Below are 56,818 nucleotides of genomic sequence, written 5' to 3'. Positions count from 1 at the left end.
ACGATCTGGTTCGACGGCGGTGGCGGAACATGGATGCAGGCGCCGAAATACGGCACCAGCAGAAACTCCGTGGTACGTCCTTCCTCGCTCACCTCCAGCGGCACGATGTAACCCGGCAGGCGAATATTCTGGCCGTCGAGGGTCTTGACCACCGGTGCGTTGGGCATGTCCTGCTTGGCTGCTGGCGCCGACTCTGCAGAGAGCGTGCTGCTCATCTGCGACAGATCATGCAACGGCGTCATGTTCGGCACTTCTTTCGGCGCGTCGGGCGGGATCATCTCCGACCAGGCCAGGTCTTTTGGCTGGGCCGCCCACAGGGGCAGGGCGACCAGCATCAACAGCGCAAGTACAGCGCGGGGCATTTTCAACGTCCTCATAAACGGATCGACAAGCCATCGGCCAGGGATTGGCGATAGGCGCGCCAGGCCGGCACGCTGCCCATCAACAACGCGGCGACCAGGATGCCACCGAGCAGCGTCCATTCATACTCGCTCGGCCAGGACAGCGGCAGGAACAGGCCGTAGTTGGCTTGCACATAACCTTGGGCCGCCGCGATGCACACATACAGCAACGCCACGCCGGCGATCACGCCCGACAGCGCCAGGGCAAAGGCTTCGAGTACCAACAGCGTCGCGATGTGCCAGGGGCGTGCGCCCACCGAGCGCAGGATCGCCATTTCCCGACGGCGCTCGTTGAGGCTGGTGAGAATCGCTGTGAGCATACCGATCAATCCGGTCAGCACCACAAACAGCGAGACCACGAACAAGGCTTTTTCCGCAGTGCCCATCAGACTCCACAGCTCTTGCAACGCCACGCTTGGCAGGATCGCCAGCATCGGCTCGCCACGGAATTCGTTGATTTCCCGTTGCAGGGCAAAGGTCGAAATCTTGTTGTTGAGGCCGAGCATGAACGCGGTGATCGCTTGCGGCGTGAGGTCCATGTTGCGCGCCTGATCAGCCGTGATGCGGCCCTCGCCCCGGGCCGGCACGCCGTTATGCCAGTCGATGTGAATCGCTTCCATGCCACCGAGGCTGATGTGCAGCGTGCGGTCCACCGGTGTGCCGGTGCGCTTTAGAATGCCGACCACAGTGAACGGTTTGTCGTCGTGCTTGACCAGGCTGATCGCCGCCACGCCGTGGGCCAGCACCAGTTTGTCACCGAGTTTGTAGTGCAGTGCATCGGCGACTTCGGCACCGAGCACCACTTCGAACGGGTCGGTTTCGAAGGCGCGGCCATCGCTCAGTTGCAGGTGTTGCTGGCGACCGTACTGGTAATGCTCGAAGTAGGCTTCGGTGGTGCCCATCACCCGGTAGCCGCGATGGGAGTCGCCGAGGGACATCGGGATCGCCCACTTCACTTTCGGGTTGTTGGCGAAGTGTTCGAAGCTGTCCCAGCGGATGTTGTTGGTGGCGTTGCCGATGCGGAACACCGAGTACAGCAGCAGGTTCACTGAGCCTGAGCGGGCGCCGACGATCAGGTCGGTGCCGCTTATTGTGCTGGCGAAACTGGCCTTGGCTTCGGTGCGCACGCGCTCCACTGCCAGCAACAGGCACACCGACAGGGCGATGGCGAACGCCGTGAGGATCGCGGTGAAACGACGGTTAGCCAGGCTGGCCATGGCTAGACGAAACAGATACATCTCAGACCTCGGACGGGGTAGCGGCGCGATTGAGTTCGGCCAGCGACAGGTTGTGGTCGAACAGCGGCGCCAGGCTCTGGTCGTGGCTGACGAACAACAGGCTCGAGCCGGCTTCGCGGCACTCGGCGAACAGCAGGCGAATGAAGTTCTCGCGGGCGTCGTAATCGAGGGCTGAGGTCGGTTCGTCGGCGATCACCAGTTCCGGTTGACCGATCAGTGCGCGGGCGGCGGCGACCCGTTGCTGCTGGCCGATGGACAACGAATCGGCGCGGCGACCGAGGATGTTTTCATCCTTCAAACCCAGATGGGCGAGCAGTGTGGCGGCGGCTTTGTCGACGCTGCCGTGACGTTGTTTCGCCCGTTCGGCGCGCAGTTTCGAGAAGTGGCAGGGCAGTTCGACGTTTTCACGCACCGACAGAAACGGCAGCAGGTTGAACTGCTGAAAGATGTAGCCGGTGTGATCGACGCGGAAGTGGTCGCGAGCGCCGGCCGAGAGTTGCGTCAGCTCCTGGCCGAGCAGGCGGATGCTGCCGCGATCAGGCTTTTGCACGCCGCCGAGCAGACCGAGCAGGGTGGTCTTGCCGCTGCCGCTGGGGCCTTTGAGGAACAGGGTTTCGCCGCGCTCCAGGCGAAACGCCGGGATGTCCAGCAGCGGCGGGTGACCGGGCCAGCTGAAGCCCAGGTCGGACAGTTCGATGAGTGCTTGAGTCATGTGAAACCGGTCAGGTTGGTGGTGAACCCTTGTAGGAGCGAGCCTGCTCGCGAAAAACCTGAGAGCACCGAGGTGAATCAGGTTGCCCGCGTTATCGTTGGCGTCCATCGCGAGCAAGCTCGCTCCTACAGTGGGTCAGAATTTCAGCGCGGCAGCCTTGGCCGTCACTTCAACGCCTTGCTGCCCGCTCGGGCCGATCAGTTGTACCTGAATTTTTTGGGTGGCCGGGAAGCGGGTGAAAATATTCGCCAGGTCCAGTGACTTCAGTGCCGCTGGCGTGGCGCAAGTGAACTGATAGTGAGCGTGGATTTCGCTGTGATCATGGTGATGTTCGTGGCCGTCTTCGTCCTTGGCGTCTTCATCGTGATCATCGTCGGCATCGGGCTTGTCACCGAACAATGGACTTTCCAGTTCCTGGTTTTCCACCACGCAACCAGCGGCTGTTGGAAGGTTGAATAGCGCCAGTGGTTTTTCGAGCTGAGCGCGGACAGCGGCGACTTTAGCCTTGTCGGCATCGCTGGTGGCGACGTGCTCGAACCCCACCAGGTTCATGGCCGGGCTTTCCAGCTCCAGCTCCAGGGTCTTGCCGTCCAGCGCCGCATTCAGGCGTCCCACGCCATGTTCGTGGGCACCCAGGCTGCCATGCTCATGATCGTGTTCGTCGGCGGCATGGGCGACAGCCAGCGGCAACATGGCAAACGGCAGGGCGAGAAGCAGACGACGCATGGCGAGTCTCCGAAAAGTAAAATGAAGAAATTGTTATGTAATCTTATAACGTAATTGCGCAGAGTTTGACTGTCTGCTTGGCGTTGCACAAGTCCCATGGGAGCATGCAGGGAAGAAATGTGCGGGAGCATACCCATGTTGCGAATTCGCGGAAGCATCGGCGACTGGCCGGTGGATTTGACCCTGGAGATGGACGACGCGGACTGGGCGCGACTAGGGGCGCAGTTGCAGGTGGAAAAACCCCCGGTCAGCGTGCCAGCGGCGAAACCGTTGAACCAGGATGATGCGCTGTGGCAGATCGCTCGGGATTTGCTGCGCAAGGCCGGGCAGCTCAGTGGCCCGGACCTGCTCGATCAACTGGAAGGATTGACTGGCAGCGCGGCGGCGGGCAAGCGTCTGTTGGTGCGCTTGCGCCATAGTTCGGACGTGAAGGTGGAAAGCGGCGGGGATACACCGCTGTATCGCTGGTTGGTGTAGGAGCGAGCTTGCTCGCGATGGGCGTCAACGATAACGCGGGAAACCTGATTCACCTCGGTGCTCTCAGGTTTTTCTCGAGCAAGCTCGCTCCTACAGGGTCGGCTTAGTACAGCGCAGCAAACAACTTGCGGCGGTACGTGCTGACCAGCGGATGATCGTTGCCCAACAACTCGAACACCTGCAACAAGGTCTTGTGCGGCAAGCCTTCGCTGTAGCTGCGGTTGCGGGTGAACAACTTCAGCAATGCATCCAGCGCGGCGTCGTACTGCTGACGGGCCAATTGCTGGATCGCCAGTTGATAGACCGCCTCATCGTCCAGCGGGTCTTTCGCCAGTCGGGCCTTCAGGTCGGCGGCATCCGGCAAGTCCCTGGCCAGACCGAGAAACTTGATCTGTGCCTTGGCGCCGGCCAGCGCGGCCTTGTGCTCATCGCTCTTGACCGCATCCAGTACGGTTTGCGCTTCGCCCAGTTCACCGCGCTCGGTCAGGCAGCGGGCGTACAGGATCAGTGCCTTGGCGTTGGTGTTATCTTCACCCAGGATCACTTTGAGCTGCGCTTCGGCATCGGCAAAACGGCTGTCGTCGAACAGCGCCTGGGCCTGTTCGAACGGATCGGCGGCGGCCGGCGGCGGCATCTGCACATGGGGTTCGAGCAGGGCGCGCACGGCGGATTCCGGCTGCGCACCGGCAAAGCCATCGACAGGCTGGCCGTCCTTGAACAGCACCACGGTCGGCAGGCTGCGGATGCCGAAGCGGGCGACGATGTCTTGTTCGATGTCACAGTTGACCTTGGCCAGCAGCAACTCACCCTGATAGCTCTCGGCAATGCTCTGCAGCATCGGCATCAGCACTTTGCAGGGCGCGCACCATTCGGCCCAGAAATCCACCAGCACTGGTTTGTGGAAAGAGTTCTCGATCACCGACTGGTCGAAATCGGCAGTCGTGGCGTCGAAGATGTACGGCGTTTCCTGACTCATGGGGGATCTCTTGGAAGCGTGAATGGGGCAACTATACGACTTGGTGGGGGGCGGCCGGAAGCGGGGTGGCTGTGAGAGGTGCATTGCCTGGCCGGGCGCCTTCGCGAGCAAGCCCGCTCCCACAGTGGATTAATGAACGACATAGATCCAGTGTGGGAGCGGGCTTGCTCGCGAAGCTTTTAGCTAGCGCTGCGCGTGGTACAGGCTCACATGCCGAAACTCGTGGGGCTCGGCCAGATCCGGCAGGGTCATGGCTTCGAGCATTTCGATGCGCCGGTACAACGGGTGACGGAAATCCCTGACGCGGGAGTCCGCGACCAGTGCCTCTCGGCCGCGGCTGAGGAACTGGTCGAGCAGCGGCAGGTTGGCCCGGTCGTACAGCACATCCGCCACCAGGATCAGATCGAAGCGATCGGCCTCGGCGAAAAAGTCCGTCGAGTAATTGAGCTGTACGTTATTGAGCTCGGCATTGGCCCGACACGCGGCAATCGCCAGCGGGTCGAGGTCGCAGGCCAGTACTTCGAGCGCCCCGGCCTTCGCCGCAGCAATCCCCGCCACCCCGGAGCCGGCACCGAAATCCAGCACTCGCTTGCCTTCGACCCAATGGGGGTTTTCGGCCAGATAGCGGGCCACGGCCAGGCCGCTGGCCCAGCAGAAACTCCAGTACGGCGGTTCATGCAGGATGCGCCGGGTCTCTTCCGGGCTGAAGGCGCGGTCCATGTTGTCGCCGTCGATCAGCCACAACTTCAGGTCGGTCCCTGGTAACTCACAGGCGACCAATTGCGCATCACCGAGCAGTTCACCCAACGCCTTTTGCAGGTATAGCGGTGCGCTCATGGGGCTTTGACGAATTGCAGTTGGCCCAGGGCCTGGGTGGTCGGCTGGGTAATCAGTTGCGACGGCAGGTGCAGGATCAACTGCCCGGACTGACTGGCGCGGCCTCGCAGTTCAACGCGGGCCCCGGCCGGAAAGGATTCCGGATTGAAGCGCAGGTGAAACGGCAGAACCTGGTTGTTGCCGATCAGGCTGGAGCTGGCGAGCAATTGTTGCGGGCGGTCCTTATCGTCGATCACCAGCAATGCCAGTTCGACTTCAGCGCCAGCTGGAACGCCTTGCAAGGTGCCGCTCAGTTCACGCTGATGGGCGGGCAGAGGGCCGAGTGCGGCGGCCTCCCGGGCTTTCTTCTGCGCTTGCTGCGGCACCGGGCCAGGCGTTGGCGGCTGGGGCTTGGGTGCATCGCTGCTGCAGGCCACCAGCAGGCTGAAAACACTGAGCAAAATGAGCGGACGTAACGACATTGGTGGCTCCATAACGCTGAATTCCATGGATCAAGTGATCATCCCGTCTGTATACCGCAAACCCTATGGCTTGTCTTGCCACGGGGATGCGCTACCATGGCCCTCCCTTTTTTTGTTGCCTGCCACCATGCACTGTCCCTTCTGCGGTGCCAACGACACCAAGGTCATCGACTCGCGTCTGGTCGCCGAGGGCGAACAGGTGCGCCGCCGGCGTGAATGCCTGGCCTGCGGCGAGCGTTTCACGACGTTCGAGACGGCTGAACTGGTGTTGCCGCGCCTGATCAAAACCGACGGCAGTCGCCAGCCGTTCGACGAAGAAAAACTCCGCGCCGGCATGCAGCGCGCGCTGGAAAAGCGCCCGGTGAGTGTCGAGCGCCTCGAGTCGTCGCTGGTGCACATCAAACACAAACTGCGCGCCACCGGCGAACGCGAGGTCAAATCCCTCGTGGTCGGCGAACTGGTGATGGCCGAGCTGCAGAAACTCGACGAAGTCGCCTACATCCGCTTCGCCTCGGTGTATCGCCGCTTCCAGGACCTCAACGAGTTCCGCGAAGAGATCGATCGCCTGGCCCGTGAACCGGTGAAAGAATGACCACTTGCGCCGAACAAGCCATCCTCGACGCCCATTTCATGGCCCGTGCCCTGGAACTGGCGCGCAAGGGGCATTACACGACGCACCCCAATCCGCGGGTCGGTTGCGTGATCGTGCAGGGCGGGCAGATTGTCGGCGAAGGCTGGCACGAGCGCGCCGGCGAGCCCCACGCTGAAGTCCACGCCCTGCGCGCGGCCGGTGAGCAGGCTCGTGGCGCCACCGCTTACGTGACACTTGAGCCTTGCAGCCATCACGGCCGTACACCGCCCTGTGCCGATGCACTGGTCAATGCCGGTGTGGCCCGCGTGGTCGCGGCAATGCAGGACCCGAACCCGGAAGTCGCCGGTCGCGGTCTTCAACGCCTGGCCCAAGCCGGTATCGCCACCGAAAGCGGCGTGCTGGAAGGCGAGGCGCGCAAGCTTAATCAAGGCTTTCTGAAACGCATGGAACACGGCTTGCCGTTCGTGCGGGTCAAGTTGGCCATGAGCCTCGACGGGCGAACCGCCATGGAAAGCGGCGAAAGCCAGTGGATCACCGGCCCGGCGGCGCGCTCGGCAGTGCAGCGTCTGCGCGCGCAAGCCAGTGTGGTACTGACCGGCGCCGATACGGTGCTGGCGGACAACGCACGGTTGACCGTGCGCGCCGATGAGTTGGGGCTGGATGCAGAGCAAACAGCCTTGGCCATGAGCCGTCCGCCGCTGCGGGTGTTGGTCGACGGCCGCCTGCGGGTGCCGCTGGATGCACCGTTCTTCAAGGCAGGCCCGGCGCTGGTCGCCACCTGCGTGGCGGTTGAAGAGCAATATGCCAACGGTCCGGAGTGCCTGATCGTGCCGGGCTACGACGGTCAGGTCGATCTGCGTCAGCTATTGGTTGAACTCGCAACCCGTGGCGTCAACGAAGTGCTGGTCGAGGCCGGCCCGCGCCTGGCAGGTGCCTTTGCCCAACTCGGTCTGGTGGACGAGTTCCAGATTTTCATTGCCGGCAAGTTCCTGGGTTCCTCGGCGCGGCCGCTGCTGGACTGGCCGCTCGTGCAAATGAAGGATGCGCCCGAGCTCAAAATCATCGAAATTCGTGCCGTTGGCGATGACTGGCGAGTCATTGCGATTCCTTCGCCAGCCGCGAGCGTATAATTTCTGGCCATCGCTATAGCGCTGGCTTTGTTCTCGAGGAGAACCTCATGTTTACCGGCATCATCGAATCCATCGGCAGTATTCGTGCATTGACCCCAAAGGGCGGTGATGTGCGGGTTCACGTCGAAACCGGCAAGCTCGACCTGAGCGACGTCAAATTGGGCGACAGCATCGCGGTCAACGGCGTGTGCCTGACTGCCGTTGAATTGCCGGGCAATGGCTTTGCGGCGGACGTCAGTCGCGAAACCCTCGACTGCACCGCCATGAACGACCTGAAAAGCGGCAGCCCGGTCAATCTGGAAAAAGCCCTGACTCCGACCACTCGCCTCGGCGGGCATCTGGTCAGCGGTCACGTCGACGGCGTGGGCGAAGTGGTTGCCCGTACCGAAAATGCGCGCGCCGTGGAGTTCCGCATCCGCGCGCCAAAGGACCTGGCCAAGTACATCGCCCATAAAGGCTCGATCACCGTCGACGGCACCAGCCTCACCGTGAACGCAGTCGATGGCGCCGAGTTCCTGTTGACCATCATTCCCCACACCCTGAGCGAAACCATCATGGCGTCGTACCAGCCAGGCCGCCGGGTGAACCTGGAAGTGGACTTGCTGGCCCGTTACCTGGAGCGTCTGCTGCTGGGCGACAAGGCCGCAGAGCCAACCTCCAGTAACATCACTGAAAGCTTTCTGGCCGCCAACGGCTACCTCAAATCCTGACCCAAGGGGGTGCCTTGTGGCGCTCAATAGCATCGAAGAACTGGTTGAAGACATCCGCCAAGGCAAGATGGTCATCCTCATGGATGACGAAGACCGCGAGAACGAAGGCGACCTGATCATGGCCGCCGAGTGCTGCAAGCCCGAGCACATCAACTTCATGGCCAAGCACGCCCGTGGCCTGATCTGCATGCCGATGAGCCGCGAGCGCTGCGAACTGCTCAAGCTGCCGTTGATGGCGCCGCGCAACGGGTCCGGTTTCGGCACCAAGTTCACCGTATCGATCGAAGCGGCCACCGGCGTGACCACCGGCATTTCCGCCGCCGACCGTGCGCGCACCGTGCAGGCCGCCGCCGCCCGTGATGCAAAGGCTGAAGACATCGTCAGCCCGGGCCACATCTTCCCGCTGATGGCCCAGGCCGGCGGCACCCTGGCCCGTGCCGGCCACACCGAAGCGGCGTGCGACCTGGCGCGCATGGCCGGTTTCGAGCCGAGCGGGGTGATCTGCGAAGTGATGAACGACGACGGCACCATGTCCCGTCGTGCCGAGCTGGAAGCCTTTGCCGCCGAACACGACATCAAGATCGGCACCATCGCCGACTTGATTCACTACCGGATGATCCACGAACGTACCGTTCAGCGGATTGCCGAGCAGCCACTGGACAGCGAACTGGGCCAATTCAACCTGGTGACCTATCGTGATTCCGTGGAAGGCGATGTGCACATGGCACTGACCTTGGGCAACGTGTGTGCCGAAGAGCCGACCCTGGTTCGCGTGCACAACATGGACCCGCTGCGTGACCTGCTGATGGTCAAGCAACCGGGCCGCTGGAGCCTGCGCGCCGCCATGTCCGCGGTTGCCGAGGCTGGTAGCGGCGTGGTGCTGTTGCTCGGTCACCCGCTCGATGGCGACGTGTTGCTGGCGCATATTCGCGAAACCGCCGATCACGCGGCCGTGAAAAAACCGACCACCTACAGCACTGTCGGTGCCGGTTCGCAGATCCTGCGCGACCTTGGCGTACGCAAAATGCGCCTGATGTCGGCACCGATGAAATTTAATGCGATATCCGGTTTCGATCTGGAAGTTGTAGAATACGTGCCCTCCGAATAATGACCGGTTGTTCCCGGCCTTGAATTCGCGGCAAATAAATCACTGAGGGGCGCGTAGAAGACGCGTCCCGGCTCTTTAAGAGATCTAACGAATGACCCTGAAGACCATCGAAGGTACCTTCATCGCCCCTAAAGGCCGCTACGCTCTGGTAGTGGGCCGTTTCAACAGCTTCGTCGTTGAAAGCCTGGTCAGCGGTGCAGTTGATGCCCTGGTTCGCCACGGCGTGAGCGAAAGCGACATCACCATCATCCGCGCACCTGGCGCCTTCGAAATTCCGCTGGTTGCGCAGAAAGTCGCCCAGAAAGGCGAGTTCGCGGCAATCATCGCCCTGGGCGCGGTCATTCGTGGCGGCACTCCGCACTTCGAATACGTGGCTGGCGAGTGCACCAAGGGCCTGGCCCAGGTGTCCATGGAGTTCGGCGTTCCGGTCGCTTTCGGCGTCCTGACCGTTGATTCCATCGAGCAAGCCATCGAACGTTCCGGCACCAAGGCCGGCAACAAAGGTGCTGAAGCTGCCCTGTCCGCTCTGGAAATGGTCAGCCTGCTGGCGCAGTTGGAGGCCAAGTGATTAGCGACGAAAGCGATCGTTTCAACCCGCGCGATCCAAAGCCTGCGGATGCCGGCAAGCCATCGAAAAGCGCCAAGCGCCGCGAAGCCCGTCAGCTCGCGACCCAGGCGCTGTACCAATGGCACATGGCCAAGCAGTCGCTGAACGAGATCGAAGCGCAGTTCCGGGTCGATAACGATTTCAGCGATGTCGACGGCGCGTACTTCCGCGAAATCCTGCACGGGGTTCCGCAGTTCAAGACCGAAATCGACACCGCGCTCACGCCATGCCTGGACTTGACCATCGAAGAGCTGGACCCGGTTGAACTGGCCGTTCTGCGCCTGTCGACCTGGGAACTGCTCAAGCGCGTCGACGTGCCGTACCGCGTTGTGATCAACGAGGGTATCGAACTGGCCAAGGTCTTCGGTTCCACCGACGGCCACAAGTTCGTCAACGGTGTGCTCGACAAGCTGGCCCCGCGCCTGCGTGAAGCTGAAGTGAAGGCGTTCAAGCGCTGATTGGCGTTTGAATCAGCAATGGGCGAGTTTGAGCTGATCCGCAATTTCTTCGCCGCCGCGCCTTGTGCGCAGGGCGGCGAAGGCGTTGCCCTCGGGATTGGCGATGACTGCGCCTTGCTGGCTGTTCCCTCCGGGGAGCAGATGGCGATTTCTACCGATACGTTGGTGGCCGGCGTGCATTTCGCCGATCCCTGCGATCCGTTTCTGCTCGGTCAGCGCTCGCTGGCCGTGGCCGTCAGCGACCTGGCCGCCATGGGCGCCACCCCGATTGCCTTTACCCTTGCCCTGACCTTGCCGACGGTGACCGCCGATTGGCTGCAAGCCTATGCCCGTGGTTTGAACCAGATGGCGCAAAGCTGCGGCGTGGCGCTGGTGGGTGGTGACACGACCCGCGGGCCGCTGAGCCTGACCATGACCGTGTTCGGCCGCGTGCCGGCCGGTCAGGCGCTGACCCGCAGCGGTGCGCAACCGGGCGACCTGCTGTGTGTCGGCGGCAACCTGGGCAATGCCGCCGGTGCCTTGCCCTTGGTGCTCGGCCAGCGCACAGCCGAAGCGAGCATTGCCGAGCCGTTGCTGGCGCATTACTGGTCGCCGCAACCGCAGCTCGGTTTGGGTCAGGCGCTACGGGGCAAAGCCACTTCGGCGATGGATATCTCCGACGGCCTGCTCGCTGATTGCGGGCATATCGCGCTGGCGTCGAAGGTTGGTATTGAAGTCGAGCGGGATCGTTTGCCACTGTCGCAGAACCTGGTCGACTTTCTCGGCCAATCGGACGCACAGGTTGCGGCCCTGAGCGGCGGCGACGACTACGTCCTGGCCTTCACCTTACCGTCCGTCGAGTTGCCGCTATTGCTGGCCGATGGCTGGCCGATCCATGTGATTGGTCAAGTGGTGACGGGGCAGGGCGTGAAGCTGCTGGACGCCGATGGCAAAGACATCACCCCGCAAGCCCGGGGTTATCAACATTTTCGGGAGTCACCGTGACAGATCATCCCAAACAGGTCCCGGCGGAATTCGTACCGCCGTCGGTCTGGCGTAATCCATGGCATTTCCTGGCGTTCGGCTTTGGCTCGGGCACCTTGCCAAAGGCGCCCGGCACTTGGGGGTCGTTGGTTGCGCTGCCCTTTATTCCGTTGTGGCAGATGCTGCCCGACTGGGGTTACTGGCTGATGCTGGGCATCACCATGCTGTTCGGCTTCTGGCTGTGCGGCAAAGTGGCCGACGATTTGCGGGTACACGACCATGAAGGCATCGTCTGGGATGAAATGGTCGGGATGTGGATCACCCTGTGGCTGGTGCCGGAAGGCTGGCAGTGGTTGCTGGCGGGTTTCCTGATGTTCCGCTTCTTCGACATTCTCAAGCCATGGCCGATTCGCTGGATTGACCGGCACGTACATGGCGGCGTCGGCATCATGCTCGATGATGTCCTGGCCGGGGTGTTCGCCTGGTTGGCGATGCAGGGACTGGTGTGGTTTTTCGCCTGACCGGGGATTTCCAGGCGTTGATCATGAGAGCTGTTTATCGGGGGAAGCGGGGGATGACTGTACGCGGATTGATGGTGATGGCGTTCGCGATGTTTTGCTCTTTTGTCCAGGCGGGAGGAGGGGGTGCTACGCCACCGTCGGTGATTCATCTGGCCAGCGAAGAGTGGGAAGGCTACACCGCCGCTGACGGTCATGGACTGGGTTGGGACGTGCTACGGCAAGTGTTTGAGCCGGCGGGCGTCAAGGTCGACATCCGCACCGAGCCCTACGTACGCTCGCTGGGCCTGGCCGAACGTGGCGAGGTCGATGCCTGCGTCGGTTCCTATCGTGACGATTCTGAGGGTGTGCTCTATCCCCATTGGAACTTCGACACCGATCACATCTATGCCCTGGGCCTGGTCAGCAGTCCGGTACCCACCCCGCAAACCCTGGGCAATTATCGACTGGCCTGGGTTCGCGGCTACGACTACCAGGATTACTTGCCCAATGTGCGCCACTTCGACGAAGTGCAGCGGCGTACCGGCATCGAGTCGATGCTGATCCACAATCGTGCCGACTTTTACATCGATGCCCTGACCGAAGTCGATGACGTCATCAAGCGCGCCAAGGATCCGTCCCAACTGCGGCGCACCCATATCGCCGAGTTGCCGCTGTACCTGTGCTTTGCCAAGACCCCGAAGGCACGCACGTTAATGGCCCTGTTCGACCAGCGCATGGAGCAACTGGTGAAAAGCGGCGAGTTGAAACCGATTTTTGAACGCTGGAAACAGCCGTATCCGTTTGATTCGAACTGACACGGTTCTTACGGCTGACGATGTACCCATTGTGGGAGCGGGCTTGCTCGCGAAAGCGGTGTGTCATGCAGCAATGATGTCGACTGACACGACGCCTTCGCGAGCAAGCCCGCTCCCACATTGATTGTGGTGCGGCGTATATCAAACATTTTGATAGTTATCGCCGATAATTCAGCCTAAGCGTCCTCCGGAACCTGCTGTTACAATGCCGGCTCTGCGAATCTTCAGACTTTTAGATCAGGAGCACACCGGTGCCTGTCGTTTTTGTCGCCGCTTCCAAGCTGCCAACGCCTTTTGCGCAATTCACCATGCATGGCTTTCTCGATGAAGCCACCGGCCGCGAGCACGTTGTGCTGAGCCTGGGTGAATTCGACGACGGTGCCCCGGTACTCGGCCGGTTGCACTCCGAATGCCTGACGGGCGATGCCCTGTTCAGCCAGCGTTGCGACTGCGGCTCGCAACTGGAGGCCGCCTTGCAGGCCATCGCCCGCGAAGGTCGTGGCGTATTGCTCTACCTGCGTCAGGAAGGCCGGGGCATTGGTCTGCTGAACAAGATCCGCGCCTATGAGCTGCAGGACGGTGGTGCCGACACCGTTGAAGCCAACGAACGCCTGGGCTTTGCCGCCGACCAGCGTGACTACGCCATGTGCCTGCCGATGCTGGAGCACTTGGGCGTGAAGTCACTGCGCCTGATGACCAACAACCCGCGCAAGGTCAAAGCCTTGACCGACATGGGTATCGTGGTCGCCGAGCGCGTGCCGCTGCACACCGGCCACAACCCGCATAACCGACTCTACCTGGCGACCAAGGCCAGCAAGCTCGATCACATGATGGGCAATGAGCATCAGGGCGAGGTAGACCGGGCGTGACCCGCGGTCAGGTGCGGCGGCGACTGTCCGTCAACTGGTGGCAATACCTGGCACTGGCCTTGTTGCCGCTGTTTGTGATCAACGCGGTGTTCGGCCAGAGCGAAGCCATTCTGCCGGTGCTGGCGATGCCGTTGTTCATCGCCGGAGTTGCTTCGATGTTTGTCAGCCTGAAGTTTTTCGGCGCCTACAAACACGCACTGATCGCCACCCAGAAAGCCCTCGATACCCCTGAAGAACCTGCTGCCTGGATCAGTCTGGCGGCCAAGCGGCGCACGGCATTCCTGGCTGCCGGGCTGCCGGCCTGGATCGCTGCCCTGGCGGTGTTCGTCGGTCTCGAAGCCGTGCCGCTGATGCTGCTGGCACTGTCGACCGCCGTGTTGTTCTACCTCTACCGTATTCCGCGTCAACTCGGTTGATGCGCGCGCTCTGGCTGGCAGTGTTGCTGCTGGCCGCCAGTGGGTCGGCCGTCGCGGTCGAACGGGTTGTCAGCCTCGCACCGTCGCTCTCTGAAATCGTCGTTGAACTGGGCTCCGCCGACCTCCTGGTCGGTGTGCTGGACGCCGGTGAGCGACCTGCCGAACTCAAGGGCCTGCCCTCCGTTGGCCGCTATGGCCAGCTGGACATGGAGCGCTTGCTCAGCCTCAAGCCCGATCTGGTGCTGCTATGGCCCGGTAGTGTCGGCCCGGCCCAGCGTGACCAGCTCAAGCGCCTGAACATTCCCACCTACGTCGCCGAGCCCCATAGCCTGGACCAGCTCGCCGCGCAGATCGAGGCCATTGCTGCTGAGCTCGATCGGCCTGAACGCGGAATTTCATTGGCCAGCGATCTACGCCAGCGGCTGGATGAATTGCGCCAGCGCTATCGCCGGGACAAGCCGTTACGAGTCTTCTATCAGGTCTGGGATCGGCCGCTGTACACGGTTGGCGGCGAGCAGATCATCAGCGATGCACTGGAGGCCTGCGGTGCGCAAAACGTGTTTGCCGACCTGAAGCTGCCGGCACCGCAAGTCAGTGTGGAGGCGGTGTTGCAGCGTAATCCCGAGGTGATTCTGGCCAGCGATCAGGCGCAGCTTGATGCGTGGAAAGCCTGGCCGCAGGTGGCGGCGGTATCACAAGGACAATTGCGCCTGGTGACGGACAAGGGCCTGGAGCGGCCGAGTGGGCAGATGATCGAGGCAACGGCAAAGCTTTGTCATTTGATTGCGCCCTGTGGCGAGGGGGCTTGCCCCCGTTCGGGTGCGCAGCACCCGCAATCAGATTAATGCGATGTACCTGAGAAATAGGGGTATAGGATTTTGGGGCTGCTTCGCAGCCCAACGGGGGCAAGCCCCCTCGCCACAAATGATCGAGTCTGGCTTTAGATCTCTGGTGTCCAGGTCACCCCAAACATCCACGCCGACCTTCCTCGCGATACCCATACTGGCTACCTTGGTAGCTGTACAGCGCCCGGCTGTAACCCTTGTCCAGCAGGTTGTCGACCTTCAGTTCCAGCTTGATTTCACGATTGAGCTCCCAGCTGCTGCGCAGTCCCAATAAGGCATAGCCGCCGAGGGGTTGTTGATTGTTCAAGTCGTCATAGCTGCTGCTGACCGCTTGCCAGCTGGCGCCGAGGCCCAGGCGATCGAACTGTCGGTCCAAGTCCAGGCTCAAGGTGCGCCGCGCACGGCGGGCCAGGGTGTGGCCCGTATCACGGTCGCGTGGGTCGATGATCGCCACGCCAAGGTTGCTCTGCCAGCCGAACAGTTCCTGCTTCAGCGCTGCTTCGAAGCCGTTGATCCGTGCCGAGGCAACGTTTTCAGGGCGTGAGTTGCTGCCGAAAATAATCGCGTCTTCAAGGTCGGTGCGATACAGCGACGTCTCCAGGCGACTGCTCTCGGTCAATTGGCTGCGCCATTGCAGCTCATAGCTCTTGGATGTTTCGGGTTTCAGGTCCGGGTTGCTGAAGTCCGGGTAGTACAGGTCGTTGAACGTCGGCGCGCGGAAGCCTTCGCTATAGGTCAGCAGCACTTCGTTGTCCGGGTTCAGCGGCAGGGTGAAGGTGCCGCTCCAGGTGTTCTGGCTGCCGAACTGCTGGTTATCGTCGTGACGCAGACCCAACTCCGTGGAGAAGCTGTCGGCCTGAAAGCGATGCTGGATAAACGCGGCGCGGTTCCAGCGGCTGTCTTCGTCGAACGCTGTGGTGCTGTTGATTCGGTCTTCGTACCAGTCGCCGCCCAGCATCAGGCTATTGCGCTCGTTGAGCGTCAGGTCGTTCTGCCAGTTAACCGAGTCGCGGTAGGTGTTGAAGATGCTGCGTTCGTCACTGAGCTTGTCGAGGGTTTTCTCGCGGTTTTCGCTGTGGCCGAATTCAACACGGGTTTTCCATACTTTATTGATCTGTGCATCAATGTAGCTGCTGACGCTGCTCACATTGAAGTCGTTGTAGGGCTGCTGTTGATAGGACTTGTCCGTCACGTAATCGTAACGGCCGAACGGACTATCAAACTCGCTCTTGCCACGGTTATCCAGCAGGTTGGCGCCGATTTCGATGTCTTCCGTCAGGGCGTGACTCAGGCTCAGGCTGAGGGATTTGTTGCGGTAGGCGTCGTGATCGCCATCACTGGGATACGACTCGTGGGTGCGATTGATCCCGGCGGTTTCGTCGAGGCTGGCGCCGAGGTTGAAGCGGGTTCGCTCATCACCACCGGACAGGCCAAGGCTGCGCTCCCAGGTCTGATTACTGCCAAAACCGGTGTGCATGCGCGGTTGCAGGCCTTGTTCACCGCCGCGGCGGGTGAAGATCTGGATCACCCCGCCAATCGCATCGCTGCCGTAAATCACCGAGCGGGAGCCGCGCAGCACCTCCACGCGCTCGACCTGTTCGATATTGATGTGTTGCAGGTTGCTGTCGCCGGAGGTCGAACTGCCGATGCGTTGGCCATCCACCAGCACCAGGCTCTGGGCCGACTGGGTGCCGCGGATGTAGACCCCCGGAATGCTGCCGCGCCCGCCGGACTGCGAGACTTGCACACCCGGTACCCGACGCAACAGGTCAGTGACGCTATCGGGTTGCAGGCGATCGATGTCGTCGCGGGTGAACACGGTGTTGGCGGCGCTGCTGTCATTGCGCGCTTCGACCTGGCGGTTGGCGCTGATCAACACGTCGGGCAGCTTCAGGGCCTGGTCGCGTTCGAAGGTGTCGGCCAGGGCGTAGGCGGTGGGCAGCAGAAAAAGAGGCAGGGCGAGGCGGGAAAACTTCATGGGTAGTCCGATGGTGTTTCGTGGAGCACACAAATCAAATGTGGGAGCGGGCTTGCTCGCGAAGGCGGTGTGTCAGTCAACGTCTCAGTTGAATGATCCGACGCTTTCGCGAGCAAGCCCGCTCCCACAGGGTGTTGCATGTATCCAGGGATTTAGCTGTTCAGCAGTTGCAGGCGCTCGCGGATCGAAGCCTCGATCCCGGCTTCATCCAGCCCGCACTCAGCCAGCATTTGCGCAGGCTTGGCGTGTTCGACGTAAATGTCCGGCAAGCCCAGGTGCAGCATCGACTTGAGGATGTTTTCGCGGGCGAGGAATTCGCTGACCGCGCCACCGGCGCCGCCCATGATCGCGTTTTCTTCGACAGTGACCAGTAGCTCGTGGCTGCCAGCGATTTCGCGAACCAGTTCTTCATCCAGCGGTTTGACGAAACGCATGTCGACCACGGTTGCGTCCAGCGTCTCGGCGACTTTCAGGGCTTCGGCCAGTTGCACGCCGAACACCAGTAGGGCGACTTTGCTGCCCTGGCGGCGGACTACGCCCTTGCCGATCTCGATCGGTTCGAGGTCTTTCTCGATGGTCGCGTTCGGGCCGTTGCCGCGTGGGTAACGCACCGCTGCCGGGCCTTCGTACAGGTGGCCGGTGGTGAGCATCTTGCGCAGCTCGTTTTCATCGCTCGGGGTCATCACCAGCATGCCGGGGATGCAGCGCAGGAACGACAAATCGAAGCTGCCGGCGTGGGTTGGGCCGTCTTCGCCGACCAGGCCTGCGCGGTCGATGGCGAACAGCACGTCGAGGTTCTGCACAGCGACGTCATGCACCAACTGGTCGTAACCGCGTTGCAGGAAGGTCGAGTAGATGGCCACCACGGGTTTGGCGCCTTCGCAGGCCATGCCGGCCGCGAGAGTGACGGCGTGCTGCTCGGCAATGGCGACGTCGAAGTAGCGCAGCGGGAAGCGTTCGCTGAAAGCGACCAGGTCCGAGCCTTCCTTCATCGCCGGGGTAATCCCGACCAGACGCGGATCGGCCGCCGCCATGTCGCACAGCCACTCGCCGAACACACCGGAGTACTTGGGCCCGCTGCTGGCCTTTTTCGGCGCGGCGGCCGGGGCGTCCAGCGGTTCGAGTTTGGTGATGGCGTGGTAACCGATCGGGTCGACTTCCGCCGGGGCGAAGCCTTTGCCTTTCTTGGTGACGACGTGCAGGAACTGCGGGCCTTTCAGATCGCGCATGTTGCGCAGGGTAGCGATCAGGGTCGGCAGGTCGTGGCCATCGATGGGGCCGATGTAGTTCCAGCCCAGTTCTTCGAACAGCGTGCCGGGAACCAGCATGCCTTTGGCATATTCTTCGGTCCGACGGGCGATTTCCCAGGCACCGGGGAGGCGCGACAGCACTTTCTTGCTGCCTTCGCGCATGCTCGCGTAGGTGCGGCTGGAAAGGATCTTCGCCAGGTAGTTCGACAAGCCACCGACGTTGCGCGAGATCGACATGTCGTTGTCATTGAGGATCACCAGCATGTTGGCGTTCACTTCCGGCGCATGGTTCAGCGCCTCGAACGCCATGCCCGCGGTCAACGCGCCGTCGCCGATCACCGCGATCGCCTTGCGCTCGCTGTTTTGCAGGCGGGCGGCAATCGCCATGCCCAGCGCGGCACTGATCGAGGTGCTGGAGTGGCCGACGCCAAAGGTGTCGTACTCGCTCTCGGAACGACGCGGGAAGGCGGCGACGCCGTCTTTCTGGCGCAGGGTGCCCATGCGCTCGCGACGACCGGTGAGGATCTTGTGTGGATAAGCCTGATGACCTACGTCCCACACCAGCCGGTCGTCCGGGGTATCGAAGACGTAATGCAGCGCGATGGTCAGCTCGATCACGCCCAGGCCGGCACCGAAATGCCCACCGGTCTGGCCGACCGTGTAGAGCAATTCCAGGCGCAACTCATCGGCCAGGGTTTCCAGCTCGGCTTCGCCTAACCGGCGCAGGCCGTCCGGCGTGTTCGCGCGATCGAGCAGGGGCGTGGTCGGGCGCTTGCGGGGAATCTCATGAAACGTCGTGGGCATCAGGCGAATCGTTATAGGTATAAAAGATGCGGCAGTTTACCTGATGCATCGTCCCCTGCCCACGCGTTGGTCTTTTTTGACGGATTTGCCGTCAGCTGCGGCGATCGACGATATACCGGGCCAGATCACGCAACGGCTCGGCCGCCGCGTCAAACGGTCGCAGGGCGTGCAGGGCCTGGTCGCGCAGCTCCAGGGCATAGGCCTTGGCGGCGTCGAGGCCGAGCAGGGCGGGGTAGGTCGGTTTGTCCCGGGCAATGTCGGCGCCCTGGCGTTTGCCGAGGGTTTCGGTATCGCTTTCGACGTCGAGAATGTCGTCTTGCACCTGGAATGCCAGACCGATGGCCTGTGCATAAGTCTGCAGGGACTTGAGTTCGTCTTTCTCGGCACGGCCGCTGGCCAGGGCGCCGAGTTTGACGCTGGCCTCGATCAGCGCGCCGGTCTTGTGCCGGTGCATGTACTCCAGGGCTTTCTGGTCGAGCTTCAGACCGACCGAACCGAGGTCGATGGCCTGACCGCCAACCATGCCCGCCGGGCCTGCCGCCAACGCCAGGGCACTGACCATTTGCAGGCGGATTTCGGCATCCGACGCGCTCAGGCGTGGATCGAGCAGGGCGCTGAAGGCCAGGCTCTGCAAGCCGTCGCCGGCGAGGATCGCGCAGGCTTCATCGAATTTCTTGTGGGTGGTTGGCTGGCCGCGGCGCAGATCGTCATCGTCCATCGCCGGCAAATCGTCATGCACCAGCGAGTAAGCGTGGATCAATTCCACAGCACAGGCCGCACCGTTGGCTTGCTCGGCCTTGCCGCCCAACGCTTCGCACGCGGCGTAGGCCAGCAGTGGACGCACGCGTTTGCCGCCATTCATTACGCTGTAGCGCATGGCTTCGTACAGCCGCGCCAGCTCGGGGCTCGGCGCTGTGAACAGGGTTTCCAGCGCTGCATTGACGCGGGCCTGGCTGGTGGCCGAGTACGCTGCAATCATTCTGGCTGATCCGCGTCGAAGGGTTCCTCGGCCAACTCGCCATCACGCTCGAGCAGCACCTGAACCTTTTGCTCGGCCTGGGCCAACGCCGCCTGGCAATCGCGTGTAAGACCGATGCCCTGCTCGAAAGCGGCCAGCGAGTCCTCCAGCGACAATTCGCCATTCTCCAGGCGCTCCACCAGCGTTTGCAGGTCGGCGAGGGATTGTTCGAAATCCAGTGCAGCTTTTTTGCGGGCCATGGCGGCGATTTCCGGTTGACGTTAAACCGGCGCGACACTAGCAGATAGGGGGTTTATGGGCAAATGAGCGAGGTGTTTGGTGCAAGGGTTTCAGCGCTCAGGAGGCGCCTGGTCGGGATATTTGATCTGGTAGCGAGTACTGCGCCCGCCACCCGGCAGGCGTTGCAGGCATTCCTTATCCAGCAGTTCGGCCAGATGCCGGGTCGCGGTCGCTTTGGAGACTTTCGCAACGGCTTGATACTGCGCCGCACTGATCCCGCCTTCGAATCCTCGTTCCCCTCCGTCCAGCAAACGATTCAGTACTTTGGTCTGCTCGGTCGACAGCTCGGACTCCCGGTGCGCCTGCCAGAAGCGCGCTTTGCCCAGCACGGATTCGATCCGTGCCATGGCCTGCTGCAGGCTGCGCAATAGAGTTTGCAGGAACCATTCGAGCCAAACCGTAATGTCCGTGTTGGATTTCTGGCAGGTTTCCAGCACCCGGTAATAGCCAGAACGATCCTCGAGAATACTCGCCGACATGGCATAAAAACGGATCGCCTGAGCTTCGCCTTGAGCCAATGCAAGGTCGGTGATCGTCCTGGTCAGGCGACCGTTGCCGTCGTCAAACGGGTGGAGTGTGACAAACCAGAAGTGTGCGATGCCAGCTCGAAGCAAAGGGTCGGGCCCGGACAGATTTCGGCTGGTTTCAAACCATTCGAGGAAGGCATCGAGTTGGCGCTCAAGGCCCAAGCGAGGCGGTGCTTCGAAGTGCACCGTCGGTCTATCGAGACGACCGGAAACCACTTGCATTGGATCATCGCCGCGCAAAGCACCTACACGAATGCTTTGCGCGGCCAAGCCGATTTCCTGTTCTGGAAACAGCCACTCATGCCAATCCAGCAATCGTTCAAGTGTCAGCGGCTCGGCGAAATGCTGGGTAGCATCGAGTATTAATTGCGCGAGCCCTTCACTGCGCTTGCTGATGTTGTCGCCATCATTGAGCTCCAACCCCAATCGCCGCGCCAATGAAGAACGAACTGAACCGACATTCAGCTGTTCTCCTTCAATGGCCGATGAGGTGACGATGTTTTGCAACAGTGCATCCAGCTCACTTTGCGCGCTCAGCGAACTGCCCACGGAACTGGCCATGCCCATTAGCCGACCTTGTGCTTGAACGCACTCACGTAACATGGGCGCCAGTCGTTCGGCATTCCAGGTGAGCCCCGGCCAATCAGGCTGCTGCCATATCCATTGAGGTGTCATGAACTTGATGCTCTAAGTAGGGGTGAGCCGATTAGATGGGCTATTCGGCTCACATAATGAGCCGAATATGGCGCGTATTCGGCTCACCGTCCACCCGTTACCGTGATTCCCGCCGCAATTTCGGTGCCATCCGATTGTTAAAAAACACCCGAATGGCTAACCTTCGAGCCCTATACGACCCGGTAGTCACGGGTCTTTCAGACGAAACGCAGTATCCACATCTGTAACGCGCTCAGGATCAGGCGCATGGTTTCGTCATGCATGGCAGGAGGCGTCGCATGCGCTCATTACTTTTGCTGCTGATCGGGTTGGCTATCGTGCCCGTGATTCTGGCTGCGCCGGATGCCGCGTTGTCGGAACCGGTGGGCGGCTGGCGTTACAACGGTCTGCTGGACCGTAGCGAAAACCCGCAAGTCGCCTATCCCACGCCGCCGATCGACCGGGGTGTGCAGCGCAATCGCACGATGATCGAAGGCCAACTGAAGGCCCTGGGCACCCAGCGCGGGCCGCACACCTTGGCGGTCAACGGCAATCCGCTGAATCTCTATACCGACGAACAAGGGCGTTTCGCCCGACCCTATGCGTTTGGCGCCGGTTCCAACAGCGTCGAAGTGCGCAGCGCCGAAGGCCAGTCTCTCAAGCGTGTTCAATTCTATGAAGCCAACAACCTGCGCACCCCGGCGCGGATTCGCGTGGTGCTGGGTTGGGACGATCCGAAAGCCGAACTCGACCTGCATATTGTCACGCCTGATGGCCAGCATGCCTTCTGGGCGCATTCGGCCTTGACCAATGGCGGCGGCCTCGACCCCGACGGCGTCGATGGCCCGGGTCCGGAAATGTTCACCATGACCGCACCGCTGCGTGGCACCTATCTGGTTTACGTGAACTATTGGGGCAACTTCGGCAGCGGCGGCTATAACTTCGATGAGACCAGCAACCAGAACGAGGTGATTACCTCGCAGATCAACCTGGTGCTCAACGAAAACACCGTCGATGAAAAACGCGAGACGTTCATCGTGCCCCTGCGCGCAATCGGCGACCTGCTGCTGGTCAAGACTTTCAACTACTAAGCATCCCCGCTCCACGGATGAACATCGGGTTTTGTGAACATGAGTGATAGCACTGTTACTCCGGCCGCTGGCGCACCCGCGGCCAAACCTCCCCTGCATTGGCCGACGCTGCTGATCGGGATATGCCTGGTCGTTGGCGTGGCCGGTGGGTTGGGGTGGTTCATGCACAAGCCCAAGGCCCCGGCCCCCGTGTTGGCCAGTGACAAACTGGGCATGAGCCGCCCGGATGGCCTATTGGAAACCCACTCCCTGAGCCAGTTGCCCAAGGACTTGCTGGCGGTGCCGTTCCTCAAGGAAACCCTGACCGAAGATTTCGTCTTCTATTACGAAACCCACGCCGATCGCTTGGGCTTGATCGGCAGCTTGCGGCGGATCATCTACGAACACGACCTGAAACTGCAGGACACCTTGATCGAGCAGTTGTTCGATCAGCCTGCCGATGTAGCGTTGTGGCGCGGGGCGGATGGGCGGCTCAAGGATTTCCTGCTGGTGATGGATCGCGGCGGGCTGGCCAAGGTGCTGGAGCCGCTGGCCAAAGTGGCGCTGGGCGACTCGCAGTTGAGCAAGGTCGCTGACGTGAAGGTCGGTACCGACGACGTGGCGCTCTATCAACTCAACTACAACGCGAGCAAGGCGCTGCTGTTTGCGTCCCATGGCGACAAACTGGTGGTGTTGTCCAATCCGGCGAAACTCTACGATCCGCAAAGTGGCGCAACGGAAGAATCGGGCAGCGTGTCGACCACGGCCATTGCTGCGCTGCTCAATGGCGACAAACTGTTTCCCGAAGCCTTCGGCCTGGCACCTCGTGAGCCGCAAGTGAAACAACGCCTGTCGGTGAATGCCAGCGTGCTGGCCATGGGTTACCAGCGTTTCATCCCTACCTTCGCCGGCCTGCGTTTTGACATGGACGACAAGGGCTGGCACAGCTTCCTGGCCATGGATGAACTGGAGAATCAGCCAGACTTCGATTTCAAACCGATCTGGCAAGCCATGCCCATGGGCGCCAGCGCTTGCGTGGCGTTGCCGCTGGCGGCCGAACAACAGACACCGCTGCTGGTGAAGCTCGGTGCGCAGGAGAAGGTGGCCCAGGCATTGACCGAACACATGGCCGGCGCGGCAGGCCTGTGCTGGTATGCCGATTCGCGGTTGTACACGCCCTTGCTGGTGGCCAGTCTCAACGATGATGACAGCGGCAAACTCGATGGAGATCTGGGCAGCCTGTTTGGCTCGATGGTCGGTGCCTACGAGAGCAAAGTCGAAGACGGTGCCTTCCCGGTGATGGAGAAACAGGCAGGCCAGAGCCACCAGTGGCAACGCCAGGTCAGCTCCAGTTTCGGTCCCTATGCGGCCAAGGAGGCCGAAAACCCCGACGCGATCACCGGCAAGACGTTCATGAAAGTCAGCCTGGCGAGGCATGGCTCGACGTTGCTTTTCTCCCTCGACGACAAGCTGGTGGACAAGGCTCTCGGCACCCTCGACAAACGCTTCCCGCCGATGGCCGACGTGGTACCGAAAGACCTGCTGATGCCGGTCTATTTCGGCCCGGACTCCATGGCCCAACTGATGCAGCAGGAAACCCTCGACAGCCTGCCCCAGGATATGGAACCGGTGTTCTATAACGCCGCGCAAACCTGGCTGATCCCGAAACTGCGCAAGCTCGGCGGCTACGGCAAATACGCCCTGACCTTACCTGAAGGCAGCGAGCCAGACGGCCACTGGCAGTGGCTGCCGCTGGAGTGGAAAGCCCTGTGACGGCATTGATCCGAAGTCTCGGCCTGCTGGCGTTGTTGCTGAGCGCGGGTGCCCGCGCTGTCGAGGCACCGTCGCTCGATCCACAGCAATCCCAGGTGTTTCGTGCCTGGTTTGTGCGCATTGCCCAGGAGCAACTGAGCCAGGGCCCGAGCCCGCGCTGGTATCAACAAGACTGTGCCGGGCTGGTGCGCTTCGCCGCTAACGAAGCGCTGAAAGTCCATGACGAGAAATGGCTGCGCAGCAATGGCCTGTCCAATCGTTACCTGCCGCCGGAACTGCAATTGAGCGACGCCCAGCGCGGTCTTGCCCAGCAATGGCAGCAGGGCGGCGGCAAGGTCGGGCCATACGTCAATGCGATCAAATTGATCCAGTTCAACAGCCATCTGGTCAGCCGCGATGTGTCTCAAGCGCGCCCTGGCGACCTGATGTTTTTCGACCAGGGCGACGACCAGCACCTGATGATCTGGATGGGCCGTTACATCGCCTATCACACCGGCACCAGCACACCCACCGACAACGGCATGCGTTCGGCAAGCCTGCAGCAACTCATGACATGGAAGGACACCCGATGGATACCCGACGCAGCCAACCCCAACTTCATCGGCGTCTATCGACTGAATTTTCTTTCCCAATGACCGGTGCCCGCATGCTGCGTTTTCTGTCTCTGATGTTGGTATTGGTGCTGCCGTTCTCGGCGGTAAACGCCGAAGACTCGGTCCCGGCCAGCGGCTATGCGCCAGTGGCCGGCGAGAGTTTTTTCCTGCTGGCCGACAGCAGCTTTGCCAGCGATGAACAGGCGATGGTGCGCCTTGAAGCGCCGGGTCGCGACTATCGCCGGTTTCGCATGGAGCCCTACGGCGGCGCCGACATTCGGGTGTATCGCATCGACAAGCCGCTGGACTTCCTCAAGCGCCAGAAGAACCTTCATCGGGTGGTCAGCGATGGTCAGTTCAAGGGTGAAGGCCTGTCCAATACCCTCGCGTACCTGTGGGACAACTGGTATCGCAAATCCCGTCGGGTGATGCAGCGGGCGTTTTCCTACGAGTCGCGTAAACAAGTCACCGAGGAAGTGCCGGAACTGAAGATGGGCAACGCGATGGCCGCGCCAACGCCCTACGATGCGCAGCCGCAATTTGCACTGATACCGGGTTTGCCCGTGGTCAGCCAGTTCCGTTATCCGTTGTGGCAGGCCAAGCCGATCCAGCCACCTGCGGGGGTGAACCTGGCCGGTTCTTCCAGCGAGTTCGTCAGCGTCGCGCCGGGCAACGTGTACATCCCGTTGGGCAATCTCAAGCCGGGTCTTTATCTGGTGGAAGCGCTGATCGGCAAGTACCGCGCCACCACCATGGTGTTCGTCTCCAACACCGTGGCGGTGAGCAAGATCGCCGGTGACGAATTGCTGGTGTGGGCCGCGCGCAAACACGAAGGCAGCTCGGTGCCGAAGGTCAATGTGCTGTGGACCGATGGCCTGGGCGTAATGAGCAGCGGCGCCACCGATACCGATGGCTTGCTGCGCTTGAAACACGTCAGCCCCGAGCGTTCGTTCGTGATCGGCGAAGACGAAGAGGGCGGGGTGTTCGTCTCCGAGAATTTCTACTACGACAGCGAAATCTACGACACCAAACTCTATGCCTTCACCGACCGGCCGCTGTATCGACCGGGGGATTGGGTGTCGCTGAAAATCGTCGGGCGGGAGTTCAAGAACGCGCGGGACTCGGTGCAGCCAAGCGCGGCCGACGTCAATGTGACCGTGCTGGATGCGACCGGCACGGCGCTGCAATCCCTCGCTCTGAAGCTCGATTCCAAGGCTGGCACCCAGGGCCGATTCCAGTTGCCCGATAACGCTGTGGCCGGTGGCTATGAACTGCGTTTCAACTACAAGGATCAGGCTTACAGCAGCGCCTTTCGCGTCGCTGAATACATCAAGCCGCACTTCGAGATTTCGCTCAACCTGGCCAAGCAGGATTACCGTACTGGCGAAGCGGTCAAGGGCAACCTGGTGCTGCTGTACCCGGACGGAAAACCGGTGGCCAATGCGAAATTGAGCCTGAGCCTGCGCGCCCAACAGCTGTCGATGGTCGACAACGAACTGCAATACCTCGGGCAATTTCCGGTGGAACTGACCAGCACCGAATTGACCACCGACGCCAAGGGCAGCGCGTCCCTCGACTTGCCGGCAGCGGACAAGCCCAGTCGCTACATGCTCACGGTATTTGCCAGCGACGGTGCGGCGTATCGGGTCAAGACCACCAAGGAAATCCTCATCGACCGTGGCGCGGCGAATTTCCGCTTGAGCGCGCCTCAACGCTTCAGCGCGGTGGGTGACAAGGTTGCCTTCAGCTATGCCCGCGAAGGCGAGCAGGCCGATGCCGTTACGCCAGGCAGCTATGGCTGGGTGCGTTTGGAGGACCAGAGCACCGGCGAAGGCAAGCTCGCGGCAACCGACAAAGGTTTCACCCTGGCCTTTGACCGGCCGGGCACCTACAACCTGACGCTCAAGGATGATCATGGCCGGGCGGTCGGCGCCACCGGCCATTCGGTGACCGGCGAAGGTGTCAAAGCCGTACCCGGCACCGTGGAAATCGTCCTCGACAAGCCCGAGTACATCGCAGGCGATGAAGCGCTGGCGCTGATCACTTTCCCCGAGCCAGTGAGTGATGCGCTGTTATCTCTGGAACGCGACAAGGTCGAAGCCACTGCGCTACTTTCCAAGGGCGGCGACTGGCTGACGATGGAAAAACTCAGCGATACCCAATACCGCGCGCGCATCCCGGTGAAAGACGGTTTCGCGCCGAACCTGACCTTCTCGGTGTTGTACACCAAGGGTGGCCAATACAGTTTCCAGAACGCCGGCATCAAGGTGGTAACGCCACAGATCGACGTGGCAATCGCCACCGACAAAGAAACCTACCTGCCGGGTGAAACCGTCTCGGTGGACCTGACCACCCGGTTCGCCGGCAAAGCGATTCCCGCGCACCTGACGGTCAGCGTGGTCGATGAAATGGTCTACGCCCTGCAACCGGAAGTCGCGCCGAGCATCGACCAGTTCTTCTATCACCCACGGCGCAACAACGTGCGCACCAGTGCCAGTTTATCGTTCATCAGCTATGACGTTGCCTTGCCGGGCAGCCCCGGTGCGCCGGGCAAGGCCAATCGCAGTGAGCGCGGTGTGAAGGTGCTGGAGCGGCCGCGTCGCGAAGACGTCGACACGGCGGCGTGGCAACCTGAATTGCTGACCGATGCCAACGGCAAAACCCGCTTCACCTTCAAGATGCCCGACTCCCTGACCCGCTGGCGCATCACCGCCAGGGCCATCGCCGATGGCGGTCAGGTCGGGCAGAAGAAGCAGTTCGTACGCTCGGAAAAACCGCTGTACCTGAAGTGGAGCGGGCCGACCCGATTCCGCGCCGGTGACAAACCGGACCTCGGTGTGTTCGCCTTCAGTCAGGCCGAGAAACCGGTCAAGGCCGAACTGGTGACCCGTTACGCCGGCAACGAACAGCGCGTGCCTGTAACTCTGAACAGTGGCATCAACTACATCCCGTTGCCGACCTTTGAACTGGTCAATGGCGAGTGGAGCTCCGAGCTGATGCAGGATGGCAAAACCGCTGATGCCCTGGCGGTGCGCCTGAGCGCAACCGGTGAAGGCTGGCAGATGACTCAAACCCAGAGCCTTGATGTGGGTGAGGGCGATACGCCGCTGACGTTGCCGACAGACGCCAGTGATATCCGCCTGCGTCTGGACGACAGTCCGCAAGCGTTGTTCCGTTCTGCACTCGACGATCTGTTGAGCTACCCCTACGGTGGCGTCGAGCAGACCGCCAGCGGCCTGCTGCCATTGAGCATCGCCTACCCGACGCTGGCGGCGAATCCGCAGATCCGTGATCGCCTGCGTCTGATCATGCAAAACAGTCGCTTGCGTCTGGTACAAATGGCCGGCCCTTCGGCGAGCTTCACCTGGTGGGGCATGGATGGCGAGCCGGATGCATTCCTCACCGCCTATGCCTATTACGCCGACTGGCACGCCAGCCAGGTGCTGGAACTGAGCCTGCCGCCGGAGCATTGGCAGCGGGTGCTGGAGGTCTACGCCAAACAGGCGAAGAACACGCCGTTGTTGCAGCGGGCGCTGATCCTGTCGTTCGCCAAACAGATGCAGTTGCCGGTCAACACCTTGCTCAGTGGCTTGATGGACGACCTGGCGAAAGCGGGCGAGGGCACCGCGGCGAACCTGATGGAGAACGGCGAAGACAGCCTCGTCATGAGCGATCCGGATTCAGCCTTGGGGTTGGCGGCTGCACGCGTGCTGACGGCATCGTTGGCCAGGCAAGCGAAGGTCGCGTTACCGGACGCGTTCAATCGGCAACTGGCCGACGCGCAGCAACGTCTGGCGGTCAGTTCCCAGCCGTTTGCCGAAGCGCTGAACCTGTCGCTGCAACCCTTCGATCAGGCTCACGCCCAGGCCTTGCTGCAACGTTTGCTGCCTCAGCAATCGACCCTGGAACGTGCGTTGGCATTGACCTGGCTGCAACGCAGCATCGAGCAGGCATCGCCCACCATTGCATTGGCGCCGGGTGAAGGCTGGAAGAAACAGTACGGGGTTTCTGGTGAGATGTACTGGACGTGGCAGGGGGCTGCGCCAGTGCCGACGGTATTGACGCTGACCGGCGCGCAAGAGCGTCCGCTGCGCGCTGCATTGAGTTACCGCAGCCAACAGCCGGCGGTCGATCCGATGGCCGTGACCATCACCCGTCGCCTGTCGCGATTGGTGCCGGGGGATGAAGCCTTCACCTTCAAACTTGAAGCGGTCGGCAACGCGCCACTGTCCAGCGACAACCTCTATCTCGATGAAGTGATCGTCACCAGCCAAGCCGCCAGACCGTTGCGTTACGGGATGCTGGAAGTGCCGCTGCCACCGGGCGCCGATGTCGAGCGCACGACCTGGGGCATCAAACTCATGGGCAAGGCCGGCACCGAGCCGACGTCGCTGGAGAAGGCGCGTTTCGAACCGGGGCAAATGGCTTACGCCATTCCGGTCGATGCCTTGAGTGGTGAACTGCGCCTGCGGCATTTGGTGCGTTTCTCGCAGAAAGGGCAGTTCAACTTGCCGCCGGTGCGTTTCACTCAGGTTTATGCGCCGCAGCATCAGGCGATGGAACAAAAGGCAGCCCTTGGCCAGGTCACGGTTCACTGACGTGCACAGGCGGCTGACAGCTTGGTTGTTGTGTTTGATCCCTGTGCTGGCAACGGCGCAGGACGAACCTTTGCGCCTGGCCTTCAAGGGCGATTTGTTGTCGCTGAGTCGAACGCAGGTGATCACCCGCGAGCCGTTGCCGCAGACGTTGCAGTCGCCACTGGGCAGTGTGTGGAAGTTGTTCGTCTACGCCTGGCTGGTGGACACCGGCGCGCGTGAGCCGGCTTATGAATGCCGGGGCCAGTCGAAGGAAGAGGTTTATTGCTGCACGGCGGGCGGCAGGATCGAGCGTGATCAGGCGTTGGTGAAGTCATGCGGTCTGTATTTCGAACCCGCGCGGTTGGGCATCGGCGATGCCGACTGGCGAGCCTATTGGCAGACGCGGCAGGCGCCGCAATGGCTGCTGGATTTGCCTTCGTTGCAACCGGCTACCCGGGTTTCGGTGGCGGAACTGTTGAAGGTGTTGGCCGTGCTGCCGGCGCAGGATCAAGCCCGGCGTGTGCTGCTCGATGTGATGCTCAATGCCGCCGATGGCCAGGTCGTCGGCGAACTGGGAAGCCGCCTGCGGGTGAAGACCTGGAGCTGGCTGGCGGATCAGGATGCAACATCGCGACAGGGCGGATTTGCCGGTTGGACGGCGGACGGTACACCGGTCTGGGCCGGCGGGCGTGGCACCAGTCAACGGGTTCTTCGAGATTACGCGCAGGCACTGTCTACGGTGATTCCTGTTGCATGGCCTGTGGATGCAGGGCAGTGCGTAGAGGTCGACCTGTTCTCTCGCTATCCACTTCGGCGCGTGCTGTCAGGGGGCACCGCAGTGACTTCCGGGGCATTGCAGGGTGACTACCGCGTCGAATTCGCCAACGGTAATGTGCTGGATATCCACAGCGACGGTGAACTGTTTCTGCTGAGCGACAAGCTCGTGGCTCGTCTGGATCGCGAAGAGTACGTTGCCCGTGTGCTCCAGCGCGAAGCCAGTACCGAACCGGTCGAAGCCGCCAAAGCCCTGGCCGTGGCCATCCGCACTTACCTGCTGCAAAACTCCACGCGCAGTGGTGACTGCCTGAGCATCGACGACAGCAGCAGTCGTCAGCGAGTCGCACCGCGTCCGGCGTCGTCCGAGTCTCGCGACATCGCCGCCTGGACCAGCGACCTGGTGCTGGCCGGTAGCACCATCACCTACCATTCCGATCAACCCGGCCCGGACAAACTGTCCTGGCAGCAAGCCGTCGAACAGGCCCGTGCCGGCCAGCGCTACGACGCCATCCTGCTGCACGCCTACCCACGCGCCAGCCTCAGTCGCTGGGACAACCCGGTCGCCTCCTGCGAAGCGTTACCTGCCGCACAAGAATGGCTGCAGAAACAACGACGCGGCTGGCGCCAAAAACTTGAAAGCGAAACCGGCTACAACGAAGTCAGCACCTTCGCCGTATGCCGCCTGGCATTCGGCCGCCCCTATGTCGACCGCGAACGTCAGCGTATCTACGTGCGTGGCGCGCAGACACTGCAAGACCGCCTCGACCTGACCCACGAATACCTGCACCTGGCCTTCGAAGCACACCCCAATGGCCAGGATGAAACCTACATCGAAGGGCTCGCCCGCCACCTCTTGCTGGAATAGACCATGAAACTCCGTTATCCACAGGTCTTGCTGTTGCTCTGTTCGCTGGTGGCGTTGCCATCGGTGATGGCGGCTGACAGCGTCAAACTCGACACCCCCGCAGGCGGCTGGCGCACCGGCGCACCTGAGGGCGAAGGGGAAAACTTCCGGCAGACCGTCAACTACCCGGCCTCATCGGTGAATACCCCGACAGGGCAGGCCAACACGGCTCGCATCAGCGGGCAGATCAAAGCTACAGCCAAGTCCACAGAGCCCGGCCGTCTGATCGTCAACGGGGTCAGCATGCCGCTGAAAATCGACCCGGCAGGGCGCTTCGATCGCCCGTTCTCATTCCCCAACGGCAGCAACAGCGTCGAGGTTCGCAGCCCTGATGGCCAACAACGTCAGCGCACGCAATTTCTCAACAGCAGCGGCGGCGCGACCCCGGCCAAATTGCGCGTATTGCTGGCCTGGGACAGCGACGGCACCGACCTTGACCTGCACCTGATCACCCCCGACGGCGCGCACATCTGGTACGGCGACCGCGTCGTCCCCAACGGCGCAGCGCTCGACGTCGACGTCACCACCGGCTACGGCCCGGAAATCTTCGCCATGCCTGCGCCGATCAAGGGGCAATATCTGGTGTATGTGAACTACTTCGGCGGCGGTTACAGCAGTGATGAGGAGGGGCAGGAAGACGCGGTGCAAGCGCTGACCACGGCGCAGGTGACGGTGATTACCGAGGAAGGCACGCCGAACGAGAAGATGGAGACGTTCCTGGTGCCGATGCGCGCGGTGGGGGAGTTGACGTTGGTGAAGGCGTTCAGCTATCCGTGAGGGGGAAGTGACAGCGCTGCTGAGACAAATGCAGGTTCTGGGCAGTTAACTTTTTTCAGGCATTAAAAAGCCGGCTTGTGGCCGGCTTCTCGGGGACTGGCTTGGATCATTTTTGGTAAACCGCGCCAGCCTTCAAAACGTACACCCGGATCTTGCGTCCGGCTGTGGGACCTGGTGAGAAAGTCATCTGCCAGGCCAGTGCATCTGAGCCGCAGGGCGGGTCGATGCACAAATGTGGGGCGCAGCATACGCAGGTTTGACGGAAATTCCCAGCGGGAAGTGCCGGGCAGAGCCTTTGGCCACCGGGGTGGGTGGCCGATGGGCGTTCTGGAGCGCTTAAAGAAAGGGCACCGTCGGCCGTCGTTTGTTCAGGGTCGACCACCAGAACACCCAGCCCAGCACCCTGATGTTCTGCTCTTCGATCTGTGCGGCCCTGAAGATTTCATCCGGGTATTCGGCGCGGTTGTGGCTGCGCAGTCGCAGGGAGTTGCCCGGTAGTCGGTGCAGGTACTTGATGCGCAGCATGCCGTCATGTTCGATGGCGTAGATCTCGCCATCGACAATTTGGGTCAGACCACGGTCAATCGCCAGGGTCGAACCGTCTTCAATTTTCTCACCCATGCTATTGCCGCTCATCAGGGTGCAGATGGCGTCGGCGTGGTTGATTTCCAGGGAGTCGAGATGGCTGCGGGGCAGGCGGATGGATTTCTCGGGGTCTTCTATGACATGGGTTTTGTTGGATCCCGGGGCGGTGACAGCTTCTTTGAGGAATGGCAGTTCGACGTCGACAGGCTCTATGACCGTGTAGACACCGCGGATGGTCTGGGCATCGAAGGTGTTGCCGGACTCGTCGAGCAGGCGCAGGTGTTGGGCGTCTTTCGAACCTTCGCCGGTTTTTAGCCAGTCGCTGCTGACGGAGAGTTTTCTGGCGACTTCTTCCATGCAATGGGCAGGCACACCGCGGGTGTACCAGTTATGTACATTTTGCGGAGCCGTATCCAGGAATTCGGCAAATCCGGTGGTCGTGATGTTCGCTGCTTCGAGGAGCGCTTTGAAGCGTGGGCCGCTAGTGTTCTTTTTCATGAACGCGAGTCTACTGGCGGCTAACAAGGGTTTGAATAAACGCCTCGTTCAAATTTTGCGGGAAATTTACGACCGGATGTAAGACGCTCCAGGGGAATTTTAAACAAGCAAAAACCATGGGAAGGTGTGTTTAAACGTAGTGTTTGGTGTGCTTTTCAGGCACCCACAAAAAACCCCGGATCATCCGGGGTTTTTCTTGCCGCTTGCAGCTAAAAGCCTGCAGCCGGGCTTAGCCTTTGTAGGCAGCAACCGACTTGGTGATCGCTTCGCGGGCGGCGTCTGCGCCGGCCCAGCCTTCGATCTTCACCCATTTGCCTTTTTCGAGATCTTTGTAGTTCGCGAAGAAGTGCTCGATCTGCTGGATCAGCAGCGCTGGCAGGTCGGTGTATTCCTTCACGTCGACGTACAGCTGGGACAGCTTGTCGTGTGGGACTGCGATGACTTTGGCATCGCCGCCGCCGTCGTCGGTCATGTTCAGGATGCCGACCGGACGGGCGCGGATCACCGAACCTGGAGCAACCGGGTAAGGGGTTACGACCAGCACGTCGAGGGGGTCACCGTCGTCAGCCAGAGTGTTCGGGATGTAACCGTAGTTGGCCGGGTAGAACATTGGGGTGGCCATGAAACGGTCAACGAACAGGCAATCGCTGTCTTTGTCGATTTCGTATTTGATCGGCGCGTGGTTGGCCGGGATCTCGATCGCGACGTAGATGTCGTTCGGCAGGTCTTTGCCAGCCGGAATCTTGCTGTAGCTCATTGGGCGTTGCCCCCGTTAGTTGACCAAAAACACTTGGCCGGATTGACCAAAAAGTGGCGGCGATTATAGGCATATTCCTGTGTCGACGCCATGGACCAGAAGTCGTATGGCGCTCACTGGTGTGCCTGATAGACAGGGTCATGCGCCTGAAGTTGCTTCAACCTCGCCAGCGGATCCTGGCGATAGAACAGCTTCAACTGCTGGTACACCTGTGGATAAGCCTCGTGCAGCAAATCCGGGGCGCTGAAGAAGTATTCGCTGGTGACGGCGAAGAACTCGGCAGGATTTTCGGCGGCATACGGATCGATGGCGGTTTCGGCATCGGGATTGCGTTCCAGTTGCCGGTCTAGGTCGTCGTAGGCCTCTTGCATGACGTTGGCCCAGTCGCTGACGCGCATGTCGGCATGCAGCGGCGGCAGGCCGTTGGCGACGCCGTTGAGCATGTCGAGCTTGTGCGCCAGTTCGTGGATCACCAGGTTGTAGCCTTCCCAGCCTCCGCTGGCCATTACGCCGGGCCAGGCGAGGATGATCGGGCCTTGCTGCCAGGCTTCACCGCTGTGCTCACCGTCCCATTCGTGCTCGACACCGCTGGCATCGCGATGGCGCTGGGGGCTGAGGAAGTCGTCTGGGTAGAGGATGATTTCGTGGAAGCCCTGATACCAGTTCAGGTCGCCGAGGTGCAGCAGCGGCAATTGCGCCTGGGCGGCGAGCAGCAGGCGTTGTTCCTGATGCAGTTCGACGCCGGGCAGGGCGCTCAGGTGCTTGTCTTCGAGGAACAGCACGCAGGCTTCGCGCAGCCATTGGTCTTCGGCGGCGCTGATGCCGTCGAGAAAACTCAAGTGATGGCGCACCCGTTGCCACATGTCGTCGGCAATCGGGTGCTTTGCCAGGGTGCGCCGGCGACGCCAGGCGCTCAGGGACCACATCGTGTCAGCGCGATTCGGCTTTGGAGTTCGAACCGGCAAGGCGGTTACGCACCATGCCAATGATCATCGGCACCAGCGAGAGCAGGATGATGCCGACTACCAGTAGCGACAGGTTCTTCTTGATGAACGGCACGTTGCCGAAGAAGTAACCGAGCGTCACCAGGCCGCCGACCCATAGGATGGTGCCCAGCACACTGAAAGCAAAGAAACGCGGATAAGGCATTTTCCCTACGCCGGCGACGAACGGTGCAAAAGTACGGATGATCGGCAGGAAGCGCGCCAGGGTCACGGTTTTGCCGCCGTGCTTGTCGTAGAAGTCGTGGGTTTGTTGCAGGTAGTCACGACGGAAGATCTTCGAGTCCGGATTGCTGAACAGCTTTTCACCTGCCGTTCGTCCGATGATGTAGTTGGTACTGTCGCCCAGGATCGCCGCCAGCATCAGCAGGCCGGCGAGCAGTACCGGATCCATGCCGCCACCGGCCGCCACGGCGCCAGCGATGAACAGCAGGGAGTCGCCCGGCAGGAAGGGCATGACCACAAGGCCGGTTTCACAAAAGATCACCATGAACAGAATGGCGTAGATCCATGCCCCGTAGTTGGTTACAAGCATGTCGAGGTAGACGTCGAGATGCAGGACAATGTCGATCGGGTTGAAATCCATGGAAAGCACCTGTGGTGACGGTCCGACTCAGCAGACCTGTGCGGATGACTTCGCGTAAGACTACAGATAGGGGTAGTTTTTCTTACAAGCCGGGAATATCGGGATTATACGAGGCGAGTGGTGAAAATCGCGTCGAGATTGTAGCGGGGAATGTCATGACAGGGCTGATGTTTGATAACGAACAGGCGGGAGCGAGCCTGCTCACGATGCCGTTACTTCGTTGGACCATTGTAATCCAGTCGATGCCATCGCGAGCAGGGTGCAGGTGATTCAGAGTTCGTCGCTGATCGGCAGCACGTAGTTCTTGAATTCGGTGTCTTCCTTGAATCCGATGGACTCGTAGGTTTTCTGCGCGACTTCGTTGTTGCTGCTGGTGGAAACACGCATGCGCACGGCATTGGTTTCCTTGGCCATTTTTTTTGCGGTGCGGATCAGGTTGTCGGCCACCAACTGGCGGCGGGCGTCCTCGGCGACATAAATATCGTTGAGGATCCATACACGCTTGAGCGAAAGCGAAGAGAAGCTCGGGTACAACTGGCAGAAACCCATCAGTTTGTTGCTGTCATCATCGGACAGCGCCAGGTAGATCACCGACTCCTTGCGACGCAGGCGTTTCTCGAGGAACGCCCGGGACGAGTCCGGATACGGCAGGGAACCATAAAACTCGCGATATTTGACGAACAAGGGGGTCAGCAGGTCCAGGTGTTCGAGGGTCGCTTGAATAATCCGCATGGTAGGTCTCGTCTTCAAGTGGCTGTCTTACGTCTCTGACGGCGATGGGAAACCCTTGGCGGCCGCGCAACGATCCTGCCTGAAACTGGTACGAATGTGCAATGCGCAAGCGATTCAGGCATTCGGCGGTCCGAGCAGGAAATTTCCTTTCATGTCGCCTCCCGTGTCCGAGTCCAGTGTCTGAACCTGCGCTTCGTCCTTCAGATTGACCCCTGACAACTGCCGCCGGCAGGCTTCGCGCATCAAATACAGCAAACGGTGTGCCGCCATGCCGTAGCTCAGGCCTTCGAGCCGGACATTGGAGATGCAATTACGGTAGGCATCGGTAAGGCCGACCTTGGGATTGTAGGTGAAATATAATCCCAGGCTGTCCGGGGAGCTGAGACCAGGGCGCTCGCCGATGAGGATCACGGTCATTTTTGCGCCAAGCAATTCACCGATCTCATCGGCGACGGCCACCCGGCCCTGTTCTACGAGTACGACTGGCGCAACAGTCCAGCTGTCGCCGTTCATTTGCTCTTCGAAGCGCGCCAGAAACGGCAGAGTATGGCGATGAACGGCCAATGCCGACAGGCCGTCGGCGACCACGATCACCAGGTCCACGCCTCCCGGATGAGCCACCGCGTAATCACGCAGGGCCTGCGCCGAGGCATCACTGAGTTTTCGCCCCAGGTCGGGGCGTTGCAGGTACGTGTTGCGATCCGTCGCCGCACTGTGCAGCAAAAGGCACTCGCGATCACGTTCGGCCAATTGCGCGCTGAGGGAGGCATGGTCAAACGGCAAGTGCACCGCATCCCGTGCCTGAGCGTGGGCGTATTGGAAGTCCAGTTGTGCGCGGGTGGGAATGCTGGTGCCGGTGCGGCCCAGGGCAATTCGCGCCGGCGTCAGGCGTCGTAGCTCCAGCCAAGGGTTGTGTGGATCGAAGGGTAATTTATCCATGTCAATGCTCATCCCAGTTGCGCCAAGGCCTGCCGGAAGGCTGGCGGCAGGCTGTCGCCGAAGAGAACCCTGCCATCGGCTTGAGTGAAGATGCCCATTCTCGCCAGCCACTGTTCGAATTCCGGTGCGGGCTTCAACCCCAGGGTCTGTCGGGCGTAGAGCGCATCGTGGAACGAAGTGGTCTGGTAGTTGAGCATGATGTCGTCGGAGCCGGGGATGCCCATGATGAAGTTGATCCCGGCGACGCCCAGCAGGGTCAGCAGGGTGTCCATGTCGTCCTGGTCGGCTTCGGCGTGGTTGGTGTAGCAGATGTCGCAACCCATGGGCACACCGAGCAATTTGCCGCAGAAGTGGTCTTCGAGGCCGGCGCGGATGATCTGTTTGCCGTTGTACAGGTATTCCGGGCCGATGAAGCCGACGACGGTGTTCACCAGAAACGGTTTGAAATGCCGCGCCACGGCGTAGGCCCGGGTTTCGCAGGTTTGCTGATCGACGCCGTGATGGGCGTTGGCTGACAGCGCGCTGCCCTGGCCGGTTTCGAAGTACATCAGGTTCTGGCCCAGCGTGCCGCGATTGAGGCTCAAACCTGCGTCGTAACCTTCCTGCAATATATTGAGGTTGATGCCGAAACTGGCGTTGGCCGCTTCGGTGCCGGCGATCGACTGGAACACCAGGTCCAATGGGACGCCGCGATTGATCGCTTCGATCGACGTGGTGACATGGGTCAGCACGCACGCCTGGGTCGGGATTTCGTAGCGCTGGATGATCGCGTCGAGCATTTCCAGCATGGCGCAAATCGAGGCGATGCTGTCGGTGGCCGGGTTGATGCCGATCATGGCATCGCCGTTGCCGTGCAGCAGGCCGTCGAGAATGCTTGCGGCGATACCGGCCGGTTCGTCGGTGGGGTGGTTCGGTTGCAGGCGCGTGGACAGTCGCCCGCGCAGGCCGAGGGTGCCGCGGAATTTCGTGACCACACGGATTTTCTGCGCCACCAGCACCAGATCCTGAACGCGCATGATCTTCGACACGGCGGCAACCATTTCCGGGGTCAGGCCGGGGGCGAGGGCGCGCAGAACCTGCTCGTCGGCGGCATCGCTGAGCAGCCAATCGCGAAAGCCGCCGACGGTAAGGTGGCTGATGAGCGCGAAGGCTTGTTTGTCGTGGGTGTCGATGATCAGGCGGGTGACTTCATCGGACTCATAGGGAATCAAAACATCTTGCAGGAAGTGGGATAGCGGAATGTCGGCCAAAGTCATCTGTGCCGCGACGCGCTCGCCGTCATTGAGGGCCGCGACGCCGGCCAGAAAATCCCCGGAGCGCGCTGGGCTGGCCTTGGCCATCACATCCTTGAGGCTGTCGAAGCGATAGGTCTGGGCGCCGACGGAATGGGCGAATGCGGCCATGGGGCGGAGTCCTCCAATAATTACTGCGATCTGCTTTTCCTGTGGGAGCGGGCTTGCTCGCGAATGCGGCGTGTCATTCAAAATAAATGTCGACTGACACGCTGCCTTCGCGAGCAAGCCCGCTCCCACATGGGAACTGCGTGCACTTCAATATGGCCGGCACCGGGCAGTGAGCACGGTGCCGGTGCATTCAGATACCTTCGAGCATAGCGTCTGCCGGTGCCTCGGAACGTTGCTTGGCAGTCAACTGGAAGTACAGGTACCCGGCAACCATGAAGCCGAGGAAGACCAGGCCGATCAAGGTGTTGAACCAGGCCATCGCCACCAGGCACACCACCGCCAGAAACAGCGCGATCCCCGGCACGATCGGATAGCCCGGCGCGCGGAAGGTGCGCTCCAGGTTCGGTTCGGTCTTACGCAGCTTGAACAGGCTCAGCATACTGATGATGTACATCACGATGGCGCCGAATACCGACATGGTGATCATCGCAGCCGTCAGGCTCATGCCTTGCAGGTTGACCAGACCGTCGCTGTAGATCGCCGCGATGCCAATCACGCCGCCGGCCAGAATCGCCCGATGCGGCGTCTGGAAGCGCGAGAGTTTGGCCAGCCCCTTGGGCAGGTAACCGGCGCGAGCCAGGGCGAAGAACTGCCGGGAATAGCCAAGAATGATCCCGTGGAAACTTGCCACCAGACCGAACAGACCGATCCATACCAGCATGTGCATCCAGGTCGAATTATCGCCGACCACAGCTTTCATCGCCTGGGGCAGCGGATCGTTGATGTTCGACAGTTGACGCCAGTCGCCGACGCCGCCGGCCATCACCATCACGCCGATGGCCAGGAACACCAGGGTCAGAATGCCGCTGACATAGGCTCTGGGGATCGTGCGTTTCGGGTCCTTGGCTTCCTCGGCGGCCATGGCCGCGCCTTCGATGGCGAGGAAGAACCAGATCGCAAAGGGGATCGCCGCAAAAATCCCGGGAATCGAGCCCATCGTGAACTCGTTCGAACCCGACCAGCCATTGAGCACGAAGTTGCTGAAGCTGAAGCCCGGGGCGACCACGCCCATGAATACCAGCAACTCAGCGACCGCCAGCACGGTGACCACCAACTCGAAGGTGGCCGCGATGCTGACACCGAGGATATTCAGGCCCATGAACACGAAATAGGCGCCAACGGCGGCGATCTTCGGGTCCAGTTCCGGGTATTGCACGTTGAGGTAGGCACCGATGGCCATGGCGATGGCAGGTGGCGCAAAGACGAATTCGATCAGGGTGGCGATGCCGGCGATCAACCCGCCTTTCTCACCAAAGGCCCGGCGGCTGTAGGCAAACGGCCCGCCAGCGTGGGGAATTGCAGTCGTCAGTTCGGTAAAACTGAAGATGAAGCAGGTGTACATCGTCGCCACCATCAATGCGGTGACGAGAAAACCCAGTGTGCCTGCGGTGCCCCAGCCGTAACTCCAGCCGAAGTACTCGCCGGAAATCACCAGGCCGACGGCAATGCCCCATAAATGCAGGGTGCCGAGTGTGGGTTTGAGCTGTGTGGAAGAAATAGTCATAAGTCCTCTCTAATTTTTATTGTTCGATCTTTTGGACTTTCGGGTGCGACGGGTTGGGTGCAATTCCTGAATGACGGGTACGCAAGGCCCGTGCCAGAGCGGCCAGCCTTTTGTGTTGTGTCATTTAAGTCGCTATCGCGAGCAAGCTCGCTCCCACAGGGTTCTGTGTCAGGTCTCAACAGCTGGATTCACCACAAAAACCTGTGGGAGCGGGCTTGCTCGCGAAGGCGGTAGAAAGGGCGACACAGAGTTAACTGTGTCGCCCCCGGTTTTAGAAGAAGCCCAGCGGATTGATGTCGTAGCTCACCAGCAGGTTTTTGGTCTGCTGATAGTGGTCGAGCATCATCTTGTGGGTTTCACGACCGACGCCGGACTTCTTGTACCCGCCGAACGCGGCGTGCGCCGGGTACAGGTGGTAGCAGTTGGTCCACACCCGACCGGCCTTGATGGCGCGGCCCATGCGGTAGGCGCGGTTGATGTCGCGGGTCCAGAGGCCGGCGCCCAGGCCGAACTCGGTGTCGTTGGCGATGGCCAGGGCTTCGGCTTCGTCTTTGAAGGTGGTGATGCTCACCACCGGGCCGAAGATTTCTTCCTGGAACACGCGCATTTTGTTGGTGCCCTTGAGCAGCGTCGGCTGGATGTAGTATCCGCTCGCCAGGTTGCCCTCGAGTTTTTCCACCTTGCCGCCGGTCAGCAACTCGGCGCCTTCGCCCTTGGCGATTTCCAGGTACGAAAGGATTTTGTCGAATTGCTGTTCGGACGCCTGGGCACCGACCATGGTGTCGGTGTCCAGCGGGTCGCCACGTTTGATTTGCAGGACTTTTTTCATCACGACGGCCATGAACTCGTCGTAGATCGACTCTTGCACCAGCGCCCGGGAAGGGCAGGTGCAGACTTCGCCCTGGTTGAAGAATGCCAGCACCAGGCCTTCGGCGGCCTTCTCGATGAAGGATGGTTCGGCTTTCATGATGTCTTCGAAGAAGATGTTCGGCGACTTGCCACCCAGCTCCACGGTGGACGGAATGATATTTTCGGCCGCGCATTTCATGATGTGCGAGCCGACCGGGGTCGAGCCGGTGAAGGCAATCTTGGCGATGCGTTTGCTGGTGGCCAGGGCTTCGCCGGCTTCTTTGCCGAAGCCTTGCACGATGTTCAGCACGCCCGGTGGCAGCAGGTCGCCGATCAGTTCGACCAGCACGGTGATGCCCAGCGGGGTTTGCTCGGCGGGTTTGAGCACCACGCAGTTGCCGGCAGCCAGCGCCGGGGCGAGTTTCCAGGCGGCCATCAGGATCGGGAAGTTCCACGGAATGATCTGCCCGACCACGCCCAGCGGTTCATGGATGTGATAGGCCACGGTGTTGCCGTCGATTTCGGCGGCGCTGCCTTCCTGGGCGCGGATGCAACCGGCGAAGTAGCGGAAGTGGTCGGCGGCCAGAGGGATGTCGGCGTTGAGGGTTTCGCGAACGGCTTTGCCGTTGTCCCAGGATTCGGTGATCGCCAGCAGTTCGAGGTTCTGTTCGATGCGGTCGGCGATTTTCAGCAGCACCAGCGAACGTGCCTGGGCGGACGTGGCGCCCCAGGCATCGGCCGCCGCGTGGGCAGCGTCCAGGGCCTTGTCGATGTCTTCGGCCGTGGAGCGGGGGAATTCGGCAATCGGTTGGCCATTCACTGGCGAGGTATTGGTGAAGTACTGACCTTTGACAGGCGCGACGAACTCGCCGCCGATGTAGTTACCGTATTTGGCTTTGAACGAAACGATAGCGCCTTCAGTACCGGGGTGAGCGTAACGCATGGTGGTCTCTCCTTGCTTTTGTGCTTATAGGGAGTCGCGCATGTGCGCTTGCTTTAAGCGTAGAGCAAGGGGCGGGCCAGTGCCTTGCATGTCAGGTAAATCAAGGCCTTGCGAGGTTTTTGTCGGACGGGCGGGTAGCGCCTGTGACGCTTTCGGTACAGCCAGGGTGACACTTTGTACCCTTTGTGGCACAGCTTGTGACCAGCCGGTCTTGCAGGCATTGCAATGCGGGCCGGGCTGGAGGATGCTCGGCATCACCTCATGCACGGGTCGCCGAGCCCCGGGGAGAATAATAAGAAATGCAAGACAACCATTTGAGTCGCCATGCCCAGCAAGTATTGACGGTGACCCAGGGCAAGACCCACCTGCACGGTCCGGGTAGCGATCCGTCCATCGCCCGTTCCTGGCTGCGCTGCCTTGAGGACTATCACCTCGATCCGGCCCTGAGCATCGCGCCGACGGTGCTGGAACATGGTCGTGTCCTGGAAAGCCGCGAGCGCTTGCAGCAAGTGCTGCACATCGCCGGCAATGAAATGACCAGCCTGCATCAACAGCTCTCCGGCGCCGGCCATGCAGTGCTGCTGACCGACGCCCGCGGCGTGATCCTCAACTGCGTCACCGCGCCCGCCGAACGCCAGATCTTCGAGCGCGCCGGCCTTTGGCTCGGGGCCGACTGGAGCGAGGCCTGCGAAGGCACTAACGGTATCGGCACCTGTCTGGTGGAGCGTCAGTCGCTGACCATCCATCAGGACGAACACTTTCGCGGCCGCCACACCGGCCTGACCTGCTCGGCGAGCCCGGTGTTCGATCCCCATGGCGAATTGCTGGCGGTGCTCGACGTGTCGTCGGCGCGGCGCGATGTGTCGCGGCAAAGCCAGTTCCACACCATGGCACTGGTCAACCTGTCGGCGAAGATGATCGAGAGCTGCTACTTCCTGCGCTGCTTCGACAACCAATGGTTGTTGCGTTTTCACTTGCAAGCCGAGTCCGTCGGTCTGTTCAGCGAAGGGCTGCTGGCGTTCGACGGGGAAGGGCGCATTTGCGCGGTCAACCAGAGTGCGCTGAACCTGCTGGGACATATTCGCGGCGGCTTGCTGGGTAAGCCGGTGGAGGCGTTTTTCGATTGCTCGCTCGATGAGTTGCTCGGTCGCGCGAGCACCAATGCCGCCGCCAGTTGGCCGTTGCGCACCCGTGATGGTCGCAAGCTGTTTGCGGTATTGCGCGGTGAGGCACGGCGGCCGCTGCCAACTCCGTTGGTGCCAGCGGCCAAGGTTGCACAAGCACCGCGCCTGTCGGGCATTTGCCTGGATGACGCAACGTTGCAGGCGGACTTCCGCAAAGCCTTGCGCGTCTACGAGCGCGACGTACCGCTGCTGATCAACGGTGAAACCGGGTCCGGCAAGGAGGCCTTTGCCAAAGCGGTGCACCACGCCAGCCAGCGGGCGGAGAAAGCCTTTGTCGCCCTCAATTGCGCAGCCATTCCCGAAAGCCTGATCGAAAGCGAGTTGTTCGGATATCGCGGCGGCAGCTTTACCGGTGCACGCAAGGAGGGTATGCGCGGCAAGTTGCAACAGGCCGATGGCGGGACCTTGTTCCTCGATGAAATCGGTGACATGCCACTGGCCTTGCAGACGCGTTTGCTGAGGGTGCTCGAAGACCGACAAGTGGTACCGATCGGCGGCGAGCCGGAATCGGTGAATGTGCGGATCATCAGTGCCACTCACCGTAAGTTGCTGGATCGTGTGCAGGACGGCAGCTTCCGTGAGGATTTGTATTACCGGCTCAACGGGCTGGAAGTCGCGTTGCCGGCCTTGCGTGATCGTAGCGACAAATCCCGGTTGCTCGACTTTTTGCTGGCCGAGGAGGCGGGCGGAGAAACCGTATTGATCGACGGGCCGGCGCGGGAGGCCTTATTGGGGTTCGCCTGGCCGGGTAACGTGCGGCAGTTGCGTAATGTGCTGCGTACGTTGGCAGCACTGTGTGAGGACGGGCGGATCGGCCTGGAGGATTTGCCGGCGATGATTCGCCAGGCGCGGCCGGTAGTGTCGACGATTGAAGAAGCTTCGGAGCATCCGCTGGAAGATGCCGAGCGGCTGGCGCTACTCACGGCGCTGGAGCAGACGCGCTGGCATATGACGCACACAGCGGAGCAGCTGGGGGTCAGTCGCAATACCCTCTATCGGAAGCTGCGTAAACACGGTATCGCCCGGTAATCCGTGTCGCGGCCACTCGCGAGCAAGCCCGCTCCCACAGGGTACACGCGGTCCCTGTGGGAGAGGGCTTGCTCGCGAAGGCGCCCTCAACTCTGAAACATCAGGTGCGATTTTCCCCTCCCTAAGCTAACCTGCGGCCATGTTTTACGAGGTCGACTATGCACATTCATATTCTTGGTATCTGCGGCACTTTCATGGGGTCAATGGCGGTTCTGGCCAAAGAGCTGGGCCATCACGTGACGGGCTCCGATGCCAACGTCTATCCGCCGATGAGCACTCAACTGGAAGCCCAGGGTATTGAATTGACCCAAGGCTACGACCCGGCGCAACTCGATCCGGCCCCTGATCTGGTGGTGATCGGCAACGCCATGTCCCGGGGCAACCCGGCTGTGGAGTATGTGCTGAACAAAGGCCTGCCCTACGTCTCCGGCCCACAATGGCTGGCCGATCACGTGCTGCAAGGTCGCTGGGTACTGGCGGTTGCCGGTACGCACGGCAAGACCACCACCAGCAGCATGCTGGCCTGGGTGCTGGAACACGCGGGCATGAGTCCGGGCTTCCTGATCGGTGGCGTGCCGCAGAATTTCTCGGTGTCGGCGCGCCTGGGTGGCACGCCGTTCTTCGTCATCGAAGCCGACGAATACGACAGCGCCTTTTTCGACAAACGCTCCAAGTTCGTGCACTACCGCCCGCGCACGGCAATCCTGAACAATCTCGAATTCGATCACGCGGACATCTTCCCGGACCTGCCGGCCATCGAGCGGCAGTTCCATCACTTGGTGCGGACCATTCCGAGCGAAGGCCTGGTGATTCATCCGACCACTGAGCCGGCGCTGCAGCGTGTCATCGAGATGGGCTGCTGGACTCCGGTGCAGACCACGGGTGCCGGCGGCCAGTGGCAGGTCAAGTTGCTCAGCGAAGACGGCTCGGTCTTCGAAGTGATGTTTGAAGGTGTTTCCCAAGGCGTGGTCGAGTGGGACATGACCGGTCAGCACAACGTCGCCAACGCACTGGCTACCCTGGCCGCGGCGCGCCACGTCGGCGTCGTGCCGTCCATGGGTATCGCCGCGTTGAGCGCCTTCAAAAGCGTGAAGCGCCGGATGGAAAAAGTCGCGGAAGTGGGTGGCGTCACCATTTATGACGACTTCGCTCACCACCCGACCGCCATTGCCACCACGCTGGATGGCCTGCGCAAACGCATCGGCGATGCGCCGTTGATCGCGATCATCGAGCCGCGTTCCAACTCCATGAAGCTTGGCGCGCACCGCGACGGATTGCCGGAAAGCGTGGTCGATGCCGATCAGGTGATCTGGTACGCCCCGGCCAACCTCGGCTGGGACCTGGCGGCCACGGCGGCGCTGTGCACCGTGCCGTCGATTGTCAGCGACTCCCTGGAAGGCATCATCGAACGCGTGAAGAGTCAGGCGCAACCAGGCACTCACGTGGTGATCATGAGCAACGGCGGCTTCGGCGGCCTGCACGGCAAACTCGCCGAGGCGCTAAAATGAACAACGGCCCGGACCGCATCACCCTGGCGATGACCGGCGCTTCCGGTGCTCAGTACGGTTTGCGCCTGCTCGACTGCCTGGTGCGGGAAGATCGTGAAGTGCACTTCCTGATTTCCAAGGCAGCGCAATTGGTGATGGCCACCGAAACCGACGTCACGCTGCCGGCCAAGCCGCAGATGATGCAGGCGTTCCTCACCGAATACACGGGGGCTGCCGCCGGGCAGATTCGCGTGTATGGCAAGGAAGACTGGATGTCGCCGGTGGCTTCGGGCTCCGGTTCGCCGGCGGCGATGGTGGTGGTGCCGTGTTCCACCGGCACTCTGTCGGCTATTGCCACCGGTGCCTGCAACAACCTGATCGAGCGTGCCGCCGACGTGACGCTTAAAGAACGTCGGCAGTTGATCCTGGTACCCCGTGAAGCGCCGTATTCAAGCATCCATCTGGAGAACATGCTCAAGTTGTCGAACATGGGCGTGACGATTCTGCCGGCATCGCCGGGCTTCTATCATCAACCGCAAACCATCGATGACCTGATCGACTTTGTCGTGGCGCGGATCCTTAACGTGCTCAATATTCCTCAGGACATGTTGCCGCGCTGGGGCGAGCATCATCTGACCAGCGATGAATAAGCTACTGGTGATGTTGCTGGCGCTGCAATTGGCCGGGTGCGCCACGGCGCGCACCCTCGATGCGGCCAAGCCGGGGGCGCCGGTGGTGTACGCCGGGACTCGCCTGGATTTGTACGCAATGAACGGTGGGTGCTGTGCGATGGACCGATTCGGCGCCGAAGCACCGAGCTATCCGGGTGTTGATCTGCCGGCCAGTGCGTTGCTCGACACGCTGCTGTTGCCGCTGTCGTTGCTGACGGTGATAGGGGTGAGTTTTCAGGCGACGGGTGGATTGTAGGTATAGCGCTTTTGTGGCGAGGGGGCTTGCCCCCGTTGGGCTGCGAAGCAGCCCCAAAACCGGCCATCTCAATTTTTCTGATACATCGCGAGTTCCATATTTACGACTGCTACGCAGCCGAACGGGGCGGTGCGGTGTTTCGACAAGCCCCCTCGCCACAGGTTCGCGGTTTACTTGCCCAACTTCCTCAGCTCATCCGACTCGACAATTCTGATCCCGTCCTGCTCTTCCAGTGCCAGGCGCCACATCGCACGAGCCAGTTGGCAGGCTTCGATACCATGGTATTTACCAGGGATCAGCCGAGATAACGGGCCGGCGACTTTCTCGCCCAGTCGCGGCTCGGTGCGATCACCCAGCAACAGCGAAGGGCGGCAGATGGTCAGCTGCGGCCAGTCCTGCGCGCGCAGTGCGTACTCCATCTCGCCTTTGACCCGGTTGTAGAGAATCGAGGATCTGCGATCGGCTCCCAGAGCACTGATCACGATCAGGTGCCGTGCGCCCATCTCCCGTGCGCGTTTGGCAAAGGCCACGACCATGTCCAGGTCCACCGCGCGGAACGCCTGTTCCGAGCCTGCCTGTTTGATGGTGGTGCCCAGGCAACAGTAGGCGATGTCGACACGGCCGTTCAGCTGCGGCAGAAACTCCGCCGGGTCGCCGACGGGGTTTTCAAGGTGCGGGTGCTCGGCCAATGGCCTGCGTGAGGGGGCCAATACCCGTGTAATCGTCGGCTCGTTAAGCAGGCGATCAAGCAGATGTTCACCGGTCAGGCCGGTGGCTCCGGCAAGCAATACGTGCTGAGGCGTCAAGTACATAGTGTTTCTCCCTTGATACTATTCAGCTTAGTTGCTGTTTGCATCCTTGCTTTCGATGGACGCACTTTGCAGCGCTTTTCGTGCCTGCTGTTTGCGCAGGAGTTGCCAATGCGAGAGGACGGTTTTCGGTGCCCAGATCTGTGGTTCGGACGCTTCGAAACCGTCCGCCAGCTCACGTTCGGCGACAGTGGCCTTGGCCAGTTTGAAGGCTTGTTCCAGGTCATCGGTCTGGTTCAGGGCCCGGGCGAACAGAGCATCTCCGAAATAAGTGAAGTTGGCTTCCTCCGAGCAACCGAAGGACACTCGGTCGGCCCGCGAGGCCGTCATGATCAGGGTCCGCTCATCCTTGAGGGCGGGAATGAAACCGCCGGAGTAGCAGGACGAAATCACGATGATCTTGTCGCGGTTTTTCAGGGGGGCGAGAACAGCGGCCAATTCGTCGGCTGGCAGATCGGCCAATTCCATGCGTGGCTGGTCAAGCACCAGTTCGTGTTCGCTGGTGCCGTGGCTGGTCAGGTAGATGAAAATCAGGTCCTCCGGACCGCTGCGTTCGGCCAGCGTCAGGGCAGCCCGGCGCAGGTTTTCCCGGGTAGCCATCGGGCGGTCGGCGAGGTGGTCACGATGGTTCACCAGGCGGATCTGGCCAAGGGTGCCAAAACGGGTGGTGAGCATGTTGGCGACGTAGTCGGATTCGCGCAGAAACACGCTTTGCTTGCCATCACCCCCCAGGCTCAACGAATACAGCTCCACCGCCGGCGTCGAGTGTGGAACGTTGGCCAGCGCTGCGTCGAGCAGGCGGCCCTGGGCCAGCAGGCCGAGCTCCAGGGTGTCGGGCAATAATTTGCCCTCGGTGTCGCGTACGCGCTGGCCGTTGATCCAGGTGCCGCTGAGCACGGTGCCATCGGTCAACACCAATGTGCCGCGCCCTTGGTAACTGTCGTTGTCGAACTGGCCGGTGTAAAAGCTGCCGTCGGACAGGTTCAGGCGGCCCTGGCCGGAAAAACGCCAGTCATTGAACTGGCCGATGTAGTGGCTGCCGTCAGTGCCGATCAACTCGCCCTTGCCGTTCAGCGAGCCTTCCTTGAACTGTCCCAGCCAGACATCGCCGTCGGCGTTTTCGTAGCGGCCTTTGCCGTGCAGTTGATTGTTCTTGAAGCTGCCGACATAGATGTCGCCGTCGGCGCTGTTGAAAGTCCCGTTGCCTTCCAGCTGACCGTCGACGAAGTGCCCGGTGAACTGATTGCCGTTGCCGTCGCCGCGCTGGCCTTCGCCATTGGGTTTGCCGTGGGCGAACTGGCCCTGATAGGAGCTGCCGTCTTCGAGTTCGAGGCGACCCAGGCCGGCGTATTGATCGGCCTTGAACTCTCCACGATAGCTCATGCCGTTTTCTTTGAGGGTGCCTTCGCCGTTGCGCCGGCCGGCCTTGAAGCCGCCGCTGTAGCTGCTGGCGTTGGTGGTCAATGCCCCCTGGCCGTCGAACAGTCCCTGATTGAACTGACCGCGATAGACTTCGCCATTGCTGCCATGCCATTCGCCCTGGCCCTGCCACTGGCCCTTGTCGAATTCGCCGGCGTACCAGCTGCCGTTCGGGTAGTCGATACGCCCCTTGCCTTGCAGCAAGCCATTGACCAGGTCACCGCGATAGCGTCCGCCGTCCGGCAGGCGGGCGTCAGGAGGAAATGGCGATTCGCCGTCGCCGCAAGCGGTGAGCATCAAGGTCAAGGCAAGGAGTGCAAGTGGGCGCATAGCGGATTCCGGGCAATTAGGCGAGGGAGTATGCCGCAGCTATGTGTCCTTAATATAGGGTGAGGTTCCGCGTGAGGGCGCGAAACAGCATGAGCTGCTTCGCATCCGGCAAGGTTTATACGAAGCACAGAGACAGGGGTTCGGCGATGTACGCCGGTTTGTCCGAACCTTCGATTTCCAGGGTGGTGGTGGCCTTGAGCAGCCATTGGCCGGGTTTCTTCTCGATGACTTCGGTCAGGTCGACTTTCAGGCGCACTTTCGAATTGACCTTGACCGGCTGGATGAAACGCACGCTGTCGAGTCCGTAGTTGACCACCATCTTCAAGCCTTCGGGCATGACGAGGATGTCTTCCATCAGTTTCGGGATCAGCGACAACGACAGGAAGCCGTGAGCGATGGTGCTGCCAAATGGCGTTTGCGCGGCCTTGACCGGGTCGACGTGGATGAACTGAAAATCCCCTGTGGCTTCGGCGAACAGGTTGATGCGGTCCTGATCGATAGTGAGCCATTCGGAACGTCCAAGTTCCTTGCCGACATAATCTTTGAGCTCCGCAACTGGAACATAGGGCATTGAGACTCTCCTTGGGTTCATCGGTTTTATAGTTTTGGCTTGCGGGGATCTGACCTCCCGGCTTACTACTTTAGATCAACATGGCCAAACGCAGCGGTCAACTGACAATGCTTTTGGCGAATGCCGGTCTATAGCGCGAGCATGCTTATAATGCCCGGCCAATGCGGGTGACGGATTTTGCGGGAGAACTTTGATGTTGTTACGGGGCCTGACGTGGCTGGTGCTGTTCCAATTGCTCGGCACTGCGCTCAATCATTTGTTCTTGCCGGTGCTGCCGGGGCCGATTGTGGGGTTGCTGCTGTTGCTGGTGTACCTCATCTGTCGCGGGCAGGTTGGCGAGCCGCTGAACCTGGCGGCCAGTAGCCTGTTGCGTTACCTGCCCCTGTTGCTGGTGCCGCCGGCTGTGGGCGTGATGGTCTACGCCGCTGACATCGCGGCGGATTTCTGGGCCATTGTCGGTGCGCTGGTATTGTCGCTGCTGCTTTCCATGGCCTTCGCCGGGGTGCTGATGCATCGTATGGTCAAGGGGCACGCTCACTCCGAGGACAGCCAATGATCTTCGACTGGCACGGCGCCTGGACGTCGGTGATTCATCATCCCCTGTTTGGTATCGGCATTACTCTTGGCGCCTATCAACTCGTCCTGGCGGCATTCGAGAAAACCCGCTGGATCTTTTTGCAGCCGGTGTTGGTTTCCATGTTGTTGGTGATCGGCGTGCTGGTGGGCTGCGGCCTGACCTATGCCGAGTACCGCAAGAGCACCGAGATTCTCAGCATCCTGCTCGGCCCGGCCACTGTCGCGCTGGCGGTGCCGCTTTATCTCAACCTGCGACGGATTCGGCAGTTGTTCTGGCCGATATTTACTACGCTGGTGATAGGCGGGGTGGTGGCCACGGGGATGGGCGTGTTGCTGGGCTGGTCGTTCGGTGCCGAGCACATGATCCTGATGACCATGGCGCCGAAATCGGTGACTTCGCCTATCGCTATGTTGGTGGCCGAGCAGATCGGTGGTGTCGCGGCGCTGGCAGCAGTGTTCGTCTTGATTACGGGTGTGATCGGCGCGATTTTCGGCCCGGCGTTGTTGACCCGGCTGGGCGTGCATAGCCCGGAAGCCAGGGGTATGGCACTGGGCATGACGGCTCACGCGGTCGGCACGGCAGTGGCGATGCAGGAAAGTGAAGAGTGCGGCGCCTTCGCGGCGCTGGCGATGAGCCTGATGGGTGTGGCCACGGCGGTGCTCCTGCCGTTGGCGGTGTCGATGGTGGTGTAAGGAAATGTCTATGAGTCTGCCGCTTTTTCCGTTGAACACAGTGCTGTTTCCTGGCTGCATCCTCGACTTGCAGATCTTCGAGGCGCGCTATCTGGACATGATCGGCCGCTGCATGAAGCAGGGCGGCGGGTTCGGCGTGGTGTGCATCCTCGAGGGTGAGGAAGTCGGGATCGCCCCGGCGGGTTACGCCTTGGTCGGGTGTGAGGCGCTGATCACCGATTTCAAGCAACAGGACAACGGCCTGCTGGGGATTCGGGTTCAGGGCGGACGGCGTTTCCATGTATTACGAACGGAAGTCCAGCGCGATCAGTTGACCGTCGCCGAGGTCGAGTGGCTGGAAGACGAACCCGAGCAACCCTTGCAGGACGAAGATGCCGACCTGGTTGCGTTGCTCAAGGCCTTGGCTGAGCACCCGATGGTCGAAGCGTTGAACATGGGTACTGAGGCGACCGGGCAACAATCACTGGCCAATCAATTGGCGTACCTGTTGCCTTTCGCGGAACTGGACAAGATTGATCTGCTGCAACTTGATGATCCGCAACAACGACTGGATGCGATTCAGGCGTTGCTGGATGAGTTGCAGGGGGAGTTGTTTGCCTGAGTGATTTTGGCGAACTTCCGATGGCTTGGCTGTATGTTGTTTTTAATGGCATTGTTTTTGAAGTTTATTGTAGTTTCGCTGGCTGAGTCTGTATTTATTTCTAATAACTAAAAGTGATGGTTTGTATTGAGTGTTCACGCAGTGGCGATTATATTTGCTGCGTCTGCATGAAGCGGGCGTTACATATATAAGGAGCTGTTATTATGAAAAATTTCACTGGTGCTGAGCGTGCTTTGTGGGAGTTGTGCTTTTCTCGAATCATGGTCAACTATGTTTCTGCGCAATCACCGCAGGGCGAAGTTCAGTTTGCCGCGGACTCTGCAGTCAATGCGGCCAATGCGTTGATCCTGGTGCGCCGTTCGGGCCTGAATGGTGATCGTGATAATTATGAGCAGCGGCTTTGGGATAGTTATGTAGGGGACGCTATGATCAAGTTTTCGACAGAGGTTCGTTGGAAACTTGAAGACTATGTTGTCATTGCCGGCCGCGTTGCCAAAAATGCCGACACAGCCGTTGCGAAGTATCGCGGCACGGAAGGTTCGGAACTGCCAAGCTTTCCATTCGGGAGCTAAGTCGTAATATGGTTTTCTGGTAGTTGATGGTAAAGCGATTCCTTGAATGACGTGTTGTGGGCTGATGTTCCATTTGCGTCAAGGGACGAATGCAGGCTTCAAAAACTCCATAACACCCTGTGGGAGCAAGCTTGCCCGCGAAGAGGCTCTTTCAGTCGATACTGATACCGCCTGACTCTCCGCCTTCGCGGGCAAGCCCCCCCCATACACAGGATTCGTTTTTACTTCAGGTCCGACTCAGTCAGCTCAACACAAAGTAATCGCGATCTTCGAACGGGCTAGTTCGACCTGCTGCAACTCGATGATCCGCAGCAGCGACGGAGTGCGATTCAGGCGTTACTGGATGAGTTGCAGGGGGAGTTGTTTACCTGAGCAGCATTTGGCAAACATTGCACACGATTGCCAGCATTGCTGGGTGCCGGTGTTTTGATTAATTTGGGATTGCCCGCATGAAGCGGGTTACTTCAAAATATCAGAAGGATTTCAATGATGACTATTTTCTCCAATGAGCGCGCGGCATGGGAAGCGGCCGCTGTAGGTTACCTGCTCAAACATGCAAGTATGGGGCAATCCTTCGAGGATACTGCAATTGCAGCAGGCCGGCTCGCTGATGCACTGATTCTGGAAATGCGTAAACGTCAACGTGCCTGATTACAATTAGCTGAACGCGTTCAAAAAGAACCCCGTCATATTGGTCGGGGTTCTTTTTTTATGAGAGGTCGAGATAAATCTGCACTCTTTTTAGTAGGCATACCGCAACATCGTATGGGGCAAATGCCGCAATACGAAGAAGCCGAACAGGGCCACCAACGCCGGTAGCAGCAGCCACCAGACCTTGGGCGGCATTGCGTTCAGTGGTGCCTGACGTTGATTCAGCCAGAGGCTGGCTGCGCAGACGCAGGCCGCCAGCATTGCACCAGCCAATACATCCGTCGGCCAATGCGCGCCGAGGTAAACTCTGGAGAGGGCAATCGCCAAGGCTGGAATGCAACCCAGTAGTAACCAGGTCAATCGCATCCGTGGCGGTTGTCCACGCCCGGCAAGTACGGCGAGGGTTAGAAACAGCGCGAAAGAACCCGAGGCGTGACCACTTGGCATGCTGTAACTGGTCAGTGGATCGCTCAGGACTTCCGGACGTACGCGAGCGAAGAAGTGTTTGGTCGCGGTGTTGGCCAGTGCTGTGCAGAGCAAGGTGCTGGAGGCGAAGATCGCTTGCGGCCATTGCCTGGCGATCACCAGTAGCACTACGAGCAAAGCACTGAACGCCAGCATGTTGCGGAATTCGCCGATCAGTGTGAAGACTACGGCTACTTCATCGAGCATCGGATTGCGATGCTCTTGCACCAGTGTCATCACGCCCTGATCGAGCGCGCTCAGATGCGAATAGCCGATAAACAACCCTGCCAGAATCAGAAAACTCATGCCGGTGATGAACATCGTGGCATTGCGATGCCGGCGCAGGCTACTGGTTGCGCTCAAACCGACCATCACAGCAATGCTGCCGACAACAACCCCGGCCTGGAGCCAGAAGCCTTCGGGCAATGGCAAGCGGATTGCCGCGCCCGTGGCCCAGCCAGGCATCAGATAAGCCAACGACCAACCCGCGCCAGCCAACAGGCTGACAGCGAAGAAACGCGGGAAAGGCATGTCGCACATTCCGGCCACCATCGGCAGCATTGGCCGCAAGGGGCCGATAAAGCGCCCAACCAGCAGGCTGGCGATGCCGTAGCGCTGGAAGTATGACTCGGCTCCGGCGATCCATTCCGGATGATGGCGCAAGCCCGGCAGGCGCCGGATGTTCTGATGGAAGTGCCGTCCCAGAAAATACGAAATGACGTCGCCCAGCACCCCGGCGATGAAACCCAGCAAGAGCGTCTCACTGAGCGTCAGCGCGCCACTGCCTGCCAGTACCGCCACGGCGAACAGCAGCACCGTGCCGGGAACGATCAGTCCGGCAATCGCCAGGCATTCCACAAAGGCCACGATGAACACCGCTGCCGCCAGCCATTGCGGGTTGGCCGCCAACCATCCGGTCACGCTATCGAGCCATGGGCCCATAAAAACCACTCCATCAAATGTTCAATTTTCTACTTGTAGGCGCGAGCCTGCTCGCGATAGCGCACTTTGAGTCAACGGCGATGTTGATTGTGCTGACCTCATCGCGAGCAGGCTCGCTCCTACAGAAGATTCCTTCAGTTTCAAAATCCGGATCAGTCTCAGGACAGCACAAAATAATCGCGACCTTCGACCTGTCCCCGTCGTAGCGGGTTGCGCGTGCAATAAGCCGCGTAGGTCGCATCGACGAAGCGGTACATCAGGTGTTCATCGCGCCCGTGGGGAATGCCCAGACGCGTGGTCTGGATGATGTGGGCGGGCGTCTGCCCGACGTGTTCTACCAGCAGCACTTCATGGTCGAAGCGTTTGGCGTCCCATACCGGCACTTTCAGGCCCAGCGCCTTGCAGAGCAGGGTTTGCCCGGCACAGAGTTTTTGTGACGGGCGAGGGTGGCCCTGGGAATCGGGATTGTTCAGTAGCATCTGCGCCAGGCTGGCCGGCCCGCTCAATTGATCGACCCACGGGTAGGCGGATTTGATCAGTACCGCGTTTCCCGGCCCTTGAGCACTGAAGTTCAGTGAGTCGCCGCCCCGAGCGTAATACATATAGATGTGGCCGCCATCCAGAAACAAAGCCTTACGCTTTTCTGTGTAGCCGAGGGATGCGTGGCTGCCCTTTTCCGCGCAGTAGTAGGCCTCGGTCTCGATAATTCGGGCGCTGAGCCACAGGTCGCCCACTCGATGGCGAATGACTTTGCCCAGTAAATCCCGGGCCAGAACTTGCGCGTCACGGTCGAAAAACGCGTCCGGGAGGCCCGTGGGCAGGCTCGCGGCGGACGCTCGAACAGTCAGATTGGACATGATGACCGGCATTTGTCAGGGCTGAATGAGTCGTGATGATAACAATTTGCAGCTTAATCCCGGCTGAACATCGGCAATTTGCCCTCCATTTCGACCATCCGCCCGTCACCGCTGTTAGTCGGTGGGCGCGACAGCTATAATCTGTCGCTTTACTCTTTACCAAGACCTAATCAAAGACCACGCCAGACCATGACTGAGTCCGTTCTTGACTACATGACCCGCCTGGGTCGCGCTGCCCGCGAAGCTTCCCGCGTGATCGGCCGTGCCAGTACCGCGCAGAAAAACCGCGCCCTGCAGGCCGCCGCCAACGCGCTGGACGCTGCCCGAGCCGAGCTGACGGCGGCCAATGAACAGGATTTGGCTGCCGGTCGCGCCAATGGTCTTGAGCCGGCCCTGCTTGAGCGCCTGGCACTGACCCCGGCGCGTATCGACGGCATGATCGTCGGCCTGCGTCAGGTGGCAGCCCTGCCGGACCCGGTCGGCGCTATCCGTGACATGAGCTTCCGTCCGTCCGGAATTCAGGTCGGCAAGATGCGCGTGCCACTGGGCGTGATCGGAATCATCTACGAGTCGCGACCGAACGTGACCATCGATGCGGCCAGTCTGTGCCTGAAGTCCGGTAACGCGACCATCTTGCGTGGCGGTTCCGAGGCCATTCATTCCAATCGTGCCATCGCCGCCTGCATTCAGCGTGGCCTGGCCGAGGCCGATCTGCCGGCCGCGGTGGTGCAAGTGGTCGAAACCACCGATCGTGCTGCCGTCGGCGCGCTGATCACCATGCCTGAATACGTTGATGTCATCGTGCCGCGCGGCGGTCGTGGCCTGATCGAACGCGTCAGCCGTGATGCCCGTGTCCCGGTGATCAAGCACCTGGACGGCATCTGCCACGTTTACGTGAGTGAACACGCCGATCTGGCCAAGGCACAGCGCATCGCGTTCAATGCCAAGACTTACCGTTATGGCATCTGCGGCGCCATGGAAACGCTGCTGGTCGATCAAACCGTCGCCAGGGAGTTCCTGCCGGCGATGGCGGCACAGTTCCGCGAAAAAGGCGTCGAGCTGCGCGGTTGCGAGCGTACCCGGGCAATCATCGATGCCGTGGCCGCTACCGAAGAAGACTGGAGCACCGAGTACCTGGCGGCGATTTTGTCGATCCGCGTGGTCGACGGACTGGGACAGGCCATCGAGCACATCAATCATTACGGTTCCCATCACACCGATTCGATTGTCAGCGAACACCAGGGCGACACCCGGCGTTTCGTGGCTGAAGTCGACTCCTCGTCGGTGATGATCAATACCCCGACATGCTTCGCCGATGGCTTCGAATACGGATTGGGTGCCGAGATCGGCATTTCTACTGATAAGCTGCACGCCCGCGGCCCGGTGGGCCTCGAGGGACTGACCTGCGAGAAGTACATCGTGGTCGGCGACGGGCAGTTGCGCGGACAGGAGCCGGTCTGACTTGGGCGAATTCGACCCGTCAGCCCCGGTCACCGTCAGCGAGCCAGCCCCTCGCCGCATTGGTGTCCTGGGCGGAACGTTCGATCCGGTGCACATCGGCCATTTGCGCGGTGCGCTGGAAGTCGCCGAAACACTTGCGCTCGATGAGTTGCGCCTGACACCCAGTGCCAGGCCGCCCCATCGGGACAAGCCGCAGGTGTCGGCAAAAGACCGTCTGGCGATGGTCGAGTGCGCGGTGGCCGGTGTGGCGCCGTTGGTGGTGGACGCCCGCGAATTGCAGCGGGACAAACCGTCCTACACCATTGATACCCTGGAACTGATGCGCGCCGAACTGGCCGTATCCGACCAGGTTTTTCTGCTTTTGGGCTGGGACGCTTTTTGCGGCCTGCCCACTTGGCACCGCTGGGAAGAGTTGCTCCAGCATTGCCATATCCTGGTGTTGCAACGCCCGGATGCCGACAGCGAACCGCCGGATGCCTTGCGCAACCTGCTGGCAGCGCGCTCGGTGAGCGACCCGCTGGCCCTCAAAGGGCCGAGCGGACAGATTGCATTCGTCTGGCAGACACCGCTCGCGGTATCCGCCACCCAGATCCGTCAACTGCTG

General features: G+C 60.9%; 55 protein-coding genes and 1 pseudogene (2 of these 56 cut by a window edge). 30 read left to right on the top strand and 26 right to left on the bottom strand.

Going from position 1 to position 56,818, the window contains the following annotated elements; translation table 11 throughout:
- The 4 genes from KGB29_RS13885 to KGB29_RS13870 all read right to left on the bottom strand — a co-directional run.
- A protein-coding gene (locus KGB29_RS13885; RefSeq protein WP_057713118.1) for a DUF3299 domain-containing protein crosses the window boundary here: on the bottom strand, positions 1-362 show its 5' portion. The gene continues 157 nt to the left of window position 1, outside the view; only the first 362 of its 519 coding nucleotides appear in the window; it begins with the start codon at positions 360-362; its stop codon lies beyond the left edge, outside the window.
- 11 nt (positions 363-373) lie between these two features.
- On the bottom strand, positions 374-1,639 hold the full coding sequence (locus KGB29_RS13880) for an ABC transporter permease (RefSeq protein WP_223616447.1): 1,266 nt from the start codon (positions 1,637-1,639) through the stop codon (positions 374-376).
- 1 nt (position 1,640) lies between these two features.
- Complete coding sequence (locus KGB29_RS13875; RefSeq protein WP_057713120.1) at positions 1,641-2,351, bottom strand: ABC transporter ATP-binding protein; 711 nt, start codon at positions 2,349-2,351, stop codon at positions 1,641-1,643.
- A 135-nt stretch (positions 2,352-2,486) separates the two neighbouring features.
- On the bottom strand, positions 2,487-3,077 hold the full coding sequence (locus KGB29_RS13870) for a DUF2796 domain-containing protein (protein ID WP_150813875.1): 591 nt from the start codon (positions 3,075-3,077) through the stop codon (positions 2,487-2,489).
- 135 nt (positions 3,078-3,212) lie between these two features.
- Here KGB29_RS13870 and KGB29_RS13865 point away from each other — a divergent pair, with 135 nt between their 5' ends.
- A complete protein-coding gene (locus tag KGB29_RS13865; protein ID WP_057713122.1) occupies positions 3,213-3,554 on the top strand; it encodes a hypothetical protein in 342 nt (113 codons plus the stop codon).
- Between the two features lie 103 nt (positions 3,555-3,657).
- Here KGB29_RS13865 and trxA read toward each other — a convergent pair whose 3' ends face one another.
- From trxA to KGB29_RS13850, 3 genes are all read right to left on the bottom strand, one after another.
- Positions 3,658-4,530 (bottom strand): thioredoxin, encoded by an 873-nt coding sequence (trxA, locus tag KGB29_RS13860; protein WP_057713123.1) that lies wholly within the window; start codon positions 4,528-4,530, stop codon positions 3,658-3,660.
- Positions 4,531-4,713: 183 nt separating this feature from the next.
- Entirely contained in the window at positions 4,714-5,367 is a 654-nt protein-coding gene (locus KGB29_RS13855) for a class I SAM-dependent methyltransferase (protein WP_150813876.1), read from the bottom strand.
- A complete protein-coding gene (locus KGB29_RS13850; protein WP_057713125.1) occupies positions 5,364-5,828 on the bottom strand; it encodes a YbaY family lipoprotein in 465 nt (154 codons plus the stop codon). The genes KGB29_RS13855 and KGB29_RS13850 overlap by 4 nt, the downstream gene beginning before the upstream one ends.
- Positions 5,829-5,955: 127 nt before the next feature.
- Between KGB29_RS13850 and nrdR the strand changes: the two genes are divergently transcribed.
- The 12 genes from nrdR to KGB29_RS13785 all read left to right on the top strand — a co-directional run bounded on the left by nrdR (position 5,956) and on the right by KGB29_RS13785 (position 14,841).
- Positions 5,956-6,420 (top strand): transcriptional regulator NrdR, encoded by a 465-nt coding sequence (gene nrdR / locus KGB29_RS13845; protein WP_003228656.1) that lies wholly within the window; start codon positions 5,956-5,958, stop codon positions 6,418-6,420.
- The gene (ribD, locus tag KGB29_RS13840) at positions 6,417-7,550 is read left to right on the top strand and encodes a bifunctional diaminohydroxyphosphoribosylaminopyrimidine deaminase/5-amino-6-(5-phosphoribosylamino)uracil reductase RibD (RefSeq protein ID WP_150813877.1); all 1,134 of its coding nucleotides are present in this window, start codon (positions 6,417-6,419) and stop codon (positions 7,548-7,550) included. Before nrdR ends, ribD begins: the two co-directional genes overlap by 4 nt.
- 47 nt (positions 7,551-7,597) lie before the next feature.
- On the top strand, positions 7,598-8,260 hold the full coding sequence (locus tag KGB29_RS13835) for a riboflavin synthase (RefSeq protein WP_007906836.1): 663 nt from the start codon (positions 7,598-7,600) through the stop codon (positions 8,258-8,260).
- Between the two features lie 16 nt (positions 8,261-8,276).
- Positions 8,277-9,368, top strand: coding sequence for a bifunctional 3,4-dihydroxy-2-butanone-4-phosphate synthase/GTP cyclohydrolase II (gene ribBA / locus KGB29_RS13830; RefSeq protein WP_007970163.1), 1,092 nt, complete (start codon positions 8,277-8,279; stop codon positions 9,366-9,368).
- Positions 9,369-9,459: 91 nt separating this feature from the next.
- On the top strand, positions 9,460-9,936 hold the full coding sequence (ribE, locus tag KGB29_RS13825; protein ID WP_003228649.1) for a 6,7-dimethyl-8-ribityllumazine synthase: 477 nt from the start codon (positions 9,460-9,462) through the stop codon (positions 9,934-9,936).
- The gene (gene nusB, locus KGB29_RS13820; protein ID WP_057713127.1) at positions 9,933-10,433 is read left to right on the top strand and encodes a transcription antitermination factor NusB; all 501 of its coding nucleotides are present in this window, start codon (positions 9,933-9,935) and stop codon (positions 10,431-10,433) included. Before ribE ends, nusB begins: the two co-directional genes overlap by 4 nt.
- An 18-nt stretch (positions 10,434-10,451) precedes the next feature.
- Positions 10,452-11,417, top strand: a complete 966-nt coding sequence (gene thiL, locus KGB29_RS13815; RefSeq protein ID WP_150813878.1) for a thiamine-phosphate kinase — start codon at positions 10,452-10,454, stop codon at positions 11,415-11,417.
- On the top strand, positions 11,414-11,917 hold the full coding sequence (locus KGB29_RS13810; RefSeq protein ID WP_007970166.1) for a phosphatidylglycerophosphatase A: 504 nt from the start codon (positions 11,414-11,416) through the stop codon (positions 11,915-11,917). Before thiL ends, KGB29_RS13810 begins: the two co-directional genes overlap by 4 nt.
- Positions 11,918-11,970: 53 nt before the next feature.
- Positions 11,971-12,711 carry a substrate-binding periplasmic protein gene (locus KGB29_RS13805; RefSeq protein ID WP_150813879.1) on the top strand — a complete coding sequence of 247 codons (741 nt, stop codon included), beginning with the start codon at positions 11,971-11,973 and terminating at the stop codon, positions 12,709-12,711.
- A 251-nt stretch (positions 12,712-12,962) separates the two neighbouring features.
- On the top strand, positions 12,963-13,580 hold the full coding sequence (gene ribA, locus KGB29_RS13795) for a GTP cyclohydrolase II (protein ID WP_008053837.1): 618 nt from the start codon (positions 12,963-12,965) through the stop codon (positions 13,578-13,580).
- Positions 13,577-13,996 carry a hypothetical protein gene (locus tag KGB29_RS13790; protein WP_057713130.1) on the top strand — a complete coding sequence of 140 codons (420 nt, stop codon included), beginning with the start codon at positions 13,577-13,579 and terminating at the stop codon, positions 13,994-13,996. Before ribA ends, KGB29_RS13790 begins: the two co-directional genes overlap by 4 nt.
- The gene (locus tag KGB29_RS13785) at positions 13,996-14,841 is read left to right on the top strand and encodes a cobalamin-binding protein (protein WP_150813880.1); all 846 of its coding nucleotides are present in this window, start codon (positions 13,996-13,998) and stop codon (positions 14,839-14,841) included. Before KGB29_RS13790 ends, KGB29_RS13785 begins: the two co-directional genes overlap by 1 nt.
- A gap of 95 nt (positions 14,842-14,936) precedes the next feature.
- On the opposite strand, the pseudogene KGB29_RS13780 reads toward KGB29_RS13785, so the two are convergent.
- The 5 genes and pseudogenes from KGB29_RS13780 to KGB29_RS13760 form a co-directional block, all read right to left on the bottom strand.
- Positions 14,937-16,819 (bottom strand): annotated as a pseudogene (locus tag KGB29_RS13780) (TonB-dependent receptor domain-containing protein).
- 152 nt (positions 16,820-16,971) lie between these two features.
- A complete protein-coding gene (gene dxs / locus KGB29_RS13775; protein ID WP_150813882.1) occupies positions 16,972-18,873 on the bottom strand; it encodes a 1-deoxy-D-xylulose-5-phosphate synthase in 1,902 nt (633 codons plus the stop codon).
- A gap of 91 nt (positions 18,874-18,964) precedes the next feature.
- The gene (ispA, locus tag KGB29_RS13770) at positions 18,965-19,852 is read right to left on the bottom strand and encodes a (2E,6E)-farnesyl diphosphate synthase (protein ID WP_150813883.1); all 888 of its coding nucleotides are present in this window, start codon (positions 19,850-19,852) and stop codon (positions 18,965-18,967) included.
- Positions 19,849-20,091, bottom strand: a complete 243-nt coding sequence (locus KGB29_RS13765; protein ID WP_007970180.1) for an exodeoxyribonuclease VII small subunit — start codon at positions 20,089-20,091, stop codon at positions 19,849-19,851. The genes ispA and KGB29_RS13765 overlap by 4 nt, the downstream gene beginning before the upstream one ends.
- A 90-nt stretch (positions 20,092-20,181) precedes the next feature.
- Positions 20,182-21,333: a Fic family protein gene (locus tag KGB29_RS13760; protein WP_150813884.1), complete on the bottom strand. Its 1,152-nt coding sequence runs from the start codon at positions 21,331-21,333 to the stop codon at positions 20,182-20,184.
- Between the two features lie 278 nt (positions 21,334-21,611).
- Here KGB29_RS13760 and KGB29_RS13755 point away from each other — a divergent pair, with 278 nt between their 5' ends.
- Genes KGB29_RS13755 through KGB29_RS13730 form a run of 6 tightly spaced genes read left to right on the top strand, consistent with a single transcriptional unit; the run spans position 21,612 to position 31,783 of the window.
- Complete coding sequence (locus KGB29_RS13755) at positions 21,612-22,403, top strand: YfaP family protein (protein ID WP_150813885.1); 792 nt, start codon at positions 21,612-21,614, stop codon at positions 22,401-22,403.
- 39 nt (positions 22,404-22,442) lie between these two features.
- Positions 22,443-24,155, top strand: coding sequence for a DUF2138 domain-containing protein (locus tag KGB29_RS13750; protein WP_150813886.1), 1,713 nt, complete (start codon positions 22,443-22,445; stop codon positions 24,153-24,155).
- The gene (locus KGB29_RS13745) at positions 24,152-24,790 is read left to right on the top strand and encodes a DUF1175 domain-containing protein (protein WP_191626107.1); all 639 of its coding nucleotides are present in this window, start codon (positions 24,152-24,154) and stop codon (positions 24,788-24,790) included. The genes KGB29_RS13750 and KGB29_RS13745 overlap by 4 nt, the downstream gene beginning before the upstream one ends.
- Positions 24,787-29,346: an alpha-2-macroglobulin family protein gene (locus KGB29_RS13740; RefSeq protein ID WP_150813887.1), complete on the top strand. Its 4,560-nt coding sequence runs from the start codon at positions 24,787-24,789 to the stop codon at positions 29,344-29,346. The genes KGB29_RS13745 and KGB29_RS13740 overlap by 4 nt, the downstream gene beginning before the upstream one ends.
- A 1-nt stretch (position 29,347) precedes the next feature.
- Complete coding sequence (locus tag KGB29_RS13735) at positions 29,348-30,967, top strand: DUF2300 domain-containing protein (protein WP_150813888.1); 1,620 nt, start codon at positions 29,348-29,350, stop codon at positions 30,965-30,967.
- 3 nt (positions 30,968-30,970) lie between these two features.
- Complete coding sequence (locus KGB29_RS13730; protein ID WP_150813889.1) at positions 30,971-31,783, top strand: YfaP family protein; 813 nt, start codon at positions 30,971-30,973, stop codon at positions 31,781-31,783.
- A gap of 336 nt (positions 31,784-32,119) precedes the next feature.
- On the opposite strand, the gene KGB29_RS13725 is transcribed toward KGB29_RS13730, so the two are convergent.
- The 9 genes from KGB29_RS13725 to KGB29_RS13685 all read right to left on the bottom strand — a co-directional run bounded on the left by KGB29_RS13725 (position 32,120) and on the right by KGB29_RS13685 (position 41,640).
- A complete protein-coding gene (locus tag KGB29_RS13725) occupies positions 32,120-32,866 on the bottom strand; it encodes a S24 family peptidase (RefSeq protein ID WP_057713140.1) in 747 nt (248 codons plus the stop codon).
- Positions 32,867-33,095: 229 nt separating this feature from the next.
- Entirely contained in the window at positions 33,096-33,623 is a 528-nt protein-coding gene (gene ppa / locus KGB29_RS13720) for an inorganic diphosphatase (RefSeq protein ID WP_007990564.1), read from the bottom strand.
- Positions 33,624-33,736: 113 nt separating this feature from the next.
- Positions 33,737-34,549 carry a zinc-dependent peptidase gene (locus tag KGB29_RS13715; RefSeq protein ID WP_090451613.1) on the bottom strand — a complete coding sequence of 271 codons (813 nt, stop codon included), beginning with the start codon at positions 34,547-34,549 and terminating at the stop codon, positions 33,737-33,739.
- 4 nt (positions 34,550-34,553) lie between these two features.
- Positions 34,554-35,210: a DedA family protein gene (locus tag KGB29_RS13710; protein WP_102670761.1), complete on the bottom strand. Its 657-nt coding sequence runs from the start codon at positions 35,208-35,210 to the stop codon at positions 34,554-34,556.
- Positions 35,211-35,480: 270 nt separating this feature from the next.
- Positions 35,481-35,942, bottom strand: a complete 462-nt coding sequence (locus KGB29_RS13705) for a GNAT family N-acetyltransferase (RefSeq protein WP_007990572.1) — start codon at positions 35,940-35,942, stop codon at positions 35,481-35,483.
- 114 nt (positions 35,943-36,056) lie between these two features.
- Complete coding sequence (gene eutC / locus KGB29_RS13700) at positions 36,057-36,881, bottom strand: ethanolamine ammonia-lyase subunit EutC (protein WP_218543910.1); 825 nt, start codon at positions 36,879-36,881, stop codon at positions 36,057-36,059.
- An 8-nt stretch (positions 36,882-36,889) separates the two neighbouring features.
- Entirely contained in the window at positions 36,890-38,284 is a 1,395-nt protein-coding gene (locus KGB29_RS13695) for an ethanolamine ammonia-lyase subunit EutB (protein ID WP_150813908.1), read from the bottom strand.
- A gap of 190 nt (positions 38,285-38,474) precedes the next feature.
- Positions 38,475-39,848 (bottom strand): ethanolamine permease, encoded by a 1,374-nt coding sequence (eat, locus tag KGB29_RS13690; RefSeq protein WP_057713144.1) that lies wholly within the window; start codon positions 39,846-39,848, stop codon positions 38,475-38,477.
- Positions 39,849-40,119: 271 nt separating this feature from the next.
- Positions 40,120-41,640: an aldehyde dehydrogenase family protein gene (locus KGB29_RS13685; RefSeq protein ID WP_034148108.1), complete on the bottom strand. Its 1,521-nt coding sequence runs from the start codon at positions 41,638-41,640 to the stop codon at positions 40,120-40,122.
- A 299-nt stretch (positions 41,641-41,939) separates the two neighbouring features.
- Between KGB29_RS13685 and KGB29_RS13680 the strand changes: the two genes are divergently transcribed.
- From KGB29_RS13680 to KGB29_RS13665, 4 genes are all read left to right on the top strand, one after another.
- Positions 41,940-43,853: a sigma-54-dependent Fis family transcriptional regulator gene (locus KGB29_RS13680; protein WP_150813910.1), complete on the top strand. Its 1,914-nt coding sequence runs from the start codon at positions 41,940-41,942 to the stop codon at positions 43,851-43,853.
- 158 nt (positions 43,854-44,011) lie between these two features.
- Entirely contained in the window at positions 44,012-45,361 is a 1,350-nt protein-coding gene (gene mpl / locus KGB29_RS13675; protein WP_150813911.1) for a UDP-N-acetylmuramate:L-alanyl-gamma-D-glutamyl-meso-diaminopimelate ligase, read from the top strand.
- On the top strand, positions 45,358-45,990 hold the full coding sequence (gene ubiX, locus KGB29_RS13670) for a flavin prenyltransferase UbiX (protein WP_057713147.1): 633 nt from the start codon (positions 45,358-45,360) through the stop codon (positions 45,988-45,990). Before mpl ends, ubiX begins: the two co-directional genes overlap by 4 nt.
- Positions 45,983-46,267, top strand: coding sequence for a YceK/YidQ family lipoprotein (locus KGB29_RS13665; RefSeq protein ID WP_150813912.1), 285 nt, complete (start codon positions 45,983-45,985; stop codon positions 46,265-46,267). Before ubiX ends, KGB29_RS13665 begins: the two co-directional genes overlap by 8 nt.
- A gap of 170 nt (positions 46,268-46,437) precedes the next feature.
- Here KGB29_RS13665 and KGB29_RS13660 read toward each other — a convergent pair whose 3' ends face one another.
- The 3 genes from KGB29_RS13660 to KGB29_RS13650 form a co-directional block, all read right to left on the bottom strand.
- Entirely contained in the window at positions 46,438-47,079 is a 642-nt protein-coding gene (locus tag KGB29_RS13660) for an oxidoreductase (RefSeq protein WP_057713149.1), read from the bottom strand.
- Between the two features lie 27 nt (positions 47,080-47,106).
- A complete protein-coding gene (locus KGB29_RS13655; protein ID WP_150813913.1) occupies positions 47,107-48,825 on the bottom strand; it encodes a C13 family peptidase in 1,719 nt (572 codons plus the stop codon).
- 115 nt (positions 48,826-48,940) lie between these two features.
- A complete protein-coding gene (locus tag KGB29_RS13650) occupies positions 48,941-49,396 on the bottom strand; it encodes a MaoC family dehydratase (RefSeq protein ID WP_046041672.1) in 456 nt (151 codons plus the stop codon).
- Between the two features lie 193 nt (positions 49,397-49,589).
- Here KGB29_RS13650 and KGB29_RS13645 point away from each other — a divergent pair, with 193 nt between their 5' ends.
- The 5 genes from KGB29_RS13645 (at position 49,590) to KGB29_RS13620 (ending at position 52,489) form a co-directional block, all read left to right on the top strand.
- Positions 49,590-49,952 (top strand): CidA/LrgA family protein, encoded by a 363-nt coding sequence (locus tag KGB29_RS13645; protein WP_057713152.1) that lies wholly within the window; start codon positions 49,590-49,592, stop codon positions 49,950-49,952.
- Entirely contained in the window at positions 49,949-50,665 is a 717-nt protein-coding gene (locus tag KGB29_RS13640; protein ID WP_057713153.1) for an LrgB family protein, read from the top strand. The genes KGB29_RS13645 and KGB29_RS13640 overlap by 4 nt, the downstream gene beginning before the upstream one ends.
- Positions 50,666-50,675: 10 nt before the next feature.
- Positions 50,676-51,266, top strand: coding sequence for an LON peptidase substrate-binding domain-containing protein (locus tag KGB29_RS13635; RefSeq protein WP_046041675.1), 591 nt, complete (start codon positions 50,676-50,678; stop codon positions 51,264-51,266).
- Positions 51,267-51,469: 203 nt separating this feature from the next.
- Positions 51,470-51,838 carry a hypothetical protein gene (locus KGB29_RS13630; RefSeq protein WP_150815379.1) on the top strand — a complete coding sequence of 123 codons (369 nt, stop codon included), beginning with the start codon at positions 51,470-51,472 and terminating at the stop codon, positions 51,836-51,838.
- A gap of 489 nt (positions 51,839-52,327) precedes the next feature.
- Entirely contained in the window at positions 52,328-52,489 is a 162-nt protein-coding gene (locus KGB29_RS13620; protein WP_191625448.1) for a hypothetical protein, read from the top strand.
- A 90-nt stretch (positions 52,490-52,579) separates the two neighbouring features.
- Here the strand turns inward: KGB29_RS13620 and KGB29_RS13615 are convergent, their stop codons facing one another.
- Complete coding sequence (locus tag KGB29_RS13615; protein ID WP_150814343.1) at positions 52,580-53,896, bottom strand: bifunctional DedA family/phosphatase PAP2 family protein; 1,317 nt, start codon at positions 53,894-53,896, stop codon at positions 52,580-52,582.
- 158 nt (positions 53,897-54,054) lie between these two features.
- Entirely contained in the window at positions 54,055-54,753 is a 699-nt protein-coding gene (locus KGB29_RS13610) for a DNA-3-methyladenine glycosylase (RefSeq protein WP_150814341.1), read from the bottom strand.
- 189 nt (positions 54,754-54,942) lie between these two features.
- Between KGB29_RS13610 and KGB29_RS13605 the strand changes: the two genes are divergently transcribed.
- Positions 54,943-56,214, top strand: coding sequence for a glutamate-5-semialdehyde dehydrogenase (locus KGB29_RS13605; protein ID WP_102670774.1), 1,272 nt, complete (start codon positions 54,943-54,945; stop codon positions 56,212-56,214).
- 1 nt (position 56,215) lies between these two features.
- Positions 56,216-56,818: the 5' portion of a nicotinate-nucleotide adenylyltransferase gene (gene nadD / locus KGB29_RS13600; RefSeq protein ID WP_150814340.1), read on the top strand. It continues 87 nt past the right edge of the window; only the first 603 of its 690 coding nucleotides appear in the window; its start codon is at positions 56,216-56,218; the stop codon falls past the right edge of the window.

This window comes from Pseudomonas sp. BF-B-30, assembly GCF_019956305.1.
Classification (GTDB): domain Bacteria; phylum Pseudomonadota; class Gammaproteobacteria; order Pseudomonadales; family Pseudomonadaceae; genus Aquipseudomonas; species Aquipseudomonas jessenii.
Note: the sequence above shows the minus strand (reverse complement) of the source record. Positions and strands in the feature narration are given on the sequence as shown.

Coding starts and splice junctions, on each gene's coding strand:
- KGB29_RS13880 (WP_223616447.1), bottom strand. CDS start 1,639: ATGTATCTGTTTCGTCTAGCCATGGCCAGCCTGGCTAACCGTCGTTTC.
- KGB29_RS13875 (WP_057713120.1), bottom strand. CDS start 2,351: ATGACTCAAGCACTCATCGAACTGTCCGACCTGGGCTTCAGCTGGCCC.
- KGB29_RS13870 (WP_150813875.1), bottom strand. CDS start 3,077: ATGCGTCGTCTGCTTCTCGCCCTGCCGTTTGCCATGTTGCCGCTGGCT.
- KGB29_RS13865 (WP_057713122.1), top strand. CDS start 3,213: ATGTTGCGAATTCGCGGAAGCATCGGCGACTGGCCGGTGGATTTGACC.
- trxA (WP_057713123.1), bottom strand. CDS start 4,530: ATGAGTCAGGAAACGCCGTACATCTTCGACGCCACGACTGCCGATTTC.
- KGB29_RS13855 (WP_150813876.1), bottom strand. CDS start 5,367: ATGAGCGCACCGCTATACCTGCAAAAGGCGTTGGGTGAACTGCTCGGT.
- KGB29_RS13850 (WP_057713125.1), bottom strand. CDS start 5,828: ATGTCGTTACGTCCGCTCATTTTGCTCAGTGTTTTCAGCCTGCTGGTG.
- nrdR (WP_003228656.1), top strand. CDS start 5,956: ATGCACTGTCCCTTCTGCGGTGCCAACGACACCAAGGTCATCGACTCG.
- ribD (WP_150813877.1), top strand. CDS start 6,417: ATGACCACTTGCGCCGAACAAGCCATCCTCGACGCCCATTTCATGGCC.
- KGB29_RS13835 (WP_007906836.1), top strand. CDS start 7,598: ATGTTTACCGGCATCATCGAATCCATCGGCAGTATTCGTGCATTGACC.
- ribE (WP_003228649.1), top strand. CDS start 9,460: ATGACCCTGAAGACCATCGAAGGTACCTTCATCGCCCCTAAAGGCCGC.
- thiL (WP_150813878.1), top strand. CDS start 10,452: ATGGGCGAGTTTGAGCTGATCCGCAATTTCTTCGCCGCCGCGCCTTGT.
- KGB29_RS13805 (WP_150813879.1), top strand. CDS start 11,971: ATGACTGTACGCGGATTGATGGTGATGGCGTTCGCGATGTTTTGCTCT.
- KGB29_RS13785 (WP_150813880.1), top strand. CDS start 13,996: ATGCGCGCGCTCTGGCTGGCAGTGTTGCTGCTGGCCGCCAGTGGGTCG.
- dxs (WP_150813882.1), bottom strand. CDS start 18,873: ATGCCCACGACGTTTCATGAGATTCCCCGCAAGCGCCCGACCACGCCC.
- ispA (WP_150813883.1), bottom strand. CDS start 19,852: ATGATTGCAGCGTACTCGGCCACCAGCCAGGCCCGCGTCAATGCAGCG.
- KGB29_RS13765 (WP_007970180.1), bottom strand. CDS start 20,091: ATGGCCCGCAAAAAAGCTGCACTGGATTTCGAACAATCCCTCGCCGAC.
- KGB29_RS13760 (WP_150813884.1), bottom strand. CDS start 21,333: ATGACACCTCAATGGATATGGCAGCAGCCTGATTGGCCGGGGCTCACC.
- KGB29_RS13755 (WP_150813885.1), top strand. CDS start 21,612: ATGCGCTCATTACTTTTGCTGCTGATCGGGTTGGCTATCGTGCCCGTG.
- KGB29_RS13750 (WP_150813886.1), top strand. CDS start 22,443: ATGAGTGATAGCACTGTTACTCCGGCCGCTGGCGCACCCGCGGCCAAA.
- KGB29_RS13740 (WP_150813887.1), top strand. CDS start 24,787: ATGACCGGTGCCCGCATGCTGCGTTTTCTGTCTCTGATGTTGGTATTG.
- KGB29_RS13730 (WP_150813889.1), top strand. CDS start 30,971: ATGAAACTCCGTTATCCACAGGTCTTGCTGTTGCTCTGTTCGCTGGTG.
- KGB29_RS13725 (WP_057713140.1), bottom strand. CDS start 32,866: ATGAAAAAGAACACTAGCGGCCCACGCTTCAAAGCGCTCCTCGAAGCA.
- ppa (WP_007990564.1), bottom strand. CDS start 33,623: ATGAGCTACAGCAAGATTCCGGCTGGCAAAGACCTGCCGAACGACATC.
- KGB29_RS13715 (WP_090451613.1), bottom strand. CDS start 34,549: ATGTGGTCCCTGAGCGCCTGGCGTCGCCGGCGCACCCTGGCAAAGCAC.
- KGB29_RS13710 (WP_102670761.1), bottom strand. CDS start 35,210: ATGGATTTCAACCCGATCGACATTGTCCTGCATCTCGACGTCTACCTC.
- KGB29_RS13705 (WP_007990572.1), bottom strand. CDS start 35,942: ATGCGGATTATTCAAGCGACCCTCGAACACCTGGACCTGCTGACCCCC.
- eutC (WP_218543910.1), bottom strand. CDS start 36,881: ATGGATAAATTACCCTTCGATCCACACAACCCTTGGCTGGAGCTACGA.
- KGB29_RS13695 (WP_150813908.1), bottom strand. CDS start 38,284: ATGGCCGCATTCGCCCATTCCGTCGGCGCCCAGACCTATCGCTTCGAC.
- eat (WP_057713144.1), bottom strand. CDS start 39,848: ATGACTATTTCTTCCACACAGCTCAAACCCACACTCGGCACCCTGCAT.
- KGB29_RS13685 (WP_034148108.1), bottom strand. CDS start 41,640: ATGCGTTACGCTCACCCCGGTACTGAAGGCGCTATCGTTTCGTTCAAA.
- KGB29_RS13680 (WP_150813910.1), top strand. CDS start 41,940: ATGCAAGACAACCATTTGAGTCGCCATGCCCAGCAAGTATTGACGGTG.
- mpl (WP_150813911.1), top strand. CDS start 44,012: ATGCACATTCATATTCTTGGTATCTGCGGCACTTTCATGGGGTCAATG.
- ubiX (WP_057713147.1), top strand. CDS start 45,358: ATGAACAACGGCCCGGACCGCATCACCCTGGCGATGACCGGCGCTTCC.
- KGB29_RS13665 (WP_150813912.1), top strand. CDS start 45,983: ATGAATAAGCTACTGGTGATGTTGCTGGCGCTGCAATTGGCCGGGTGC.
- KGB29_RS13660 (WP_057713149.1), bottom strand. CDS start 47,079: ATGTACTTGACGCCTCAGCACGTATTGCTTGCCGGAGCCACCGGCCTG.
- KGB29_RS13655 (WP_150813913.1), bottom strand. CDS start 48,825: ATGCGCCCACTTGCACTCCTTGCCTTGACCTTGATGCTCACCGCTTGC.
- KGB29_RS13650 (WP_046041672.1), bottom strand. CDS start 49,396: ATGCCCTATGTTCCAGTTGCGGAGCTCAAAGATTATGTCGGCAAGGAA.
- KGB29_RS13645 (WP_057713152.1), top strand. CDS start 49,590: ATGTTGTTACGGGGCCTGACGTGGCTGGTGCTGTTCCAATTGCTCGGC.
- KGB29_RS13640 (WP_057713153.1), top strand. CDS start 49,949: ATGATCTTCGACTGGCACGGCGCCTGGACGTCGGTGATTCATCATCCC.
- KGB29_RS13635 (WP_046041675.1), top strand. CDS start 50,676: ATGAGTCTGCCGCTTTTTCCGTTGAACACAGTGCTGTTTCCTGGCTGC.
- KGB29_RS13630 (WP_150815379.1), top strand. CDS start 51,470: ATGAAAAATTTCACTGGTGCTGAGCGTGCTTTGTGGGAGTTGTGCTTT.
- KGB29_RS13620 (WP_191625448.1), top strand. CDS start 52,328: ATGACTATTTTCTCCAATGAGCGCGCGGCATGGGAAGCGGCCGCTGTA.
- KGB29_RS13615 (WP_150814343.1), bottom strand. CDS start 53,896: ATGGGCCCATGGCTCGATAGCGTGACCGGATGGTTGGCGGCCAACCCG.
- KGB29_RS13610 (WP_150814341.1), bottom strand. CDS start 54,753: ATGTCCAATCTGACTGTTCGAGCGTCCGCCGCGAGCCTGCCCACGGGC.
- KGB29_RS13605 (WP_102670774.1), top strand. CDS start 54,943: ATGACTGAGTCCGTTCTTGACTACATGACCCGCCTGGGTCGCGCTGCC.